The sequence below is a fragment of the Arthrobacter sp. Soil782 genome (genome assembly GCF_001428435.1).
Taxonomy (GTDB): domain Bacteria; phylum Actinomycetota; class Actinomycetes; order Actinomycetales; family Micrococcaceae; genus Arthrobacter_D; species Arthrobacter_D parietis.
Map to the genome: position 1 here is coordinate 228,850 of NZ_LMSO01000009.1, position 57,671 is coordinate 286,520.

Here is a 57,671-nt window from a genome sequence, read left to right on the forward strand (position 1 = left end):
CTCGAGGACGGCGCTGTCCGTCCCTATGACCGCCTGGTCCTCGCAACCGGAGCACGCCCGGTCATTCCGTACCTGGCCGGCTTGAATCCTGACCCGCTGCACCCCACACTGCCGGACGGCGTCACGGCACTGCGGGACCTGGCTGACGCGCGTGTGCTCCGCGCCGTCGTCGAGCGCCGGGGTGACGTAGTAATTCTGGGTGGCGGAATCCTCGGGCTTGAAGCGGCGCTCGCCGCAGCTGAGGAGGGCGCGCGGGTGACCGTGGTGCACCACGGCGACTATCCGCTGGCGCGAAACATTGACGACGGCGGCGGGCTGGTTCTGGCGTCCGCGCTCCGTTCGCTGGGCGTGCGGCTGGTGTCCGGGGCGAAGGCCGTGGGTCTTGAGCAGTCGGGCGGTGGTGCCTTCACTGGCCTGCGGCTCGATGATGGCAGGTTGGTGTCCGGCGACCTGTTGGTGCTGTCCTGCGGAGTGCGGCCCCGGGTTGAGTTGGCCGAGGGCGCGGGGCTTCCGGTCTCGTCGGGCATCCTCGTGGACCACTCGCTGCGGGCGCATCATGACGAGCACATCTATGCCATTGGAGATTGCGCCGAGGTTCGCTGTGCTTCTCCTTCCTGCGGGAACTGCTCGGGTAACACTGCGCCGTCCGGGTTGATTGGTCCGGGGTGGAAGCAGGCCGAGTGGTTGGCGGAGTCGTTCGCGGCAGATCTGGCTGGTGCTTCTTCGGGCGCGCAGCGCTACGTGGAGGCGGCTCTCCCACCGGTTTTGATGCTGAAGGCTCGTGGCCTGGACGCCGTGGTGGCTGGCGAGGTATCCGCCGACCCGTGGGCCGCGCACGAGGACGGCACCGCCGTCGCGCTCTGGGCCGATCCGCAGCAGGGCAGCTACGCGAAAATGGTGACGCGAAACGGAGTGTTGCAGGGCCTGGTGTGTGTCGGGATGCCGCGTGCGGGGGCGGAGCTGGTGCTGCTGTTCGAGAGCGGTGCGGTGCTGCCGCCGGACCGGTCGAGCCTGCTGCGGCTGGATGGAGCGGAAGCGTCAGCGTCGTCGGCATCTTCGGTGACGGATCCCGCAGCAGTTGTCTGCCGGTGCGCGGGGGTGAGCCGGGGCAGCATCGAGCAGGCCGCCGTCGTCGGCTGTTCGAGTGTGGCGGAGGTGTCAGCGTCAACGCGGGCGGGTACGGGCTGCGGCGGCTGTCACGCGGACATCCGCACGATCATCGAGCAGCACTTCCAACAGCCCGCGTCCGTCTAAACGTGCGGGTGTACGCTCCCGTGCGTGCCATTTTCCCCAGGTACTGGAGCCCAAACGGCGTGCCCCGCCCTGACACGCCGCCAAAACAACGACAACGGCGCCAGGACCTGGGGAATCCGGCCCGCCTGTCATCGGATCACCCTGCCTGAAAGCACAGCGCGCACCTGCTCGAGAACGGCCTGCTGATTGAACATGATGTCCTCGTAGCTGTAACGCAGTACGAGGTAACCACCGGCGATCGTAGTGTTGTTGCGCTGCAGGTCGCGGCGCAACGCCCTGCGGTCGGAATGGTAGGCAGCGCCGTCGACTTCCACCACCAGGAATCCCTCAAGGAGGAAGTCGACGCGGCCGACTCCGTTGATGTGCACCTGGGTTTCAACATGGAACCCGGCATTTCGAAACAAGATCCGGGCAACAACCTCAATCGCTGAGTCCGCGCAGCCTGTGACCAAGTCGAGTGCCGAACGAGCCTTCCCATTCCGGTCTCCCTGCAGTCGCTCAAGCAGGAACGACCGCACGGTGTCGCTGCGCCGGAGGGAGCTCTCCACCATGACGGCCGCTTCCATCGGCGGAAGGCAGTGCAGCGCATGAATCAGTACGTCCACTATTCCGACGAGCGGCAGGTACTCATGCGGCGGGACGGTACGTTCACGATGGTTGGCGAACCCCCCTCCATGGCCATGCAGACAGCTGAGGTGGAGGCGACTATGCGGGTTCAGTAGCCACAGACCGTAGTGCCGCGCGGCTGATGCGCAGGTCAGCAGTCCGTTATTGATGAGCGCGGCCTTGAAATCGTCAGGAGCTTCGGGCAAGGCCAACACCCCCGTGCGCAGCCGCATCATCTCCCCGCGCTTTATAGCGTTGGCGATCTGCCTCTTGCTGATACCACGGTCGCGAAGCTTCTGCGTACGAGCGACCAATCCGACACTTCGGAGAACTTCAACGGCATTCACCGCACCAGTGCACCCGCATTGACTGGCGAACTCGACCCGTTAGCAGGCTATGTGCACAACGAGACCGAACTTCGCGAATTGTGTAGGGACGGTCAGGCGGACCACCTTCCCCGGTTTCCAAAACCTTAACCGCGTGTCGAGCGCGGACACGCCGTCAACCAACGACGACGGCGGGAGAACCTGGGGAATACGGCCCGCCTCCCAGCGCGCGGCGGAACGTGGGGGTGGGTCAGTGGACGTGCAGGCGGCGCGCGGCCTCCGAGATGGACCCGGTCAGCGACGGGTACACGGTGAACGTGTTGGCCACATCATCCACGTGCAGCTTCCTGGTGACGGCGAGTGCCAGCGGGAAGATCAGCTCAGACGCACGCGGAGCAACCACAACCCCGCCGATCACCGTCCCCGAGCCCTTCCGCGCGATGATCTTCACGAACCCGTCCTTGACGTTCAGCATCTTGGCACGGGCGTTGGTGCTGAGTGAGAGCTTGAAGATGTCGCCCTGGTACTGGCCGGACTCGACGTCGGCTTCCGAAACACCCACCGAGGCGATCTCCGGAGCAGTGAAGATGTTCGAGGCAACCGTCTTGAGCTTGAGCGGGGTCACGGTGTCCCCGAGCAGGTGCGCCATGGCGATCCGCCCCTGCATCGCTGCCACGGAGGCGAGCGCCAGGACCCCGGTGCAGTCCCCCGACGCGTACACGTTCGGCGCGGTGGTACGCGAGACGCCGTCTACCTTGATGTGCCCGGTCTCGGTCAGGGCAACGCCGGCTTCCTCCAGCCCGATTCCCGCGGTATTCGGAATAGCACCAACGGCAACGAGGCAGTGGCTGCCGTCAACCGTCCGCCCGTCGGACAACGTGACCCGGACACCGTCGCCCATACGTTCGACGCCCTGGGCGCGGGACTTCGAGAGAACAGTCATCCCGCTGGACCGGAAGACGCCCTCCAAGACCTCGGCGGCGTCGGCGTCCTCACCCGGAAGCACGCGGTCGCGGCTGGAGATCAGCGTCACTTCAGCGCCGAGCCCGTGATAGGCGGAAGCGAACTCCGCGCCGGTGACGCCGGAGCCGATCACGATCAGGTGTTCCGGAACCTCGGTGAGGTTGTACACCTGCTTCCAGTTAAAGATCCGCTCCCCGTCCGGGACGGCGGTGGGAAGCTCGCGCGGGTGGGCGCCGACGGCCAGGAGGATCGCATCAGCCTCCACAATGCTGGTGCCGGCGTCCGTTTCAACTTCGAGCCGGTGGTTGTCCAGCAGCTTCCCGGTGCCGATGATGATGGTGACTCCGGCCCGCTCCAGCGCCGCCGAAATGTCCTTGGATTGGTCCACCGCCAGGTCCAACAGCCGCTGGTTCACCTGGGTGAAGTCCGCGTAGGCCGAGGAGGCATCGGCGAATTTCACGCCAAGGCTGTGGGCATTGGCCACGCGCGCCATGGTGTCTGCCGTGGCAATGAGTGTCTTGGAAGGAACGACGTCGGTGAGCACCGCTGAGCCGCCGAGGCCGTTCTGCTCCACAATGGTGACCTTCGCACCCAGCGAGGCAGCGACCATGGCCGCCTCATAGCCGCCCGGACCACCCCCGAGGACTGCGATACGGAGGGCGCTGAAATCCAGTTGACTCGTCACACCTGCCATTCTGTCCTATCGGGAACCAGCCCTCAAACGTCCCGACGGCGCCACGCAGTCCCCGAATCATCGCGCCGAAGCCCCGGGCAGGTGGAACAACACGCGCTCGACCGGTAGGTTGGACCGGTGATTGACCAATCCTCGACGGACCCGTTTGCCCTTGCCCGCGATGCTGCGGACCACATTGCCCAGCAGACGTCAGTAGCGTCCCACGACATTGCCCTGGTGCTGGGCTCGGGCTGGGGTGAGGCCGCCGAGCTCATCGGCGAGACCACGCACACCCTGCAGGCGACGGACATTCCCGGCTTCGCCGCCCCCGCGGTCGAAGGCCACGTCGGTACCGTCCGCTCCATCCTCACGCCTGCCGGCAAGCGGGCCCTCGTGCTCGGCGCGCGCACCCACTACTACGAGGGCCGCGGCGTCCGCGCAGTTGTCCACGGGGTCCGCACCGCCGCCGCCGCGGGGGTGAAGACGCTCGTCCTCACCAACGGCTGCGGCGGACTGCAGGAACAGTGGGCCCCCGGCACGCCGGTGCTCATCAGCGACCACCTCAATCTCACGGCCGCCTCCCCGCTTGAGGGCGCCACGTTCGTGGACCTCACCGACCTTTACTCTCCACGCCTGAGGAACCTCGCCCGTGAGGTCGACCCCACCCTGGACGAGGGCGTCTACGCACAGTTCACCGGCCCGCACTACGAGACACCCGCCGAGGTCCAGTACGCCAAGCGGATCGGCGCCGACCTCGTCGGCATGTCCACGGCACTCGAGGCCATCGCCGCCCGCCACGCAGGCATGGAGGTCTTCGGCATGTCCCTGGTCACCAACCTGGCCGCCGGCATCAGCCCCATCCCACTCAGCCACGCCGAGGTTCTCGAAGCCGGCCAGGCAGCAGGCCCGCGCATCTCCCGGCTCCTCGCCGACATCATCGGCAGGCTCTAAACATGCAGCCATCCTCCACCGACCTCTTCACCGCCGCCCGCAAATGGGCCACCCAGGACCCGGATCCCGAGACCCGCGCCGAGTTGGAAGACCTCCTCGCCCGAGCCCGGAACGACGACGACGCCGGCCAGGCCGCTGCCCTGCAGCAGCTTGAGGACGCCTTCAGCGGACCGCTGCTCTTCGGAACGGCCGGCCTGCGTGCCGCGCTGGGCCCCGGACCCAACCGGATGAACCGGGTCGTCGTGCGCAGTGCCGCGGCGGGAGTGGCCGCCCACGCGCTCAACCTGGCGAAAGGCGCCTACGCGCCGCGCGCCGTCGTCGGCTTTGATGCACGCCGCAACTCGCGCATCTTTGCGGAGGAAACCGCGGCGATCTTCACTGCGGCCGGCCTCGAAACCTTCCTCATGCCCTCTGAACTCCCGACGCCGGTGCTTGCCTACGCGGTCCGCGCACTCGAGTGCGAGGTTGGTGTGATGGTGACGGCGAGCCACAACCCGCCGCAGGACAACGGGTACAAGGTGTACCTCGGCGGCCGTGCAGTGGAGGAGACTGCACGCGGCGTGCAGATTGTCGCCCCGCATGACGCGCAGATCGCCGAGCAGATTGCAGCCGCTGTCGATATCCGACTGGCGCCGGGCTGGAACGTCCTCCCCGAGAGCATTGAGACGGATTACGTTGCTTCCGTTCTTGCCCTCGCGGACCGGGAGGCGTACCCGTCCCGCGACCTGTCGATCGTGCTGACACCTCTACATGGAGTGGGCGGGCGGACCGCGCAGAGCGTCCTCGCCTCCGCGGGGTTCGACACCGTACATGTCGTCGAGGAACAGGCCGAGCCGGACCCCACGTTCCCGACGGTCGACTTCCCCAACCCGGAGGAGCCCGGGGCTCTCGACCTGGCGCTGGCCGCAGCGGCTGATCAGGATGCCGATCTTATTCTCGCCAATGACCCCGACGCCGACCGCGTTGCCGCCGCTGCGAAGGACCCTGCGACGGGTGAATGGCGGATGCTGCGCGGGGATGAGACGGGCGCGCTGCTCGGCCTTCACGTGGCGGCCCGGCTCGCGGACGAGGCGAAGCAGGGAGCCGTCTTCGCCAACTCGATCGTCTCCTCGCGACTGCTCGGCAGGATCGCGGACGCCTCCGGAATCAGCCACGCCGAGACGCTCACGGGCTTCAAGTGGATCTCCCGCGTTCCGGACATCACCTACGGCTACGAAGAAGCACTCGGCTACTGCGTGGCTCCGGAACTGGTGCGGGACAAGGACGGCCTGTCCGCGGCCCTCCTGCTGGCCGAGTTCGCCGCCGCCTGCAAAGCCGAGGGCAAGACCCTCTTCGACATCCTCGACGAACTGGCACTCGTCCACGGCCTTCACGTCAGCGATCAACTGTCGGTGCGGGTAGGCAGCCTGGGGTTGCTGGGAGCCATGATGAACCGCCTTCGTGAGGCGCCGCCGTCGTCGTTTGCGGGTTCAGATGTGGTGGTCGAGGAGGACCTGGCTGAAGGCGTCCATTTGCCGCCCACCGACGGACTGCTCTACGTCACCCGGGACGACACCCGGGTGATCATCCGCCCCAGCGGCACCGAACCCAAGCTCAAGTGCTACCTGGAGGTCATCGAACCGGTGGATTCCGCGGCAGAGGTAGCGGACGCGAAAGCAACAGCGCGGACCCGGCTCGATGCCGTGATCCGCGATGTTGAGGAAGCGCTCGGGCTCTAGACGCGCACTTCCACCATTCCGTTGATCACGCGCGTCGGGAAGCTTCGCAGGGCCGTCCCGGATCCCGCTGCGGGTTCGCCGGAATCCAGGAAGTAGACCTCCTTGTGCAGGGGCGAGGTGATGGTGAACCTCTGCCCGCGTGAGCCGACAATTCCGCGTGCCATGACCTGTGAGCCGCTGACCGGGTCGCGGTGCGATACCGCGAACACCGTCGCCGAATCCACCCGGAACAGCGCCACTTGACGGCCCTGAATCAGCGCAGCTTCTCCCCAGCACAGCTCTAGGTCCTCAAGCCGGCAGATGGGATACCAGGTGCCGTCGTCGAAAGCAGCGAGCGCCGGTGTGTGATCGAGTTGCAGAGTCATGAGTCTCCCCGTTCGGATTGCCTGATCAGTTGCGATTACCTGGTCAACTGAGCCTGCATCCGACGCTACGAACGCCGCGTTACGCGCTCCCGCCCGAAGTGTTGCGGGCGCGTAAAACGCACCTCACCGGGACCCCGACCACCGGTGAGTGTGAAGTTAATCTTCGTTTACATAAGCGAAATCGCGGGGCAACTGGGCGTCCGTACGCTCGGTACCTAAGTGCGGCAGCCGGCTGAGTTCGGAAGCTGCAAAGCGGCGAAAGGTACCTCTCATGAACACGCAACAGATCCTCGTTGTCGGCGGCGGGCCGGCAGCCCACCGCTTTGTCGAGGCCATGGTGTCCCGCGGACTGGACGGCTTCACCGTCACCGTCCTCACCGAGGAGAGCTGGCTGCCGTATGACCGGGTTGCCCTCAGCCAGGCACTGCTCGACGACGTCGACCTCACCCTGGGCGAGGCCGCCATGTGGGAGCACCCCGCCATCACACTCGCCACCGGCTCCCGCGCGACGACGCTGGACCGGGAAGCCCGCACGGTCACCACCGAGGCCGGCGACGTGTACCCCTATGACCAGCTGGTTCTCGCCACCGGCTCCAATGCCGCACGCCTGCCGCTTCCCGGCATGGAATCGGCGCATGTCTACCGAACGGTCGACGACGTCCGCACTCTCCGCGCGGAAGTCGCCCGCCTCACGGAGGAGTATGGGCGGACTATCGACGCCGTCGTCATCGGTGGCGGCCTGCTGGGCCTCGAGGCCGCGGGCGGCATGCAGTCCCTCGGCGCCAACGCCGCCGTCATCAACGGCGCCCCCTGGCTCATGAATACCCAGCTGGACCAGGGTGCCGGGCAGGCCCTCGACCGGCTGATCACCGCCAAAGGGCTGACCGTGCACGGGGGCGTCTTCCCCGCCGGCTTTGTGCTGGAGGACGGTCGGATGACCGGGGTCGACATGGCCGACGGTCGTCGGATCCCGGCTGACCTGGTGGTTGTCGCGGTCGGTGTCCGCGCCCGCGATGAGCTCCCCCGCGACGCCGGACTGACCATGGGTCCGCGCGGCGGCGTGGTGATCGACGACGCCTGCGCCACCGAGGATCCGAGTATCTGGGCCATCGGCGAGGTGGCCTGCTTCGAGGGCATGTGCCTCGGTCTCGTGGCCCCGGCGAACACCATGGCGGAGATCGTCGCTGACCGGCTGCACGGCGGCACCGCCACTTTCCCCGGCTTCGATACCGCCACCAAGCTCAAGCTCTCCGGCGTGGAGGTGGCCAGCTTCGGTGACGCCTTCGCGAAGACCGAGCACAGCCTCGAAATCGTGTACGCGGACCCTGCCCGCGGCCTCTATCAGAAGCTCGTGGTCACCGATGATGCCAAGACCCTCCTCGGCGGCATCTTCGTGGGCGACGCCTCCCCGTACACCGCTCTCCGCCCGCTCCTGGGCCGCGAGTTGAGCGCCGAACCCGGCGCGTACCTGTCCGCGGCCGGCGGCGGCGACGCGCCCGACACGGAGCTGCCCGACGACGCCATCCTCTGCTCCTGCAACAACGTCTCCGCCGGCTCCATCCGCGACGCCGTCAACGGCTGCGGCACCTGCGAGGGCTCCGAACCGGTCCGTGAACTCAGCCCGCTGAAGGGCTGCACCAAGGCCGGCACCGGCTGCGGATCCTGTGTGCCAATGCTCAAGAAGCTCCTCGAGGGCGAGCTGACCAAGAGCGGTATCGAGGTCTCGAAGGCACTCTGCGAGCACTTCACCATGTCCCGCCCGGAGCTCTTCGAAGCCGTCCGGGTGCTGGAGCTCGACAGCTTCGAAGGCATCATCGAACGCTTCGGTGTCCCCGAATCAGGGATCCTCGGCTGCGACATCTGCAAGCCCGTCATCGGCTCGATCCTCGCCTCGCAACGCGCCGAATACGTGCTCGACGGCGGCCGCGGCATCCTGCAGGACACCAACGACCGCGCGCTGGCCAACATGCAGAAGAACGGCACCTATTCGGTGGTGCCGCGCATCCCGGGCGGCGAAATCACGCCGCAGAAGCTCGGCGTCATTGCCAAGGTGGCCCAGGACTTCAACCTGTACACGAAGATCACGGGCGGCCAGCGCATCGACCTGTTCGGCGCCCGGCTCGAGGAGCTCCCCGAGATCTGGAAGATCCTCGTGGAGGCAGGCTTCGAATCCGGGCAGGCGTACGGCAAGAGCCTGAGGACCGTGAAGTCCTGTGTCGGCTCGACGTGGTGCCGCTTCGGGGTGCAGGATTCGGTGGCCATGGCCATCCAGCTGGAGCTGCGCTACCGCGGCCTGCGCAGCCCGCACAAGCTGAAGTTCGGCGTCTCCGGCTGCGCCCGCGAGTGCGCGGAGGCCCGCGGCAAGGACGTCGGCATCATCGCCACCTCGGACGGGTGGAACCTGTACGTAGGCGGCAACGGCGGCGCTACCCCGGCGCACGCGCAGCTGCTCGCCAAGGACCTCGACGACGACACCCTCATCCGCTACATCGACCGCTACCTCATGTACTACATCCGCACCGCCGACCGGCTGCAGCGCACGGCCGCGTGGCAGGCAGAGCTCGACGGCGGCCTGAAGCACGTCGAGGACGTCATCATCCACGACTCCCTCGGCATCGCCGACGACCTCGAATCCGCAATGGCCCGGCACATCGACAACTACGAGGACGAGTGGGCTGCAACCCTCAAGGACCCCGAACGCCTGCGCCGGTTCCGCTCCTTCGTCAATGCCCCGCATGAGAAGGACAACTGGATCGCCAACGTCCCCGAACGCGGCCAGATCCGGCCCGCCACCGACGCCGAACGCGCAACTGCGCAGGGCGGCACCGGGCCGGTGCTGCTCGGCGCCGGCATTCCGGTCCGCAGTGGTCTGCCGGAAGGACTGCCGGAGTCTCGGGAAACAATGGAGACGCTGGAGGCAGCAGAATGAGCACCGCTGCTGGAATCAACGTCAGCGGCATCGAACTGACGCTGGATTGCGCAGGCCTGACGGTCCTCATCGCAGGCACGACGACGGCGGCGCGCCACACGGTGCGCCGCTACACCGCCGGTGGAGCGACAGTCCGCCGCATCGCGACGCCGGCCCAGTTTCATCCGCGGCTGCTGGACGCAGTGAGCCTTGCGGTAGTGGTGGAAGACCCTGTGACGGCGCACGACGACGGCGCTCCCCTCGGTGAGCAGAATTGGGAACCGCTGCGTGCGGCCTGCCGCGAGCGCCGGATCCTCACCGCTTCCGAGGAACCCGCCGCGACGGGCGGGAGGGTCACCCTGATTGGCGGCGGGCCAGGTGTGGAGGATCTCCTGACCGTGCGGGCGAAGCAGGCGCTGCGGGAGGCCGACGTCGTGCTCTATGACCGACTGGGACCGTACCGGACGCTACCGCAGCTGGCCCCGGGTGCAGAGCTGATCGACGTCGGCAAGACCCCCGGCCACCACCCGGTCAGTCAGGCGGAGATCGAGAAGCTCATGGTCGCCAAGGCGCGCGAGGGCAAGCAGGTGGTGCGGCTCAAGGGCGGCGATCCGTTTGTCTTCGGGCGGGGCGGCGAAGAGGTCAACACCTGCCTGGCGGAGGGCATCCCCGTGACCACCGTGCCGGGGATCAGCAGCTCCATTGCCGTTCCGGCGGCCGCAGGCATTCCCGTCACCTATCGAGGGGTGGCTCATGCGTTCACCGTCATCTCAGGTCATCAACCGCTCACCAGTGCCGAGTTTGAGGCACTGGCGAAGCTCGGCGGCACTATCGTGGTGCTGATGGGAATCGGGACGCTTCCGCAGCTGACGTCCGGCCTGCGCAAGGCCGGGCTGGCTTCGAGCGTGCCCGTCGCCATCGTCGAAAAGGGCTACAGCCCCGAGCAGCGGACCACCGTCACCACCCTTGGGGAGGCAGTGACTGCAGCCGGCCTGGCGCGCTGCACGTCACCCGCCGTCGTCGTGATCGGTGAGGTGGTGCGGCAGCACCGGGACTTTTCCGCCACGCTTGAGCGTGTCCTGGCGCAGCCGCTGGGAGCATCGTGACGGTGACAGCGCCCCCATCGACGCCGTCGCCGGAAGCACCGGATTCACCGGTTGAGGGCTCCCTCGCCGGGTTCCGAATCGGCGTGACGTCCGATCGGCGTTCGGGTGACCTCATTGACGCGCTGGAGCGGCGCGGCGCTACGGTGATGCACGCGCCGGCGCTCAAGATCGCTCCCGTGGCGGCTGACCTGCCGCTGGTCGAGGACACGCAGCAGATCATTGCAGCTCGGCCGGACTACGCCGTGATCACCACGGCGTACGGGTTGCGCCGCTGGTCGGAGGCTGCTGATGCCGCGGGAGTCGGTGAAGCGTTGTTGGCCGTGCTCGGCGAGTCAAAGATTTACGTCCGTGGGCCCAAGGCACGCGGTGCCGTGCGGGCGGCCGGGCTGACGGACGTCGGCATCAGCTCTGATGAGACCACTGCGTCGCTGGTGAACATGATGCTCGGACTGGAACTGCGAGGAAAGACCGTCGCCGTCCAACTCCACGGCTACACCGATTATCGGCAGCTCGACCGGCTGCGGCGGGCAGGCGCCGACGTTCTGACCGCAACCCCGTACCGCTGGGTAAAGCCGGCCGGCGCGAACCAGTTGCCCCGGCTCATTGAGGCCGTCTGCAACGGCGGGCTGGATGTTGTGACGTTCACCAGCGCTCCGGCCGTCGACGCCGTGCTCAGCACAGCGTCCGAGATGGGCTGCCGGGACGCGTTCCTGGCGGCGCTTCGTGGGCCGGTGGCGGCCGCCGTCGTCGGGCCGGTGACTGCGCAGCCGCTGGTGGAGGCGGGAGTCTCGCCGCTGATTCCGGAACGGTTCCGCATGGGAGCGCTGATCCGCTTGGTCGGAGAGTACCTGGGCCAGCATCGCGTGCTGCAGTACCCGAGCCGCTACGGGCTGATCGAGCTGCGCGGGAAGAACCTGCGGATTGACGGGAATCCTGTCGAGTTGGCGCCCGCGCCCATGAGCCTCTTCCGGGCGCTGGTCGAGGCCAACGGTGCGGTGCTGTCGCGGGAGCAGCTCGCCGGGGTGCTCGGAGACGGTGCCGGAGAACACGCGCTGGACATGACCATCAGCCGGCTCCGGAAGTCGCTGCCCGAGGCGTCTCTGGTGGCGACGGTCATCAAGCGCGGGTACCGCCTGCAGCTCTGACTACGCCCATGCGGTCGCTGGCCGCCAGGTCGCGAACCGGAACTCTTGCGCAGGTACGGCGGGATCCGGACGGGCAGAATCTATCGTTTGTCTACACTACTTCCGCTGAATAGCGTTGATCCCATGTTGAGCATCTGGGGCACCGGCCTGCTGACGGGCCTTGCCCTGATCATCGCCATCGGCGCGCAGAACGCATTCGTACTGCGGCAGGGCATCCGGCGGGAACACGTGGGAGTGGTGGTGGCGCTGTGCATTGTCAGCGATGCGGCGCTCATCCTCGGAGGCACTGCGGGGATCGGCGCGCTGGTCTCACAATTCCCCGCCATCCTCGACATCCTGAGGTGGGGCGGCGCTGTGTACCTGACCTGGTTTGCCGTCCGCTCCTTCCGCTCGGCGCTGAAGCCGGCGGCCCTGACCGCGGAGGCGCCGCGGAGCCGCGGGTCGGTGGTTGCCACCACTCTCGCGCTGACCTATCTCAATCCGCATGTCTACCTGGACACCGTCGTCCTGCTTGGAAGCCTGGCCAACCAGCAGGGAGAGGGGACCCGGTGGGTGTTCGCAGCCGGCGCCGTCGTCGGGAGCATTATCTGGTTCTGCGCCCTCGGTTTCGGTGCCCGGGCGCTCTCGGGTGTGTTGAAGAGTCCGCGAACCTGGCGGGTCGTGGACGTGGTCATCGGCGTGGTGATGCTGGCGCTTGCGGTCAAGCTGATCGTGGGCTGAGGCCGGCGCTCTGCCACGTCCGCACCGGCCCGCGGAAAACTGCCGCGGGCGCTAGAGTTAAGGCAGACAGGCCACGCATCAGAACGAGGAGACTCATGGCACACCCGGTAGGCACAACCCGTGACAAGAACAACAAGCGCCCCGAGCACTCCGGCGAGGGCCACGGCCTGACCGCCGCTGTTGCTTTTGTTGTGATGTTCGTCCTCTTCGCCGCGTCCATCTATGTACTGTCATTTTTCGAGCGCACCAACGTGTGGCCGTTTGCGGTGTGCCTCACACTTTTCTTCCTTGCGTTCTGGATTCCACAGACCATCCTGGGCCGTTCAGATTCCGGCTACCGGATGGCAAAGGGCGACCGTAAGGCCTGAGGCCGCAGATTTCGTCGAAAGGGGTCTGCCGTGGCGGGCCCCTTTTTGCTTTCCCGGACCGCCCCAGCGTTATGTTACGCACTGTTACGCGGGGGAATAAGGAAGCGCCGTCGACTGCTGGAATGGATAGCTCCCGTACCCGGGCAGTCCAAGCTTTCCGTTCAAGCGTCAAAGGATACCTCCATGATTTCTCGCCGTCTTCCGCTGCTCGGCGCCGCTACCGCCATCCTCTTTGCGGTTGCCGGTTGCGGTTCATCTGCTTCCTCCGACACCGCCACGGGCGCGGCCACCGAGTCCGCCGGCGGCACCACGCTCGCTGAGATCCAGGAGTCCGGCGTGCTGACCGTCGGGACCGAGGGCACCTACAAGCCCTTCACTTACCACGAGGGCGGTGCCGGCGAGCTGACCGGCTACGACGTCGAGGTCATCACCGCCGTCGCTGAGAAACTCGGCGTTGAAGCCGAGTTCGAAGAAACCCAGTGGGACGCCATCTTCGCCGGACTCGAGGCGGGCCGCTTCGACGTCATCGCAAACCAGGTCTCCATCACCCCGGAGCGCGAGGAAGCCTACGCCTTCTCCGAGCCCTACACCTACAGCAACGGCGTCATTGTGACCTCGGCTGACAACAGCGAAATCAGCTCCTTCAAGGACCTCGCAGGCAAGACCACGGCGCAGTCACTCACCAGCAACTGGTACGAGCTGGCTGAGGAGAGCGGCGCCCAGGTTGAGGCCGTTGAGGGTTGGGCGCAGTCAGTGACCCTGCTGGAGCAGGGCCGCGTTGACGCCACCATCAATGACGAGCTCACCTTCCTCGACTACCAGAAGTCCACCCCCAACGAGAACATCAAGGTGGTCGCGGAGACCGACGAGCAGTCCCGCAGCGCGCTGGCTTTCCGCCAGGGCAGCGACGAGCTGGTTGAGGCCGTGAATGAGGCCCTCGCCGAGCTCCGCGAAGAAGGCACGCTGGCCGAGATCTCCGAGAAATACTTCGGTGAGGACGTCAGCGCCGAGTAATCAGCGCAGAGTAACCAGTACGACGACGGCGGGCACCGGTCGCGAGGCACGCAGCCTCCGCGGTGCCCGCCGTCTGTCTGTGCGTTTTTTGCAGAAATCACGATCAGCCACTGGGATAGCGTAGGAGCTTATGGACATCGACTGGGATCTGGCCCTGACCTCGCTCTGGCCACTCATCGAGGGCGGCCTGAAGGGCACCATTCCCCTGTCGCTGGCGTCCATGGCCCTGGGACTCATCCTGGCGTTGCTGGTGGCGCTCATGCGGCTCAGCAACAACCGGATCGCCTCCGGGATCGGCAGAGCTTACGTTTCCGTGATCCGCGGTACTCCCCTGCTGGTGCAGCTGTTCGTGATCTTCTACGGCCTGCCGTCGATCGGCCTCACCATTCCGCCCTGGCCGAGCGCCATCATCGCGTTCTCCCTCAACGTGGGCGGTTACGCTGCCGAGATCATCCGGGCGGCCATCCTCTCCGTCCCGCGCGGCCAGTGGGAAGCCGGGCACACCATCGGCATGTCCCGCACGCTGGCCCTGCGGCGCATCATCCTGCCGCAGGCAGCCCGGGTATCCGTGCCGCCGCTGTCCAATACGTTCATTTCCCTGGTGAAGGACAGCTCGCTGGCGTCGCTCATTCTGGTGACCGAGCTGTTCCGCCAGGCCCAGGAAATCGCCGCGTTCAGCCAGCAGTTCATGCTGCTCTACATTGAGGCCGCCGCCGTGTACTGGGTCTTCTGTCTGGTCCTTTCGGCTGGACAATCGCGAATCGAGAAGAGGCTGGACCGTTATGTCGCCCACTAATCCTGAACCGGTATTGAAAGTCGAAGGACTCCGAAAATCCTTTGGGGACAACGAGGTGCTGCGCTCTATTGACCTGTCCGTTGCCCAGGGCGGCGTGGTGGCGTTGGTCGGGCCCTCCGGATCCGGCAAGACCACGGTTCTGCGTTCCCTTAACGGACTGGAAATTCCCGACGCCGGACGCATCACTTTCGACGGCGGCCCGGTGGTCAACTTCGGGTCAGGTGCATCCAAGCGGGAGCTCGCAGCGCTGCGGGATCGCAGCGCCATGGTGTTCCAGCACTACAACCTCTTCCCGCACAAGACGGTGCTCGAAAACGTCATCGAAGGCCCGGTGCAGGTGCAGCGCCGGCCCAAGGCGGAGGCTATTCAAGAGGCAGAGGAACTGTTGGGACGCGTAGGCCTCGCGGAGAAGAAGGACCAGTACCCGCACGAGCTGTCCGGCGGTCAGCAGCAGCGTGTGGGCATTGTCCGTGCATTGGCGCTGCGTCCCACGCTGCTGCTGTTCGACGAGCCCACCTCGGCCCTGGACCCCGAACTGGTGGGCGAGGTGCTCTCCGTCATCAAGGAGCTGGCCGATGAGGGCTGGACCATGGTGCTTGTCACGCATGAGCTTGCCTTTGCCCGCGAGGTGGCCACCGAAGTGGTGTTCATGGACGGCGGCGTGGTGGTTGAGCACGGCCCGCCTGAGACGGTGTTGCGCGATCCTCGGGAGGAACGGACCCGGCGGTTCGTGCACCGGTTGCTGCACCCGTTCTAGGGGACGTCCTTCGGCGTACTCATACTGTGTTGGTCCTCGTATCTCGAGACCGCTGAGTCATTTCGGAGTCCGTTGCGGGACCGGCTGGGACGGCGGGGATGCGGGTCCAGGTCCAGGCGGAGCGCAGGATGAAGGCCAGGATCAGCACCTCGATTCCGATGGACAGGGCGTAGAAGGAGGCCCATTCCCAGTCCGTCGAGGCCGCGTTGAACACCATCACGGGGATGTAGAGGGCTGCCACGATGAGGTTCGTGGCGCGGTTCATCCGGGCTGACAGGGTCATGGAGAGCAGGATCATCAGGGCCGGGATCCCTATGACCACAACGAAAATGGTCAACAAGAACCCGCTGATGTCGAACTCATAGATTTCACCACCCCGGATCTGGTCGATGGCGCCGGGCTTATAGAGGTGGAAGTAGTCGATGTAGATGACGAAGAACATCAAGCTGGTCCAGGCGGCCGCGAGCTTGGCCTGCACCGGGACCGGCGGGTTGTCGAGCAGTTTCTGAGTGTGCGTTCGGATGGTCATCGGTTTTCTTTCGTGAGGGGTGATCGGTGCGCCAAAGTGGCAGCCGGTCTGGGAGTGATACGTACGGGCTGAGTCGGTCCGGTTCTCAGACCGTTGGATTGCTGTTCGATTCCCACACAAGCCTCCTCATGTCCGAGCTGTGACTCTCACTGCCCGTACACCGTACGACGTACGCTGTACGTACAGACTGATCGTACGATGTACTATTGTCAAGACTTTCGAGAAAACAAGGAGATTGGTGGCTGCGAAAAAGCACAGCGAGGCCTCAGGCACGGGGCTGAGCAAGCAACGGGTGGTAGCCGAGGCGATGCGGCTCGCCGACCGAGAAGGGGTCGACGGGCTGAGCATGCGCCGGCTGGCTGGCGCGCTCGGCGCGGGCGCGATGTCGCTCTATCACTACGTGGCAAGCAAGGAGGAGTTGCTGGATGCCATGATCGACGTCGTATTCGGGGAGATCGAGCTCGCGCCTGTGGATACCGACTGGCAGTCCGCGATGCGACAGCGGGCCGTATCCACCCGACAGGTTCTCGCACGGCACCCGTGGGCTATTGGCCTGCTGGAGTCGCGGACATCGCCGGGGCCCGCGAACCTACGCCACCACGAAGCGGTCACAGCCTGTCTGCGGAGGGCCGGCTTCCCGGTCTTGATGGCGACCCACGCCAACTGGCTGCTCGACAGTTATGTCTACGGTTTCGCTTTGCAGGAAGCCAGCCTGCCGTTTGACACCGCTGAGGAGTTCGCGGACATGGGCGAGGAGGTGTACCTGCCGCAGCTTCCTCCCGACGAGTTCCCCTACCTCAACGAGTCCGCCGCGGCGCTCGTCGCTGCCGGCTACGACCCGGCGGAGGAGTTCACCTTCGGCCTCGACCTCATCCTGGCCGCCCTCGAACCCCTACGAGTATCCGCCTGAAGGAAGCACGAGCTACGCCTGATCGGCGGTGATGCCCCCGCTGTGTACAGGGCGGACTTCGACGCCCCCGGTGGCAGTGCGCACCGCTGGGTTCACGCGGGCAATTGCCATAGCGGCGTCGAGATCCGGAGCTTCGATGACATAGAACCCGGCCACGAACTGGTCGGCTTGGACAAACGGTCCAGGGCTTGTGCCGTCCCGCCGGATGGACACCGCACTAGCTCGAGGGGTCAGGGCATAAGCGAGCGACATGGTGCCGGACGCTGAGAGATCCTCCGCGTGACGGTCGTTCTCTTCGAGCTCGGCCTCTGCTGCGTCAACAGCATGGAGAGACTCGTCTGCGTAGATGAGGATGGCAAACTGCGGCATTGTGGTGGTCCTTTCGTAATGGCGGTTTAATGTACGACGAGATTTTGATGCCCGTCGATCAGCTCACGCACGACGTCGAGGTGACCTGCGTGCGTGGATGTCTCTGACAGCACCCGAAAGGCGACTTCGCGCCCCTCGAGCATGGGTGGGGCGGCGAACTCGCTGGCCGGGGGCCACCAGCGTGGCGGTTCATTCAGGTCGACTCTCGCCAGGATTCTGTTGCTTCGCCGGATCTCGTGCTTGTAGATTCTGACCGCTTCGGCGCCAGTCATGGGCCGGGATGCCCATCCGTTGTGAAGGGCTGAAATCGCCTCGGGGTCCCGGCCAAGAACGGCCGAGATCCAAAACATCTCGTCGTCGAAAGCGAGATGGTTCAGGAGGCGCGTGATGGTCCATCCTGACGGGACGAGCGCCCTACTCATCTCGGCCTCGGTCAACCCGTCCACGGCGTTCAATACATGATCCCGTTCGCTGGCCAGTTGCGTAAGCAGTAGCTCGTCGCTCATGCCTGAGGCTCGCAACCGATGAGAGGTCCAGCCATGATGAGCACTCCTAGTGTTTGAAGAAAAGTAGGCAAATTTGGAAGCACCGGCGGAAAGGCCGCAGAAAGCGATGACGGGAACGAGACGCTCCACAACGAACCACCGGGTTAGGCGTTGATTCGGCGAATCTCGATCGGCCATAGTTTTGCCTCTCCGAGCTTTCCGGCGATTTCGACGGCGCGTTCCATATCCACACAATCGACGATGTAGTACCCGGCCATGAATTCCTTGGTTTCAATGAACGGACCGTCAGTCACGGTGTACTTGCCGTCGTTCGATGTGACGAACTTCGCCTCCTCGCTCAGCTCACTTGCCTCCACGAACTCTCCGGAGGCCAGCAGCTCCTGTTGCAACGAGGTATGGGCCTGCATAATCGCGTCGATCTCGGCCGGGTCAATTGTCTTCCAGGTGTCAGGGTTGTTCGGAATCAGCAGCAGGTGTTTCATTCTTCTCCTTCGCCCGGTTTCGGGCACTTGTTCTGGTTGACTGCGGATGAGGCGCCCGGGGCTGTTTCCGCGAGGCGCTTGCCGAGGTAGCGGCGCTCGACCTCCGATGGCGCTAGTTCCTGGGCCCGCTGATATTCGCTGTGGGCCTCCGTTCTTCTGCCGAGACGCCGCAGAAGGTCAGCTTTCGCTGCGGGCAGGAGGTAGTACCCGTCAAGAGCTCGTGCCCGCTCCAGCGGCTCAATGAGCGCCAGACCGGCCTCCGGCCCTTGGGACATGGCGACGGCGACGGCACGGTTGAGCTCGATGACCGGCGACGGTGCAATCTGCCCCAGGTGGTCATACAGCGCGGCCACCCGTCCGAAGTCCGTGCTGCCGGCGTCGGGGGCGGTCATGTGGCAGGCAGCAATGGCGGCTTGGAGACTGTAGGTCCCGGGCGGAGAACGGCGTGAGATACCCAATTGCTCGGCATCCGCCAGCAGCGCCATAGCCTCCGCAATCGCAGCCCTGTCCCACGAACTGCGATCCTGCTCCTCCAGCGTCACCAAGTCTCCCGCGGCGTCTGTTCGCGTCGCTCTGCGGGCATGGTGGAACAACATGAGAGCCAGGAGACCGATGGCTTCCGGCTCTTGAGGGGAATTGTCGAGAAGGACGATCAGCAGCCGCGTCAGGCGTATCGCTTCGCGGACAAGAGGCTCACGGATCAACGTGCTGTCTCCAGTGGCCGAATAGCCTTCGTTGAACATGAGGTAGAGCACGGCCAGGATGCCGGCAGTGCGTTCGGAGATGAGTTCCGGTGGCGGCACACGATACGGAATTCCCGAGTTCCGGATCTTGGCGCGGGCTCGGACGAGTCGCTTCGACATGGTCGCTTCCGAGACGAGGAAGGCGCGCGCAATCTCACCTGTGGTAAGACCGGCGACCGTGCGCAGGGTCAGCGCGACCCGGGCATCGAGCGGAAGGGCCGGGTGGCAACAGGTATAAATCAGACGCAACCGGTCGTCGTCGGCAGCAGGGTCTGTGCCGGGCTCCTCCGGCAGTTCTTCGAGTTCAGTGAGGATCGCGAGTTCGCGCATCGCCCTTTTTTCACTGGCAGCACTGCGCAAACGATCGATCGCGCGATTCTTGGCGACGGTGGTTAGCCAGGCCCCGCGGTTTGTGGGAATGCCACGCACCGGCCAATCGACAAGCGCTCGCGCGAACGCATCCTGAAGACAATCCTCGGCGAGGCTCCAGTCGCCCGTGATGCGGATGAGGGTTGCGGTGATTCGCGCGGTTTCGGCGGCGGAGGCCATCTCGATAGCGGTCTGCACCTCCACCTGCCCGGTCACCACTTCAGTATTCGAGATGGGCCGTACGCCTACTCCCCGAGCGGCCACACCGGCCTGATTTCGATCTTGCCGAAGCGCGCCATGGGATGTTTCGATGCCACCTCGATGGCCTCGTCGAGATCGGTGCAGGCTATGATGTCGTAGCCCGCAATCCATTCCTTGGTTTCGGCGAACGGTCCATCGGAAACCACTACTTCGCCTCCACGAACCGCAACGGTGGTCGCGTCCTCCACGGGCCGCAACCGGTCACCGTGACGGGTGACACCGCGCGCATCCATTTCGGCCCCCCACTGTTCGATGTTGTCCTCAGCGGCCAGATATTTTGGCGCTGAAGGATCCGCACAAATGAATAGCATGTACTCCACGATGGCTCCTTCTTTCGGTTGATACACCAGCACGACGTACAAGACATCGCTAAAAGGACACTTGGGGAAGAATCTTTTCACGCAGCCGGGACCGGGTCAGCCGCAGCGGCTGGCGAGCACGGCGCAGAGCGCTAGAGCAGACCCTTCGTGTGCCACACGGTCTTGGTCTCCGTGAAGAACGTGATGCGATCCAGCGAGGGGGCACCGGCGTCGGGGCCTTGCTCCGGCGGAAGTACGCGCTTGAGGGTATCCGCGGCAGCAATCTGCAGGTCCACCCACTCCAGCTCGCCGGCACCGAGCAGGTCCAGCGCGTTGACGTCGGCGTGCGCGGCAAGCCACGGAGCAATCTCCGCCGGTGATCCGCTCAGGATATTGACGACGCCGGCCGGAACGTCACTGGTCGCGAAGACCTCGCCGAGGCTGAGCGCTGCAAGCGGTGCCCGCTCGGAAGGAATAACGACGGCGGTGTTCCCGCTCACGAGGACCGGCGCCACCGCGCGGACAAAGCCGAGCAACGAGCCGGGAACCCCGGCGCCCTGCGGCGCAATCACGGCCACGACACCTGTAGGCTCGGGCACCGACAGGTTGAAGAACGGACCCGACACGGCGTTGCCGTTCCCGGCGACCTGCACGTACTTGTCCGCCCAGCCGGCGTACCAGACCCAGAGGTCAATCGCTTCGTCCACCTGTGCAGTGGCAGTCGAAACCGAGACGCCCTCGAACGCGGCGATCTCCTCGGCGAACTGCGCACGACGCCCGTCCAGGATTTCCGCGATCCGGTACAGCACCTGCCCGCGGTTGTAGCCGGTGGTCCCGGACCAGCCGCTGACGGCGGCACGGGCGGCCACGACGGCGTCGCGGGCGTCCTTCCGGGAAGCCTTTGCGGCGTTGACTGAACTCACCGAAAAGCTCCCCTTCGTGGTTGCAACCTCGTACACGCGGCCGGATTCGCTCCGGATGAATTTCCCGCCGACATACAGCTTGTAGGTCTTCGGAACAGCGAGGCGGCTCATCGGTTAACTCCCTTTGAAGCGGTCGGCGCCAGGTACGCGTGCATCCCCTGCTTGCCGCCTTCGCGCCCATAGCCGGACTCCTTGTACCCGCCGAAGGGCGAGGCTGGATCGAACTTGTTGAACGTATTGGCCCAGACGACGCCGGCGCGCAGCTTGTCCGCCACCGCCAGGATGCGGCTGCCCTTGTCGGTCCAGATGCCCGCGGACAGGCCATACGGCGTGTTGTTCGCCTTCGCGATCGCCTCGGCAGGGGTACGGAAGGTCAGCACCGACAGCACGGGGCCGAAGATCTCGTCCCTCGCGATCCGGTGACTGGTGGACACGTTGGTGAAGATGGTCGGCGGGAACCAGAAGCCTTCCGACGGCAGGTTGCAGGCGGGGCTCCAGCGCTCGGAACCCTCCTGCTCGCCGATGTCGGAGAGCTCGCGCATCCGGCCCAGCTGGGACGCGGAGTTGATGGCTCCGACGTCGGTGTTCTTGTCCAGCGGATCGCCCACGCGCAGGGTGGACAGGCGCGCCTTGAGCCGCTCAACGACGTCGTCATGAATGGACTCCTGCACCAGCAGACGGGAGCCCGCGCAGCAGACCTGCCCCTGGTTGAAGAAGATGCCGTTGACGATGCCCTCGACGGCCTGGTCAATAGGAGCGTCGTCGAACACGATGTTGGCGCCCTTGCCGCCGAGTTCGAGCGTGAGCTTCTTGGACGTGCCGGCGGTTGAGCGGGCAATCTGCCGGCCCACCGCCGTCGAGCCCGTGAACGCAACCTTGTTAACGTCTGCGTGGTTGACCAAAGCTGAGCCGGTTGAGCCTGCGCCCGTGACAATGTTGACGACGCCTGCCGGCAGGTCAGCCTGCTGCAGTATCTCGGCGAAGAGCAGTGCGGTCAGGGGTGTCGTTTCGGCAGGCTTGAGCACCACGGTGTTCCCGGCGGCGAGCGCGGGGGCGATCTTCCACGCCAGCATCAGCAGCGGGAAGTTCCAGGGAATCACCTGTGCGGCGACGCCGAGCGAGCGCGGGTTCGGGCCCATGCCGGCGTACTCCAGCTTGTCCGCCCAACCCGCGTAGTAGAAGAACCAGGCGGCAACCAGCGGAATGTCGACGTCGCGGCTTTCCTTGATGGGCTTGCCGTTGTCGAGGCTCTCGGCGACGGCCAGTTCGCGGGCGCGTTCCTGGACCAGCCGCGCGATGCGGAAGAGGTACTTCCCGCGGTCAGCACCGGACATGCGCGACCACGTCTTCTCATACGCACGGCGGGCGGCGACGACGGCGGTGTCCACGTCCTGCTCATTGGCGCAGGACACTGTGGCAATGTGCTTCTCGGTGGCCGGGGAAATGGTGGTGAAGGACTCGCCGTTGCCGGGAACGAACTCGCCGTTGATGAACAGGCCGTATTCATCACGGAGGTTCAGGATCGCTGCCGACTCGGGCGCGGGAGCGTAATCGAGGAAATTCATGGCAGGTCCTTTAGTCGATCGTGACGTAGGCCGGGCCGGAGTAGCGGCCGCTGGTGAGCTTCTGGCGTTGCAGGAGCACGTCGTTGAGGAGGCTGGAGGCACCGAAGCGGAACAGGTCCGGCTGCAGCCACTCCTCCCCCACAGTTTCAGCGACCGTGACCAGGTACTTGATGGCGTCCTTCGAGGCGCGGATTCCGCCTGCGGGCTTTACGCCGATCTTCTCGCCGGTGAGACGGTGCCAGTCGCGGACTACCTCAAGCATGGACAGCGTTACGGGTAGCGTGGCGGCCGGGGTGACCTTGCCGGTGGAGGTCTTGATGAAGTCACCGCCGGCGAGGATGCCCAGCCAGGAGGCTCGGCGCACGTTGTCATAGGTGTTCAGCTCGCCGGTTTCGAGGATGACCTTCAGGTGGGCGTACGTACCGTCGGGGCGCTTGCAGGCTTCCTTGACGGCGACGATTTCGTCGAACACCTGGCCGTAGCGCCCGGAGAGGAACGCGCCGCGGTCAATGACCATGTCGATCTCGTCGGCTCCGGCTGCAACGGCGTCGGACGTGTCGGAGAGCTTGACGGAGCGGGACGCGCGGCCGCTGGGGAAGGCGGTGGCCACGGCGGCGACGTTGATGCGGCCGGGGGCGCCGTCGTCGTGCGCTGAACCCAGCGCTTCCACAGCGTGCGGCACCATGTCGCCGTACACGCACACCGCAGCGACGCGCGGGGTGGACATATCGTCGGGATCCGGCACCATAGCTTTGGCGACGAGCGAGCGGACCTTGCCCGGCGTGTCCGCACCCTCAAGCGTGGTGAGGTCGGTGAGCCGGATGATGGTGTCCAGCGCCCAGGCCTTGGAGGTGGTTTTGATTGAGCGGGTGCCCAGGGCGGCGGCGCGGGCTTCGAGGCCCACCGCGTCGACGCCGGGAATGCCTTCGAGGTAGCGGCGCAGGCTGCGTTCGGTGAGATCGCCACCGATCACGTCCAGAGCCCTCGACGCCGGTGCAACGGTGGTTCCGGCGCGCGTGGTTTCCATGGTCACAGGTTCTCCATACTTCTACTCGCGGCCATGCGCGGAACGGTTCCCGGCGTACCCGTACAGCCGGAAACGGCCGGGGGTATCGATAGCGTCGGGACAGGTGGTCGGACCCGCATGGACGCTATGACTTTACCACCGCCCAAACCCGGAAGATTTGTGCACGTCCAGTGACTTCCGAGGGGTCGGAACCCACCGGAGGTGCGCAAAAGTTCCAGGGGGTTTACGGCGCGAACACCGCATCGATCACGTTCTGCGCCCACTCGAGGATCGCCGCGTCCGCCAGGTCGCGGCCGCCAAAAGCAGCAGTCTTCGGCTTCGGAATCAACGCCGCATTCATCGCAGGCTTTACCGACGCCCCCGGGTACATCCGCTTCAGGCGCATTTCCTTCGATTCGGGCAGATTGGCCGGGGCGAACTTGATGAAGTTGCCCTGCAGCGCCACGTCCGTCAGACCTACCGACCGCGCCCGCACCCGGAACCGCGCCACGGCCACCAGGTTGACCACCGGCGCCGGCAGATCACCGTACCTATCGCGGAGCTCCTCAACCACCTCGTCAATCGCGGCGTCGGTCAGACACGAGGCAAGTTTCCGGTACGCCTCAAGCCGCAGCCGCTCCCCCGGCACGTAGTCATGCGGCAAGTGCGCGTTCACAGGCAGCTCGATCTTCATCTCGGCGGCCTTCTCCTCGGCCTCTCCCCGGAAGTTCGCAACGGCTTCACCGACCAACCGGATATACAGGTCAAAGCCCACCCCGGCGATGTGCCCGGACTGCTCACCGCCCAGCATGTTGCCGGCACCGCGGATCTCGAGGTCCTTCAGCGCCAGCTGCATACCGGCACCGAGCTCGTTGTGCGACGCCACAGCCTTGAGCCGCTCCAGCGCCACCTCACCCAGCGGCTTCTCCGACGGGTACAGGAAGTACGCATACGCCCGCTCCCGCCCGCGCCCAACACGGCCACGCAACTGGTGCAGCTGCGACAACCCGTAGTTATCCGCCCGGTCCACGATCAGCGTGTTCGCGTTCGAAATGTCCAACCCGGTCTCGATGATCGTTGTGCACACCAGCACATCGAACTTCTTCTCCCAGAAGTCCACGATGATCTGCTCCAGCCGCGACTCGCTCATCTGCCCATGCGCGACGGCAACCCTCGCCTCCGGAATCAGCTGCTGAAGATGCGAGGCCGTCCGGTCAATCGAGGACACCCGGTTGTGCACGAAGAACACCTGCCCCTCACGCATCAGCTCACGCCGAATCGCAGCGGAGGTCTGCTTGTCCGTGTAGGGGCCCACGTAGGTCAGCACCGGGTGCCGCTCCTCCGGCGGTGTTGCCAGCGTCGACGTCTCACGGATTCCGGTCAGCGACATCTCCAGCGTCCGCGGAATCGGTGTGGCGCTCATGGCCAGCACGTCCACGTTGGTGCGCATCTTCTTCAGCGCTTCCTTGTGCTCAACGCCGAACCGCTGCTCCTCGTCCACAATCACGAGCCCAAGATCCTTGAAATGCACCTCGGTGGACAGCAACCGGTGCGTGCCAATCACGACGTCGACCGAACCGTTCTTCAGCCCCTCCACCGTTTCCCTGGACTCCTTGGTGGTCTGGAACCGGGACAGCGCCCGGATCCGCACCGGAAACCCGGAGAACCGCTCCGAGAACGTCTCGAAGTGCTGCTGCACCAGGAGGGTGGTGGGCACCAGCACGGCCACCTGCTTCCCGTCCTGCACAGCCTTGAACGCCGCCCGCACCGCGATCTCCGTCTTGCCATAGCCCACATCGCCGGAAACCAGACGGTCCATCGGGACTTCCCGCTCCATGTCCGCCTTGACCTCGTTGATAGTCGTCAGCTGGTCCGGCGTCTCGATGTACGGAAAGGCCTCCTCAAGCTCCCGCTGCCACGGCGTGTCCGGCGCGAAGGCATGCCCGCGCGAGGCCATCCGCGCCGAGTACAGCCGGATCAGCTCACCGGCGATCTCCTTGACGGCCTTGCGCGCCTGGTTCTTGGTCTTCGACCAGTCGGACCCGCCCATCTTCGACAGCGCCGGCGTATCCCCGCCGACGTATCGGGTGACCTGGTCCAGCTGATCCGTCGGCACAAACAGCCGGTCTCCCGGCGCCCCGCGCTTGGACGGCGCGTACTCCAGCACCAGGTATTCGCGGATGGTCTTGGTGGGCCCGGCCCCCGTGGACCGCTGGATCAGCTCGATGAACCGCGCCACACCGTGCTGCTCGTGCACCACGAAGTCACCTTCACGCAACTGCAAAGGGTCGACGGCGTTGCGCCGCTTCGAGGGCATCTTCCGCATGTCGCGGGTCCCCGAAGCACTTGTCCTCCCCAGCAGGTCAGCCTCGGTCAGCAGCCCCAGTTTCAGTCCGTCGAGCACGAACCCGCGCCCCGCGGAGGACGTGGTGATTTCGATGATCCCCGGCTGCGGCGAACGGTCAAGCGATTCAACGCGCGACGCGGGAATGTCCGCATCGTGGAACAGTTCGGCCAGGCGCTGGGCCGGCCCGGGGCCTTCGGTTGCGACCACCACCCGCCACTGGTCCCGCACGCGCCCGCCGAGGAACTCCATCATCTCCGCGACGTCGCCCTGGTATCCGCGAGGCTCACGCGCCGCAACGGTGAAGCTGTCGACCTCGGTCAGCAGCTCGTCGGACCCAAAGGACGTCACTGACCACCACGCAACGTCGTTCGCCAGCGCGGAGGACCGCGTATCCACCAGCGATCGGAAGCTAGCCGCTTCCAGGTCGGCACCCAACTGACCGCTCAGATCGACCGGCGCCGCACCGCCGTCGGACGCTGTTGCCCACGCGGCCTGGAGGAACTCCTCGTTGGTCGCCTCGAGGTCGTGGGCTCGCGCGCGCACCTTCTCCGGCTCGACGACGACGGCAATCGACCCGGCCGGCAACTCACCGACAAACGGGACCATCGCGTCAACCAGCACCGGAGCCAGCGACTCCATGCCCTCAACGGCGATCCCGCCGGCAATCTTCTCCAGCATCCCCGCCGCAGCCGGCAGCTGATCCTTTAGATGCGCGGCACGGGACATGACCGACGGCGTGATGAGCAGCTCGCGGCACGGCGGCGCATACAGCTCCGCGGGTGCCCCGCGATCACCGTCGGTCGGCAGCGAACGCTGATCGGCCACAGCGAACCAGCGCATCTGGTCCACCTCGTCGCCGAAGAACTCCACACGGATGGGGTGGTCCTCGGTGGGCGGAAAGACGTCGATGATCCCGCCGCGCACCGCGAATTCGCCGCGGTGGGTGACCATATCCACGCGGGCGTACGCGGCGTCGGCGAGCGCCCGGACCACCTCGTCGAACCCGCGCTCCTGCCCCACCTTCAGCGTGACCGGCTCCAGTTCGCCCAGCCCGGCAACCAGCGGCTGCACGACGGCGCGGATCGGCGCCGTGATCACGCGGACTGGGTCAGCGCCCGGGTGGGCAAGCCGCCGCAGGACCGACAGCCGCCGGCCCACTGTGTCAGAGCGCGGCGAGAGCCGCTCGTGCGGCAGCGTCTCCCAGCTCGGAAATTCTTCAATGCCCGACGCCGGCAGGTAGCTTCGCAGCGCAGCTGCCAGATCTTCTGCCTCCCGCCCCGTGGCGGTGACGGCCACTACAACGGGCGCGCCGCCGTCGTCGTTTGCTGCTTCAGCGAGCCCATCCACCATCTCCGCCAGCAGCGCGGCGCGCAATCCGGTGGGTGCGCCAATCTCGAGATCGGTGCTGCGGTCGGCAACCCGGCGGGATGCGTTGGTGCGCACCCGCGCGAAGGAGGCGTCCTCCTGCAGGGCAGCGCGGAGACCGTTGAGGGTGGGTCCGGAGGGGGCCATGGCGTTCCTTCAGGTTTCTGGGCAGCACAAAGACAACACGAAAGCCCGAAATTCACGAAGAATCCCGGGGAGTAGTTCAAGCCTACTCGTATTCGACGTCTGGGCAGGGCGTCTGTGGACGAAGCTCACATAGGATGTACGGGAAACCCAACAGACCTACCCCGGAGGATTAGTGGCACTCAGCGCCTCAACCACCCTGCCCTACAGCGTCCAGACGGTCACGGACGTGTTCACCGATGAAGCATTCCTCAAGCACACCAGTGAGCACGTCGGAGGAGACCTGAAGTCACTGACGGTCGACGGCGACACCTCCGCCGCTTTCACCCTCACCGCTGTGCGCACGCTGCCCACCACGCGCCTGCCGGACTTCGCCCGTAAGTTCGTCGGCGAGACCATCACTGTGACGCAGACCGAGGACTGGGCCGCACCGCTGGCGGATGGCTCCCGCGAAGCGAAGGTCACCATGAAGGTCTCCGGCGCCCCCGTAACGGTCGACGCCGTCCAGCGCCTGGTCACAGAGGGCACCTCCACCCGCGTGGACCTCGACGGCAACGTGACCTCGTCCATTCCGTTCATGGGCGCCAAGATTGCCGACGCCGCTGAACCGTTCATCGGCAAGGCCCTGAACGTTCAGGCTGCCCAGGCGAAGAGCTGGCTGGAGAACCGCTGATGCAACTGCCCCTCGCACTGTCGATTGTCCTGGTAATCGCCGGGCTCTGGACGCTTATTGTCTGGCCCCCGTTCCTTCGCCGGGTGTTCAAGGATCCCCGCTCGAAGGATGAGAACGGCGCTCCCACCCGCTTCCTCAAGGTTCACTTCATGCTGGTGACCACCTCGATGATCCTGGGCGCAGCAACCCTGGTGATCGGAATCCGCACGCTGGCAGCCTGAGTAACCCGCATGGCACGATTAGCGGCACCAGAACTTGGTCCTACGCGCACCTTCATGGGGTTCGTTCTGGCGCTCGTACTTCCCCCGCTCCTAGAGTGGGGAATGTTCGCGGCAGGGACCGATTTTCTTGCCGTCGACGTCCTTCTCCAGCTCGCCGGCGTGGTGGCAGTCGCCTTGGTGGGCGGGTTGTGGCCTGCGTTGCTCGGTGCGCTGTGGAGCAGCCTCATCCTCAATTACTACTCCACAGAACCGTTTGGCTCCTTGGAGATCGCCGATGCCGAGAACCTGCTCACCCTTCTCATTTTTGTGGCGGTGGCTGTGGCAGTGTCTCTGGTCGTCGGACTCGCTGCCCGGCGGTCCCTGGAAGCCGCGAATGCATCCGCTGATGCCGCAACCCTCGGTGAACTTGCGCGTGGCGTGCTGGCAGCAGAGGACACCATGCAGGGTTTTCTTCACCATGTGCGCACCCACTTCGGGATGGCCGGTGTGGCACTGTATGCCTGCGGTACTGCAGACGACCCGCACCGCTCCGCCGGGCCACTGAAGCGGGACTTGCTTGCTTCGGATGGCAAGCTTGCCGCCACGGCAGCTCCCGACGGCGCTCCACCGGGGGCCACGACACCGAGGGACGGTGACGCCAGTACTGAGGTGCCGGGCGGTCTGTTGCTGGTGCTGCACGGGCGCCCGTTGAGCTCACGGGAACAAAGGCTGCTTGATGCCTTCGGGTCCCAGCTGGCGGCGCTCCGGCAACGGCAGGAGTTGGTTGCCAGCACCGAAGAGAACCACCGGTTGGCCGAAGGAAATGTCATGCGGACCGCCATCCTCCGGGCAGTTTCCCACGACCTGCGCACGCCCCTGGCCGGCATCAAACTGGCAGTAACCAGTCTCCGCCAGCAGGGCATCGCGTTCACACCGGCAGACGAAGCCGAGCTACTCGGCACCATCGAAACCTCATCCGACCGGTTGGCGTCGCTCATCGGTAACCTGCTCGATATGTCCCGGCTGACCGGTGACGCTGTCACCGCACATCTGGGCCCCGTGCACTGGTCCGATGTGATTGCCGCCGCGCTGCAGAGCGTACCCTCCGACAACGTGCGGATCCTGCTGTCTCCGAACACTCCCGCCGTACAGGCAGACTTCGGAATGCTCGAACGCGTCATCGCCAATATCGCTGAGAACGCGCACAAATATGCAGGAGATTCGGACATCCTGCTCACCGCAACTGTCTCCGGCACAATCAAAGACTTCCCCGCCAGCGAACTCCGCATCCGTGACCACGGAAGCGGCGTCGACCAGGACGGGACCGAGCGCATGTTCCAGCCGTTCCAACGCCTCAATGATGCCGGGCGGGGCACCGGAGTGGGACTGGGTCTGGCCGTAGCGCGCGGGTTCATGGAGGTGATGGGTGGAGAACTTCTTGCCGAGCCCGCACCCGGCGGCGGGCTCACCATGGTGATACGGCTCCCACTGTCAACAGGAGTACGACCATGATTACGGTGCTGATCGTTGATGATGAACCACAACTGCTGCGGGCTCTTCAAATCAACCTGCGTACCCATGGTTACCGCCCGGTGACAGCCACCAACGGCGCAGCGGCGCTTGCGGCAGCGTCCGAGCACCGCCCGGACCTGGTCGTTCTCGATCTCGGGCTTCCCGATATGGACGGTGTGCAGGTCATCACGGGTCTGCGCAGCTGGACCCAGGTTCCAATCATCGTTCTCTCCGCACGTCATGGAGCGGAAGACAAAGTCGAGGCCCTGGATGCCGGCGCCGACGACTATGTGACGAAACCCTTCGGCCTCGAGGAACTGCTCGCACGCCTGCGGGCCGCTGAACGAAGATTCGTCGCAGCGCCGGAGACACCCGTGGTCACCACAGAGGATTTCCGATTGGACATCGCGCTCAGAAAGGCTGAGCGCCACGGCGAACCGGTCCGCCTGACCCCCACAGAATGGAAGATCCTGGAGTTGCTGGTCCGCAATCCGGGCCAGCTGGTCGGTCAGCAGAAGCTACTGCTGGACGTGTGGGGACCCGCGTACGCCCGCGAAGCACAGTACCTGCGGGTGTACTTGAACCAGCTCAGGCGCAAGCTTGAACCGGATCCAACCCAGCCCCGCTACTTCATCACCGAAAGCGGAATGGGATATCGGTTCGAACCCTGAACAGGCGTAAAGGAAGCATAAAGAACCGGGACCACTCACGGGGCCCAGGCGTACGTTGAGCTCGTGAGCGCAACCGTAGATCATCTTGTCCATTCCCGCCGTGCCCGCCGGCTCGGGCATTGGTTGCTGGATGACGAGAACCAGCGCAAGCGCAAGCGCCCCATCAAGCCCGGCAGGAGTTCCACCGTCCGGCCGTGGTGGAAGGTGATGTGCCTGACCGGCGTCGACTACTTCTCGACCCTCGGATACCAACCGGCCATCGCTGCTGCCGCGGCGGGTGCACTCGCTCCGATCGCCACCCTGATCCTCGTCGCTGTCACCCTCTTCGGTGCGCTCCCGATTTACAAGCGGGTCGCGCGGGAAAGCCCCCACGGTGAAGGGTCCATCGCGATGCTCGAGAAGCTCCTGCCGAAATGGAAGGGCAAAATCTTCGTGCTCGTCCTACTGGGCTTCGCCGCGACCAGTTTCACCATCACCATCACGCTCTCCGCCGCTGACGCCACCGCCCACCTCATCGAGAACCCCTTCGCTCCGTCCTGGCTACACGGCCAGGAAGTAGCCATCACCCTGGTATTCCTGCTGCTTCTCGCCGTCGTCTTCTTTCGGGGTTTTCGGGAGGCAATCGGCATCGCTGTCGCCCTCGTGGCGGTTTTCCTCGCCCTGAACCTTGTCGCGGTGCTGGTAGCCGCTGCGGAAATCTTCGCCGACCCGCAACCGATCACCGACTGGTGGACCGTGCTGACAGCCCAGCACAGCAACCCGCTGGCGATGATCGGCGTCGCGCTGCTCGTTTTCCCTCGACTCGCGCTCGGGCTCTCAGGGTTTGAAACCGGCGTCGTCGTCATGCCACAGATCAAGGGAGCACCCGGAGACACACCAGAACGCCCGGAGGGGCGGATCATCGGTGCGCAGAAGCTGCTGACCGCAGCGGCAGTGATCATGAGCGGTTTTCTGATCGCGTCGAGTTTCGTGACGACCCTACTGATCCCCGCAGCCGAGTTCCAGGAAGGCGGCGAAGCCAGCGGCCGCGCATTGGCGTATTTGGCCCACAAGTATCTTGGTGAGGGTTTTGGGACGCTCTACGATGTCAGCACCATCGCCATCCTCTGGTTCGCGGGCGCCTCCGCCATGACCGGACTGCTCAACCTTGTACCCCGGTACCTGCCCCGCTACGGCATGGCACCCACCTGGGCTCGCGCCGTTCGGCCCATGGTGATGGTATTCACCGCCGTTGCCGCAGTCGTAACCATTGCCTTCAAGGCCGACGTCAGCGCCCAGGGCGGCGCCTACGCGACCGGTGTACTGGTCCTCATCACATCGGCAGCGGTGGCCGTCACGCTCTCGGCCCGCCGGCGCGGTCAGAATACCGCCGCGCTGGGATTCAGCGTCATCTCATTGATTCTGATCTGGACCACGCTCGCCAACATCTGGGACCGGCCAGATGGCGCAGGCATCGCAGCCCTGTTCATCCTCGGCATTATTTTGGTGTCCTTCATATCGAGGGCGCGGCGCGCATTCGAACTGCGTGCGACGTCCATCACGCTCGACGACGAAGCACTGGGCTTCGTTGCGGCGCAGGACGCCGGGGAGATTGTGTTGATTGCACATGACCCCGAGCGGCTGAGTGCTGCGGCATACCGTCGAAAGCTCGAGCATGCCTGCAGCGTCAGTCACCTTGCCCCTGCGGACAAGCCGGTGTTCATCGAGGTGATCGTGGATGACTCATCGGATTTCGAAACACATCTGCTCGTACGTGGTGTTACCCGCCACGGCTTCCGGATCCTTGAGGTCCACAGCTCGAACGTGCCGAACACCATCGCCGCTGTGATGCTCCACATCCGTGACATCACAGGGCTCATGCCGCACGTGTACTTCCGCTGGACCGAGGGGGACCCGCTGGTCAACCTCTTCAAGTTCCTCATCACCGGCGAAGGCGAAATAGCACCGGTGACCCGGGAAGTCCTTCGCGAAGCCGAACCGGACATCACCCAACGGCCCTGGGTGCATGTGGGCTGACCTGGGAATCCAACCCTCGTGGCCGTCAACATATCCGGCCGTAAAGAATCCGTTAAGACCGGCCAGTTACCGGTGATGTGCCACATAGCGTGAACTTTTGGGAAGCCTGTCGAATCGTGGCAGGGAGTCGAGCGACGGGGTCTTCAGCTGTTGGCTGTCATTAAGGTGAAGAACGGGATCAAGCTCGAAGCGATCAGCCCTGTCCGGTTGGTACCGCTGGCTTTCCTGACCGCGATTCTGGTCGGCGCCGGCTTGCTGATGCTTCCGCTCTCACGCACCCCGGGCAGCGATGAAGTGGTCATGCCGGCCCTCTTCACAGCCGTCTCCGCTGTGTGCGTCACCGGATTGATCACCGTGGACACTGCCACCTTCTGGACCCCGTTCGGCCAGACCGTGATCCTGGCCCTGATCCAGGTCGGCGGGTTAGGCATCATGACCCTCGCCACCCTCCTGGCACTACTCGTTCGCAAAAGTCTCGGTCTGCGCTCCCAACTCATCGCGCAATCCGAAAGCCACACCCTCAACCTCGGCGACGTCAGAGGAGTCCTGCTCCGGGTAGCGAAGATCATGCTGGTATTCGAAGCCGCGACCGCGATACTCCTTACCGCTCGCTTCTGGTTCGAGTACGACGACGACCTGCCCACCGCTGCCTGGCACGGCGTCTTCCACTCAATCTCGGCGTTCAACAACGCCGGGTTCTCACTCTTCAGCGACAACCTGATCCCTTTCGTCACCGACCCGTGGATCATCGTTCCCATCTGCATCGCCGTCATTACCGGCGGCATCGGTTTCCCCGTCATCATCGAACTGCTCCGCGGCCGCACTTTCCACAAGGGCTGGACTATGCACGTCCGCCTCACCGTCTACGGCACCCTCGTTCTGCTCACCCTCGGGATCGGGCTCTTCGCCTTTTTCGAATGGGACCGCGCCGAAACCCTAGGGCCCCTCTCCACCGGCGGCCGGATGGTCGCCTCGCTAGCCGGCGGCGTGTTTCCCCGCACGGCTGGTTTCAACAGCATCAACTACGGCGACGCAGCGCCGGAAACACTGCTCATCACCAACATCCTGATGTTCATCGGGGGCGGCAGCGCAGGGACCGCGGGAGGCATCAAGATCACCACTTTCCTCGTCCTGGCCTTCGCGATCTGGAACGAAGTACGCGGCCGCGAACAGGTCACCATCGGCCACCGCTCCATCAGCTCCTCCGTGCAACGCCAGGCCCTATCCGTAGCCCTCCTGGGCATCGCCGCCGTGATGCTCGGAACCGTCCTCCTGCTCGTCTTCACCGACTACGGTTTGGAACAAGTGCTCTTCGAGGCGATCTCCGCTTTCGCCACCGTCGGACTCAGCACCGGCATCACCTACGAACTACCCGCCAGCGCCGAACTCATCCTCATGGCACTGATGTTCATCGGCCGCATCGGCACCATCACCGTCGCAGCCGCCCTCGCCCTTATCTCCCGGCCCATCCTCTACAAACTACCGCAGGAACGCCCCATCATCGGGTAACTACGCCCCTCACGTGACCGGCCGAGTAACGTGCGTCACCCCGAGCGGCCTCCCCTGCTAGGGTTTTAGAAGGTGCGCCGGGAAGTCTGGTCGGCAATAATTTCTTCCTGCCCTGAAGGAGCCGCTCGTGTCGAGTTCTCATCCCCGGAACGTCCTCGGACGGTCCAGTTATCCAGAACACCTCCGGATCGGCGAGATCCTCCGGAAGGAAACGGTCGGCGGCATTCTGCTGATCATCTCCGCGGCACTCGCACTCGTCTGGGCCAACTCGCCCTTCGCGGACAGCTACTTTGCGCTCCGGGACTTCGAGTTCGGCTACGAGCCGTGGCACCTGAAGCTTTCGGTGGGAGATTGGGCCGCTGACGGACTGCTGGCCATCTTCTTCTTCCTGGTGGGGCTCGAGCTCAAACGCGAGTTCGTGGCCGGCGACCTGCGGAACCCCGCACGCGCCATTGTTCCGGTTGCAGCCGCTGCCGGCGGCGTGATTGTTCCGGCGCTGATCTACGTTCTTGTGAACCTCGGCTCGCCTGAGACTGTGCGGGGCTGGGCTATCCCCACCGCGACGGACATCGCGTTTGCGGTGGCCGTTCTCGCCGTCATCAGTTCCCACCTGCCGAGCGCCCTGCGCATCTTCCTGCTGACCTTGGCGGTGGTGGATGACCTGATTGCCATCGCCATCATCGCCTTCTTCTACACGGAAGAGGTGGATTTCACGTTCCTGCTGCTGACGCTGATCCCGCTGGCGCTGTTCGCGTTCCTCGCGCAGAAGAACCCCAAGTTTTTCGGGAAGAACACGTCGGCGGCCTGGTTCATCCTCCTGCCGATCGGTTTTGTCACCTGGGCGCTGATGCACGCATCGGGTGTCCATGCCACAGTGGCCGGCGTGCTGCTCGGATTCATGGTTCCGGTACTGCGCATCGGAAAGGGCGGCAAGTCCGTGTTGCCCCGGCCAAACAAGCCTGGTCTCGCGGAGACCTTTGAGCACCGCTTCCGCCCGCTCTCCGCAGGCATTGCCGTGCCGATTTTTGCGTTCTTCTCCGCCGGTGTGGCAATTGGCGGCGTCGACGGGTTCGTCAACGCGCTCGGAGATCCGGTCACCCTGGGAATCATCCTGGGCCTGGTCCTGGGCAAGCCCATCGGCATCCTGCTGACCACGTGGACAATCACCAAGACCACCAAGGCGACCCTTGACCCCGATTTGAGGTGGGTGGATCTCCTCGGCGTCGGCATCCTCGCGGGAGTCGGATTCACCGTCTCGCTCCTGGTCAATGACCTCAGCTTCGCTCAGGGGTCGGAGCCGAACGACAACGCCAAGGTCGCCATCCTGACCGCGTCGCTCACTGCCGCGCTGCTCGCTACCGCTCTCCTGCGCTCCCGTAACAAGCGCTACCGCAGGATCGAAGAGGCGGAGAAGGTAGACGCGGACGACGACGGCATCCCCGATCTCTTCGAAGACAACCCTCCGCGCCGCTAACGCTGATTCTGCCGCTCACGGCGCTGCGCCGCTCACCCGCATGCGGGCCGGGTCAGCAGTTGGCGGCGAGGACCGCTTCCTCCAGTGCCACCCACGCGAGCATCGCGCACTTCACTCGCGCCGGGAAGCGGGAGACGCCGGCAAACGCAGCCGCATCCCCCAGCACCTCTTCGTCCGGCACGATGGTCCCGCGTGAGCGCATGAGCTCGCGGAAACGGTCGAGCTGCTCCATCATGTCGTCACGGGTTTCTCCGCTGACCAGTTCGGTGAGGACCGAGGCAGACGCCATGGAAATCGCGCAACCCGCTCCCTCCCACACCACCCGCTTGATGCGGGAATCAGCAATCCACACCCGAAGCGTCAGTTCGTCGCCGCAGATGGGGTTGAGCTGGTGCGATGCGCCGGTTGCCAGCGCGCCGGTCGCCAGCGCGCCGGCAACCGGCGAGCCCGCAGCCGGCTCTTCCTCAGGCACAGAACCAGCACCCGACGCCGGATCAGTGCTTCCCTGCCCCACCCGCCGTTTCGCGTGGTCAAGGATGATCTGCTGGTAGAGGTTCTCGAGTTCGCTGCTCATGCCGATACTCCGGACGCCGCTGCTCCGAAGAAGGAACGGACTTCGGCAACGGCGGTGAGGAACGCATCAACCTCGTCGGTGGTGTTGTACAGGTAGGTGCTGGCCCGGGTGGACGCCGTCAGCCCCAGCCTCCGGTGCAGCGGTTGCGCGCAGTGATGGCCCACCCGCACGGCGATGCCGCGGGAATCCAGGTACTGCCCCACATCATGGGCGTGGACGCCGTCAACATCGAAGGCCGCCAGCCCAATTCGGGGCTGACCCGAACGCGGACCCAGCACCCGGATTCCGTCGATCGCCTCGAGGCCAACCACCAGCCGCTCCCCCAACAGGCGTTCCCATTCCTCGATCCGGTCCATGCCCGTCTCAGCCAGGTAGTTCACGGCCGAGCCCAGCGCAACCGCCTGCGAGATCCGCTGGGTGCCGGCCTCGAACCTGGCAGGCGGCGGAAGGTACTCGGCACGCTCCATGGTGACGGTGGTGATCATTGAGCCGCCAGTGAGGAACGGCGGCATCGCGTGCAGGTGCTTCGCCCTGCCGTACAACGCGCCGATTCCCGTGGGCCCGAGCATCTTGTGCCCGGAGAAGGCAACAAAGTCCACGTCCACCGCGGCAACATCGAGCGGCAGGTGCGGCACCGACTGGCACGCATCCAGAACGGTCAGGGCTCCCACGCCGCGGGCGAGGGACACCAGCTCGGCCACCGGGTTGATGATGCCCAGCACGTTGGAGACATGCGTGAACGCGAGCAGTTTGGTACTGCCGTCGATCACGGAGGCCGCTTCCTCAAGGCGGAGGGCGCCGTCGTCGTCGACTGGAATGTAGCGCAGGGAAGCGCCGGTACGCGCGGCGAGTTCCTGCCACGGAATCAAATTGGCGTGGTGTTCCATCTCGGTGACCACGATGGAATCCCCCGGGCCGAGCGCGTACGGGCGCGCAGCGTCGCCGCCGAGGCCCAGCGACGCGTTCGACAGGCTGTACGCAACGAGGTTCAGGGCCTCCGTGGCGTTGGACGTGAAAACGATCTCATCGGGTGAAGCGCCAATGAAGGATGCAACGGTGGTGCGGGCGAACTCGTACGCATCGGTCGCTTCCACCGCGAGGGAATGGGCGCCGCGGTGCACGGCGGCGTTGCGCTGTTCGTAGTACTCCTGCTCGGCCTCCATCACGCTGATGGGGTTCTGGGAGGTGGCTCCGGAATCGAGGTAGATCAGCGGCCGGCCGTTGAGCTCATTGGCCAGTAACGGGAAGTCATTGCGGATGCGGCCCACTTCCTCATCCGAGAGCGGATGGGATGGAGCTGACAGGATGGGCATGGAACTCCCTCGACGGCGAATGTGCGCTATTCAGTCTACTGCCGGCGGGTTGGTGCGGGCCCGTTCACTGCCGGCTGGACCTGAGGTCGGTGAAGGTCTGTCCGTTGTCGTTGGATACCTGCACGCTGTCGCTGGTTGCAACCCAGATGCGCTGGGTCGAGCCGTCGATGACCTGCGTGGCAATGGCTGACGCCTCGCCCTCAACGCTCCCCTGCGCCACCCAGCTCACGCCGCCGTCACTGCTCGTGTAGACGCGGCCGTCGGGTCCGATTCCGGCCGCCTTCTCCTCAGACAGTGCCGTGAACACCAGCAGAGGGGCATGACCCACAGCGGCCCAGGAAGCGCCGCCGTCTGCGGAACGTTGGAGGCCCTTCTCCGTGGTGGCGAGGACAATGCTGCCCCGCGGCGATCCGGCGAGATGATGGGTGGGGAACTGCTCCGCCGCAGCTTCCCACTCTGTGCCGTCATCGGTGATCTTGAGTTGGCCATCGAACCCGACGATGCCGCCGTGGGTCGCGGCGAGCGCATGGAAATCGGATTCCCCCTGCAGGGACAGCGGTTCCCAGGTACGGCCACCATCGGTGGATCGGATCAATCCCACAGGGTCCGGCAGGCCAGAGCCTGGGCCGGGATGGCCGGACGCATAGAACTCGTCGGTGGCCGCAGCAGTGAAACCCATCAGGTCAATAGTGGGCCCGATCTTCACCGCCGGCGAAGCGGAGACATCAAACAATCCGTCGTGGGTAGCCAGGAGCACCCGGTTGGTGGCCGGGTCCACGCTCATCCCGTGGATGTGAGCGGCGGGATAGTCAGACGCACCGGCAGTCGCATTCTCTGAGGGGCCGGCCCCGGCACAGCCAGTGAGCACAAGCAGTACGACGGCGATAGCAGCCGAGCCCGATGCCCACCGCGAGCGCGGTGCATGTGAGTGGGAGCTGACGACGGCGTGTGGGAACCCAAGACGCATTCTGACTCTGATGTTGCCGCCCACCCTTTTTGGTCTTCGTTTCCGGTTCCAATCGTACGAACGTCCGCCGCCCTCCTCCAATTCAGCGCCGGCAGCACTTGCGATGCCTATCGATACCGCCGGCTCCCCTTGGCAGAACTTGTGATTTTCCTGCGGGATAGCTGGCTTTTATCGGCATCCTTCCCTGCGATTGACCTTCCATAATCGAAGAGCCGCTGATTCCAGCGGTAGAGCGCATGGGTCAACAGCTCATCGATAACGGCACACCCGGTGCAAGCCGGGGTCGCAAAGCCACGGGGCCCCAGGGGTCAGCCGGGCTACCGAACAGCGTGGAGCCTCAGCTATGTTTGACGTTTACCGTACGTCCGGAAGCAACCGGTCCCTCCAGTCCGTGCCGCTGCATCGGAAGCTCACCGCACTCGCTGTGCTGCTGGTTTCGAGCGTTCTCATGGCGTCTGCCATTCACCCGGCGCAGGCAACCGAAAGCACCTCCATGGCTACTGATCCAGGTCCCGCCGGTGATTTCTCCTGGAAAGGGTACAACTGGGAAAAGCGGTTCTGGGATGGAGCACCGCACTACACCAAGGATTATGACGCGGCGAACGTGAGTGACCCGGACGCCAACGGGCATGTCACGCTCACGCTCTCCAACCCGACAGGGAAAGCACCGGTCGCTGCTGAGTTCCAGTCCACCCGCCAGGGATTTGGCTACGGCACTTACAGCACAACCGTTGAGAAGAACATCGGACTGCTGCAGAAGGAAGTCGTGTGGGGGTGCCTGTTCACCTATGATCCGGCTGCAGCGCCGGGCTACAACGAAATTGATCTGTGCGAGGCATCGGCCTGGGGCGGCGGCGCTGCGTATGGCGAATCCTGGCCGGTCACGCAGGGGCACGGCTACTGGTTTGACGCGACAAAACCACCGGGCCAGGGAAACAACACGATTACCTTCGGCGCAACCAGCGACGCGGTACTCACGCATCGGATGGTCTGGGAGCCCCGGAAGATCACGTTCGAGACCTTCGCAGGAGAAGGCTATTCCGGGAAGCTGCTCAAACGCACCGTGCTCGAAGGATCAACGGTTCCGGTTCCCGCCAAGGAGGCAATCCACTTCAATCTGTGGGTGACCGGCGGCGGAGGAGGTAAACCGTCCGTCGTGAAACCCGAGAAGGTTGTGATCCGCGACTTCTCCTTCACACCGGCACCTCCGGTAGCACCTCCTGTTGCAGCGCCAGTAGAGCCAGTAGCACCAGCCCCAGTGGAGCCGACGCCAGTGGCACCGCCGGTAGCACCAGCGAACAGCACTACCGGCTTCAACGGTGACGGCACGGCGGACGTCGTAGCCCGGGACAGCTCGGGGGCACTGTGGCTGTATGCCGGTGATGGTACAGGCGGTTGGCTCGGGCGCACCCAGCTTGGCCACGGCTGGCAGGGTTTCAACAGCATTCTCACTCCGGGTGATTTCGACGGCGACGAAAATCCCGACGTGCTTGCCCGTGACGGGGCTGGAGCGTTGTGGCTCTATGCGGGGGACGATTCGGGTGGCGTGCGCTCCGGAGTCAAAATCGGCTGGGGCTGGAGTGAATTTACGAGCCTCCTCGCGCCGGGAGACTTCAACGGTGATGGAAACGTCGATGTCATGGCACGCGACAAGTACGGCGCCCTGTTCCTCTACCCGGGCAACGGAACCGGTGGATGGAAGTCGCCGGTGAAGATCGGATCAGGCTGGCAGGGCTTCAGTACCATCCTCGGCCCCGGTGACTTCAACGGTGACGGAAACGTCGATGTCATGGCACGCGACAAATACGGCGCCCTGTACCTGTACCCGGGCAACGGAACCGGTGGATGGCAGCCCCGTGCGAAAGTCGGCTCTGGATGGCAGGGCTTCACCGCCATCCTCGGCCCCGGTGACTTCAACGGTGACGGAAACGTCGATGTCATGGCACGGGACAAATACGGCGCGCTGCATCTGTACCCGGGCAACGGAACCGGTGGATGGCAGCCCCGTGCGAAAGTCGGCTCCGGATGGAACGTTATGACCAGCATCTCCTGAGGCCAAGTAAGTAAGCCCACGTAGGCTCCACGTAATAACCCGGGCGTGCGGGGAAAAGTAACGTAATTCTCGCGTGCCTTTTGCGTAGCAATTACTTGTGCCCTCCTCTCAAGAAACAAATAACCTTCTGAGCAATTACTAATTGCTCAGGGGGAATGAATGCCTACTGCTCTGGCTCGGGAGCATGCCGTCACTGTGCCACGCGCGAAGAAAACTCGGGTGATTGCGCTTATCCCGGCGCATAATGAGGAAGAACTCATTATCCAGGCGGTACAAGGTCTTCTGCAGCAGACCTACCGCCCAAACGAAATCATCGTCGTTGCAGATAATTGCACGGACCGCACCGTTGAACTTCTGCGGGACGCACAGCTACCCTCTGTCTCTGTCTTCGAGACCACCGGGAACTCAGCGAAGAAGGCCGGCGCCCTCAACCAGGCCCTGGCAGAACTGCTGCCGGAACTTTCCGATGATGACACGGTGCTGGTGCAGGACGCCGATTCCATCCTTGACGCCGGTTTCATCTCCAGTGCCCAGCGGCACATCAAAGCCGACCCCACTTTGGGCGCAGTCGGCGGCACGTTCCGCGCCGTCCGGGCCGAACCTGGGGCTCCACGCTCAGAACGCTTTCTCATCCACCTACAGGACAACGAATACGCACGGTACGCCCGGGACGTCCGCCGCCTGAAAGGCAAATGCCTGGTGGTGACTGGAACTGCAGCGATGTTCCGAACGAGCACTCTCCGGCGGATTTCCCAGGCACGCCTGAGGGGCGAGCTGCCCGCAGGAGACGGATCGGGTGGAATCTACGACACCACAGTCCTCACCGAGGACAACGAGCTGAGTTTTGCTGTCATGACGGTCGGCATGAAACTCCTGGCACCCCGCGATTGCCTGCTCGTCACCGACGCCATGAAAACGTGTCGCGAGCTCTGGCTGCAGCGGCTGCGGTGGAAGCGCGGAGCTGTTGAAAACTGTTTCCAGTACGGCTTTACCCGTGTCACCGCCGGCTATTGGGGGCGCCAGCTCTTGAGCCTGGCAGGCATTTTGGTGACGCTTGCCTACCTCGGGTCCCTGATCTGGAGTCTCATCGCCATTGGCAGCATCAGTATTCATCCGTTCTGGCTCGCCATTACCGGAATATTCGTTCTTGAGCGGTTTGTCACGCTCAAGGACAAGGGCTGGAGCCACCGCATTCTTGCGACCACGCTGTACGAACTGCCCTATGACTTTTTCCTCCAAATAGTTCATGCCCGCGCATATTTCGATGTGATGCGGCGATCCGAAAGAAAGTGGTAATTATGTACAACAATCCAAGCTCACCCATGGCAGCCGGACTGGGATCCGGGGCCTTGGCCTACACAGGCGCCGGAGACATCTTCTGGGTCGGCCTGGCCGGGTTTGCACTTCTGGCTACCGGCATGGCCATCGCCCGGATGGTACCCCGCTCCGAGGCGGTCGCCGAGGTTCCGGACAGCAGCGGCAACTAGCGACGACGGCAGGGCGGGCGTTGAAACGCCCGTCCTGCCGTCGCCGGCCTGCGCAACAAGACGCTCGTCGAACACTCAACTGAGCAGCCAAGATGACCTGAGGAGGTGCTGGGTGGCCGCACACGATCTTCCACCGCTTCTGGACCTGACTCAGTTGTGGGCTATGGAGTCAGATTTCCCCAGTCCTGAACCTGTCCATCGGTTCGTCGAGGACTTCATCCTCATCTGGAACGACCGCCTCATGCGGCTGCGGAGCGCCCTGGCAGACGGAGATCACCCTACCGCCGTCAACGTGCTGTTGGGGATCAAGGTTTCATCCGTAATGATCGGCGCCAAACAACTCAGATACGTCGCTGGAAACATTGAGGCAGAACTGCGCGGGGGTACCGCTGAGGTAACGGAAAGCTTGCTGGACGCCCTGGCTGAATGCGGCACCCAGACAATCCACCAGCTCAGCCGAGAATATCTCCACCGGACATCCCTGTACGGTTAGGACGCTTCCCCCTCAAGAGCCGCAATCAAGTCGGCCCTGTTGCTCACTCCGAGCTTGACGTAGATCTGGTACAGGTAGCCCTCCACGGTCCGGACAGAAACGTGCATCTGCTGGGCAATCTGCCGATTGATCAAACCTGACTTCACCAGCTGTGCCGCTTCCCGTTCGCGCGGAGTTAGCAAGTTCAACTGCTCGTCGGCGTCTGCATCATTCAACTGCAACCCGCTATTGACGATGACGCGCTGCACCTGTCGGGTGACGTTCCGGTCGCCCGATGCTACGGCCATGGACCGGGCGGACTCCCTGACCTTTGCCGCAAACAGATGATTACCCAGGTCCTCTGCCATGTGGACGGCCTCGAGCAACAGTTCCGGTTTCTTCATGGTGAGTCCTTCACCAAAGAAGGAACAAAAATCGGAGAACGGTCCCTGGGTGCGGCTGGCTGTTTCAAGGAGCGCACGGGCGGTCGATTTGGTTCCCAGCCGCAGCGCCGCGGCACGGGCAATCAACTCCAGCCCGAAGTTCCCTGCCGAGAACTCCTCGCCGGCCTGTTCCTCCAACATCGAAACCGCTTGATCGGATGATCCCAGTAAGGCCAGCGTCATCGCCCGGAAGTAGCGGAGCGTAAAGAGCGGCAGCCCTGCCGGTGTCACTCGCTCGCTGTCTTCCAGCGGCAACATCAGCGGCCGCACCTTGCCGAAATCACCCTGTAGCGCGTGACAGAAAGCCGTTGCCGCCGAGCATACGCACCGCAGCCCACCGGGATCCCAGACCTGCAACTGGGCGAGCGCGGGCACCAGCGCTGCGAGCGCTTCCCCGGGGCGTCCAAGCCGAGCGAGCGAAATCCCATCCATGAATTCACCCGCTGTGCCGTCTCCGGACGTCAGGTGAAGCTCGGGCGTGATGCCGGTCCAGCCGGCGTCGGCCTTCTGACCGGTGATGAGGCAGATCAGCTGGACACGAAACATCAATCGTGCACGGATCCGGTGGGCTAACCGGAGGTGCTGCAATCCGGCTGTGACTTCAGCGGCAAGGGCCAGGGCCTCCTGCTGCCTGTCTCTGATTGCATCGGCCAGGGCGAGCAGGCAGGTGAGCTGGATCCCGATTTCAGAAACGGGAGCGCCGGGCTCCCCTTGCTTTCCGTCGAGCATTGGCCTGATCAGTTCGTAGCGACCCTCTGATGCGGCCCGTTCGGCTTGCGCCAGGAGAATTTCATCGTTCCCGGAGACATCGACGAAAGCGGGGGACGGTGCCCTTCCCGGAGCACAGCCGTGCCCGGCCAGGATGGAGCGCGCCACCTCGATTTGGACTCGCACTGAGCGATGCTCGGGTTTCCGGAGGCGCCTCTCATCCTCTGCTGAGAGGCAGTCGCGCGCCGCGACCACGAACATTTCCATTGCTTCGACAGCTGATCCCTCATCATCAGCAGCCAGATGAGCCCGCGCCGTTTCCAGGCGCAGCGCCGGGTGGGTACTTCCATGCTCGCCCAGGCCCGCGGCAACCATAAGGGCTGACGTCGGATCATCATGGTCATTGGCATACGCCAGAGCACGCAGTCCAGACTCCTCGTCCAGCGACAAACCGCACTCCATCATCCACTCTGCGTAGCGCACCGGATGAATCGCCGGCACTGTGCTCTTGGCCTGAAGTTGCCTGACCCGCGTCAGTAGCTGAAGGCGCCTGAAGGAGCCCACACGTTCCCGGATGACAACAGCCACGAGATGATCGGTGACCACAAGCTGGGAAGTGTCGCGGGCAAGATGGATGGCTCCAATATCCTGCAGATGGTCCAGATCCTGTACGGACCCCAAAGCTGAGACCATCCCCATCGAAAGGTGCCCGGCCAGGGCGAGCGTTTCGAGTAGCTCGGCCTGCTGGGCGGTCAGCGGACCCAGGTGTGCCATCACCGCGTCGGCGGTGGGGTGCGAAACTTGCATGTGGGCTCGGCCAAGGACCCAGACATCCCCCTGGCGCAGGATCTTTCCGCAGCTGACAAAGTCATGGACCAGCAGCTTCATCAGCCGGGCGTTCCCGGCTGCGTATCCCCATAAGGCATGAACAGCACTTCTCGACAGGGGTCCTTTGAGCGTCTGGGCCAGCAACTCATGGGCCTCTGACTGCGACAATTCGTTGAGATCAATGCGGAGCAGTGCGCCCTCCAACCACAAGGTCATGAGGCTTGACGGGCAGTCCGTGAGATCCCTGCAGGCAATGAGCAGCTTCACTGAGAGATTCAACGCGAGTTGGGCAATAACGTCGGCAGACACCGCATCCAAGCTGTCCGCATTGTCCACGGCGATGACTACCGTGCCCTGATTCGGCACGTTCCCGAGATGGTGCGCCAACGCCTCGACGAGCATCTGCGGCTCTTGCTCGGCGCTCAGGCCGAACTCCTTGAGCAGGAAGGCTAGTGCGTTCAGCGGCTTGCCGGAAGACAGCGCGGTCCCGCGCAGGTAGATGACCCGGCCAATCGATTCCGTCCCGTCAAGCACCTCGTGCAGGAGATTCGACTTCCCGACGCCCGGCTTTCCGACAATCACCGAGCCGAAGAGGTATGCAGAGGTCAGTGACCGCGATACCTCGGAGACGGCCTGCTGCCGGTCCGCTACAGGAGGCGCAGCGCTGGCCACCCATGGTGAAATCATGCCTACGCACCCCCATTCCAGACGGTTCACTGCACCGCCTTGTGGGCGGATTCGCGGACGAGCGAGCGATCAAGGATCTGCTGGCCTCATAGCAGCCTCAACCGAATAATAAGACATGTGAAGCGACGATGGGTTAATCTCCAGCTCTGACTAACAGATTCGGAACGGAGGATCAAACGTATCGGTTGACTGGAGCGCAATCCCGCACGCGCTGACCCGCGTAAAAGGAGCCGACGACGGCTGGGGACGAGCCTTAGTCTGGGGAAGGCTTCGACGTCGCCGGCTCCACTCATCACTGTAGGAAAACTACCCACTTCAAACACGAGTAGTAGGTACCCGATTTTCCCTCCCGCGTAGCGCGTAGGGTACTCAGCCGATACTCGCTGGATCAGCTCCCGGCAGCTCATCACGGCTGGTGATCCCGAGCTTGGCGAAGATGCGGTAGAGATGGCCTTCAACGGTGCGCACGGATACGCCCTGGGCTTCGGCGATATCCCTGTTGGAATAGCTCTGGCCGGCCAGCCGTGCGATGTCCAGCTCGCGCTGGGTGAGCTTCGATGTGGAACGCACCGCCTCGAACTGCGGGCTCTGCAGCCCTTCGAGCTGCCCGATGATTGTATTGAGCTTCTGCTGGACCGTCCGCGACTTATGCTCTTCTCCGCGCAGTGAGAGGTACCGAACGGCCTTGCCCAGGCACTCGGCGGCCACCAGCAGATAGCCGGAGGTCTGGGCCAGCTCGGCTGCGTCGATCAGCGCGTTCGGGTCCTTCCGCATCGCCGCCTTCGCCATCGCCGTCATCACAGCGCCTTCGGGCCCCTCGAAGGACTCGGTGAGCTGGGCCAGCGGTTCAAAGCACCGCTCATCCCCCAGCCGTCCTGCCAGTTCATAGGCGACGGCGGCCAGCACGGTCATGCCGTCAGTCACCGCCTGCTTCGCCAGCACATGCAGTTCCTCGATGCTCCGGGCAGCGCCCTGGAACAGCGCGTTCGCCGCGACCACGTGCACCTTGCCAAGGAGCTGCGCCTGCCGGGTGCCGATACTTGCGCCGGCCTCGAACTCAGTGGCGTACACCTTGGCGCGGGTGGTGTCCCCCACCATGGTGCACGCGAACGCCGCCAGTCCCAGCGCCATCGGCATGAGCTGGTTGGAGTCGGACTCGCGGAGGCCCTCCACGCCGAGGATCAGCGCGGTCCGGGCACTTCCCATGAGGCCCTTGCGCAGCGCGATGAGCCCCTCGGAGAGCTCCGTGATGCCGGTGAAGGAGGAGGGACCGCTGGCCTTGCTCCGCACCAGTGTGTCCAGGAGCTCCTCGATCTCATCCCAAAGCCCGGCGTGGGCCATCGAGACAAAGTGGCGTGTGATCACAAATTCCGAGTGCCCCACGAACTTGTTCCCGTGCGCCGCGATGATCTGGAGGGCTTCACCGGTGGCCCGGGTGCCTTCGATCGCCTTGCCGATGGACCCGAGAGCCTCCCCAAGCAGGCTGAGGGCGGCCAGCCGAACCTCGTCGCTGCAGTACTGGTCAGCCAGAACCTCCCGGAGAACCCTCTCGGACTCCTGGAACCTGCCCTCGTAGTTCAGCGCGAAGCTCTCCAGGATCCGGTGGCCGTTGTGCGAAACGCCCAGGCCGGCCAACACCTGCGGATCGTTCGGAGCCCCTATCGCGGCCGCAATCCGGTCAGTGATGCTTTTCCAGCGCGCAACGTCCTCCCGGATCCGCTCAGCCGCATTGGGTCCGCGTACCCGAAGCGCCACGGACAGCAGCGAGGCCTCCTTAGCGAGGGTGAAGCTCTGGCACTGATCGAGCACCTCGTCGACAATCTCCCGGGCGTACGGCAGGTTTCCACGGGTCATCTGTGCACGTGCAATCTCAACCAGGGCGTTGCCGCGGAGCTTGGGCTCGTGCACGGCCCGGGCGGCGCGCAACGCAAACTCGGCGTTGTGCAGCCGGTTAGCCACCACCGCCGCCCTCAGCAGCGTCTTGTCATCAGGAGGCAGCCCACAGTCCAGCCCCCACGCCACGAAGCGCAGGAAGCCGTCAGCCGTAGTGGAATCGTGATCCAGGACCTCGAGCACTTTCCGCCGGATGGTCAGGCTGCGGCCGGCGGGCACGTCCTGACGGATCACTTCACCGTAGAGCGGGTGGCTGAGCGTGACCAGCCGGTCTCTACCCCCTTCGACGGCAATGAGACCGTCCTCCTGAAGCGCGGTAACGGCCGGCCGGTCCGTGCAGTGGACCAGCGCGTCCAGCGGCATGGGTTCGGCGAGCGCCAGCGTCTCCAGCACGGACAGCTCTTCCGGCGTCCGGCGCCGGAAGCGGACCTTGATCAGGTCCACGAGGCTCACGTCCAGCGGTGGCGCCGGACCAACCAGTCGCCACACCTTGTTGCGCACGCCCAGGTAGCCTGAGCGTTTTCCCTGGCGCAGCAGGGCCAGCAGGAACATGGGATTTCCGCCGGAGGTCTGGGCGAGAGTGGCGCTGACGCTGGACAGCACGTCGCCGCCCAGTTCACGCCGGCAGAGCTCATGTACCTCCGGGGCACCGAGCGGCCTGACCTCGTACCGGCGCAGCAGCCCGTCCTGGTGCAGGGAACCAAATTCCGACGACGGATTGGGCGCCGTGCGTGCCAGCGCCAGCACACGTGCCCGCCGGCCTGCGATGAGTTGGGAGAGCAGCACGCTGGTGTTGTCATCGAGTTCGTGGGAATCGTCCACGAGGAACAGCGGCATCTTCTTCTTCTGGCCGTTGCTGCTTGATTCCAGGTGCGCCATGATGCTGCGGTACACGGCTACGGAGGAGCCGACGTCGCCGATGGACAGTGAGTGGAGGTACGGTGAGAGCGCTCCGAAGGGCACCTTGCGCAGTGAGGGACTGGCAGAGATGGGAAGCACGGCTACGCTGCCGTCCAGTGCCTTCGCTACGGTCCGCGCCAGCGCTGTCTTCCCCACGCCGGCCTCGCCAACGAGAATGGCTCCCAGGTACTGGGATCCGGACAGCACAGAGGCGATTTCCTCGACAAGGTCTTCGCGGCCAATGAGATCCTGGCTGCCGTCAGTGGATTCCCCCATTAGCCGCCTATTCCAGGAGCAGAGCCAGCTGGCTACGCGATGACACTCCGAGTTTCGAGTAGAGCCGATAGACGTGGCCTTCAATGGTCCGTACGGAAACGCACATAACTTGAGCTATATCACGGTTGGTCCGGCCCTGCGCTACCAGTACTGCAATGCTACGTTCGCGGTCCGTGAGGGATTCGAGTGCACCCCGCCTGCCGGCGACCCCGGGGGCGCCGACGTCGCGAAGCACCTTTCCGGCGGCGGCCACAGTGACCTGGTCGCCGCTTTCCTGGGCGAGCTCGGCGGCCAGCCTCGCTGCATCGGCGGCCAGCCGGCAGTTCCCGAGCTCAGCAGCTTTCTGAGCGGCGAGCAGCAACTGGTGGGTGTCCTTCGAGGCGATCCCCTTCCCATACAAGGCGCACACTTCAGCGAACGGTCCCTGCGAGGCCAGTGCGGAAGACACTAGCCTGTCCGCTACTGAATCGAGCCCGAGCTGGACACTTTGGCACAGGAACAGGAGCTCGTGGCCGTGATTGCCCAGTGCGCGGTCTTCATCGGCGAGCTGCAGCATCCGTTCGGCTACCTCTGCCGGAGCCTGCGTGGCGGTGGTGGCCAGCGCTGCGAAGTACTCAGCAGCGCGTGACGTGTGCCAGGACAGCCGTTCCGGCCGGTGTTCCGCCCGCTCCAGATGTTCGAGGGAGGCGCGGGCCTCACCCACCAGTGCGTACGCGTAGGCGGCGGTTGCCTCGGCCACCGGAAGTGTGTGCTGCCGGTCGTGGACCCGCATCTGGCTGAGCGCGGGAAGCAGCTTGTCGAGTGCTTCAGAGCCGCGGCCCGCATACGCGAGCAGGCAGCCTTCGGCGAACTCGGAGGCGGAACCGTCATAGGCGCTTTCCTTGCCGTGGTTCGACGGGGAGGCGGCCATGTCAATGCATTCGTTCCAGCGTCCGGATAGCACGAGGAGCTTGAAAACCCGCGCCATGGCGGCTTCCTGCAGCAGTGAGTCGGGGCTGGTGTCCATCAGCCGCGCCATGACCGTGGAGGCGAGGCGAATGGCGTCGTCCTGGCGTCCGGTCATGGCCAGCGCCTCGGCCAGCCAGCCCAGCAAGGTCGGGTTCTGCTGTTCAGCGGTGTGGTCGGTGAGCAGGTATCCGAAGCTTTCCAGCAACTCCGCGTATCTGCCGCTGTAGCCGGCGAGTTCGGCTTCGAGTTCGTCCACATCCCGAATGAGGCCGGTCAGGTCCGCGGAGACCGCCTCCGCTGCAAGCCGTTGCCGGACCTCCCCGAGGAGGGGTTCGGCTTCGGCATACCGGCTGGGATTTTTCATGAGCAGGCGGCACTGCAGCAGCCTGATGTCCAGCCAATCTTCAAAGTGGGGTTCGGCGTGGGTCTCGAGGAACTGGTCAAGGACGGTCAGGCCGCCGGCGAAGTCGGCCTCGACGCCCATCGCCCTGGCTTCCTCGATCACCGCCTGGGATAGCGCGGAGTAATTGGGGATGGCGTGGATGAAGCGGAGCGCCAGTACTCCCTGGCGGTGCCGGTTGGCGAGGCGGGCGGCGTTGATCAGGTTTTCTGCCGGGATGTCAGCCCCGGATTCGATGCACCAGGAGGCGAAGGTCATGCGGGCTAGCGCGGGGATGTCCCACTCCTGCGCTTCAACTGCGAGCGCGCGCATCAATTCACGGCCGCGGCCCAGCGGAACCTGGGTGCGGACCACCTCGCTGACAAGGCCATTTGCAATCCTCACCAGCGGCACATCCGTCCGCTCAACGCGGATGGCCCGTGTGATCTGCAAGGCGTCAACGGCTGAGGAGGGGACAAAGCGGAGCAGGAGGTCCAGTGGAATCGCTCCCACTACGGAGATCAGCTCGATCGCCTCGCGCTGCTCCGGGGGCAACCGGCGCAGGCGGACCATGATCCAGTCCGTCATTGACCGCCGCGTCTTCGGTGCGGACAGTGGCTTGGCCACCCACACGCCGTCGCGCTCCAGCATTTCGCCGGAATCTACCTGCTCGCGGGTGAGCGCCTGGAGGAAGAGCGGGTTTCCGCCGGTGATGTGCCACATGCTGGCGGCAGCCGCTCTGGATACCGGCGCGTCAAGGGCTGCCGAGAGCAGACGGGTGGTGGACGCCAGGTCCAGCGGCTCGAGGTCGATCCGCCGGAGCGCCCCGTCCTTCCAGAGGTCGCAGAATTCCTCGGGTGAGGCGTCGATCGACTGGCAGATGGCAATCAGCTTGACCGCGTCTACGCGCACCAGGTGGGCCAGTGCCATGGCGGAGGAGGAGTCGAGTTCCTCGAGATTGTCAGCGAGGATGAGGGTCTGCCGGCCGTCGTCTCGCCGTGCGTAGAGTTCCTGCAGTCCGCGCAGCAGCATCAGGGGGTTGTCCACAATCGCGTCGTCGAGATCGCTTAGGACAAAGCTGAGGGCTCCGTAGGGCATTTTTGATGCGAGTGCCGAGCCGCGGACGTACACGAGTTCGAACGAGTCATCGAGCTGGCGTGCCATGCGCTGCGCCAGCGCGGTCTTTCCCACCCCGGAGGGGCCGGTGATGATCACTCCGCGGCAACTGCTGTCCAGCAGGGCGTCCCGGACGTCCTCCAGTTCCGCGTCACGGCCTATAAGCGGCCACTCGCCGTGGACGTTCAACATCGCGGGCCCCCGGTGCTCCGGAACCTTTCGCCTGGTGGCCATACGGTATCGATCAACGGTGCCGACAGTTCATTGTCTGCACCGGACATTGCGAGATCATTCATTAGTCCGCCCCAACACGTCATGCGCTAGGCCAATAGACTACGCCGGATCAGGACAGAAGGCACCCATTATTTCCTTGATTTATCAACCATGTGTAGCAACCCGGTGGCGCGCACAAAAAAGGGGCCGACGTTGGGATGGGGGTGGCCCAGTCTCAGAGGCCGCCCAACGTCGGCCCCCGCTTTTGGGGCCATCAGGCCATGCAGTCCTGTTCGGAACTGCAGATCCAGTTTACCGCTATTTTCCCGCAGAATGAAACTTCTGCTGAGTGGTCAGCAAACCCTCCAGTACAACGCTTTCGACGGCGTCAGCCGCCTCTTCCAAAAGGATTGGAAGGTCCTTCTTTTCCGTGGAGCTGAAGTCGCGGAGCACGTAGTCCGCGGCTTCCTGCCGGCCCGGTGGACGGCCTACGCCCACGCGGATCCGCAGGTAGTCCTTGGTGCCGAGGGCCTTGCTCATATCCCGCAGTCCGTTGTGGCCGCCTTCTCCCCCGCCGATCTTGAGCTTGATCGTGTTGAAGGGGATGTCGATCTCATCATGCACCGCCACCACGTGGTCCGGCTCGATCCCGTAGAACTTCGCGAGCTGCGACACAGGCCCGCCGGTGAGGTTCATGTAGGTGAGCGGCTTGGCAAGGACCAGCTTCGGCCCGCCTATCCCCAGCCGTCCCTCGAGTACGACGGCGCGTGCCTTGGAGGTGCCGAACTTGCCACCCAGCCGCGCACCCAGCACGTCGAGGACCATCTGGCCCACATTGTGCCGGTTGCCGGAATAGCCGGGCCCGGGATTCCCGAGCCCGGCTATCAGCCAGGTGTTGTCAGACACTGGTGGGTGCTTAGGACTCTTCGGTGGCCGGAACCACATCGCCGGTGGCTTCCTCAGCGGAGGCGTCGCCGCCGTCGGAGTCAACGCCGGTCTCCGTGGCGGTCTCGCCCAGGTCTTCAACAACCGGCGAGGAAACGTTGATGATCAGCGTCTCTGCTTCGGTCAGGAGAGTAACGCCCTTGGGGAGGCGGATATCCGAGGCGTAAACGTGGTCGCCCACGCCGTGGCCGTCGAGGTTGACGGTCAGGGACTCGGGCAGGTGCGTTGCCTCGGCCTCGACGGTGACGGTGGTCTGCTCGAGGTTGGTGACAACTCCCGGCTTGGGCTCGCCCTCAACGTGGATGCTGACCTCAACCTGGACCTTCTCGCCGCGGCGGACGGTCAGCAGGTCAAGGTGCTCGACGATGCGCTTGAGGGTGTTGCGCTGCACGTCCTTGGCGAGGGCCAGGTGCGCTTCGCCGTCTACGTCGATGCTGAGCAGGGCGTTGGCGTGGCGGACGGCCAGGGTGGTTGCCTTGGCGGGAAGCAGCACGTGGATGGGGTCTGCGCCGTGGCCGTAGATGACGGCGGGGATCTTGTTGGCGCGGCGTGCCTGGCGGGCAGCGCCCTTACCGAAATCGGTGCGCAGTTCTGCGACGAGCTTCTGCTCGGACATGGTGTCTCCTGAGGTTAGGTTCTTGAGGGTTGTACCGAGCGATCCAACGAAGCCCGGCCACCCTCCCCTTACGCGAACATGCGCGTTGTCAGGAAAGCCGCCAGCCACCGTCGATAACGGAACATGCTCTGAGATCAGAGCAGGCGTTCCCTCGCCTAGGCATCGCAGACCAGCTTACCGCATGCAGACACATACGCAGTTCCGGGACCGTAGGCAGGTAGGCTCAGTACGCAGTCTCGTACGCTGCTGCCGGCGACTCCCCGCGCCCGGTAAGGACCTGTCAGGAATTGGGGCCATGACAACGGATACTCCGTTTCGCATTCTTGCCGTGTGCACCGGCAACATCTGCCGCTCCCCCATGGTGGAGCGTCTGCTGCAGAGCGCGTTCGCCCGGATTGCGCCCGGCGAGTTTGAAATCTCCAGTGCCGGTACGGGCGCGATGGTGGACTACCCCATTGACGCGCAGGTAGCCGGCTTTGTCCGCGTGTTCGACGGCGACTCCGAGAACTTCCGCGCCCGCCAGCTTGAGGAACGCATCCTGGAGGGCAAGGACCTGGTGCTGACCCTGACCCGCGAGCACCGCGGCCGCGTGATCGAGATGGCCCCTTCATTGCTGCGCAAGACCTTCACGCTGCGCGAGTTCGCTCGTCTCATCACCACCTTGGACGGCGACCCGTCCTTGGACGGCCCGCACCGCTGGCGCGCAATCATGCCGAAGGTGGTGCGAGCCCGCACTGTGCACCCTTCGGATCCAGCCGATGACGACGTGGTGGACCCCTACCGCCGCGCTGACGAGGTGTACCAGCAGATGGTGCGAGAACTGGTGCCGGCCGTGAAGACGCTGGTGGACTGGGAGTTCAACCACCGGTGATAGCGGAATCTCCAATGGTAGTACGACGACGGCGCTTCCTTGCCGTGCTGCTGGCCGGCTATCTGGTGGTGCTGTCGCTGATTGCGTATTGGCCGTCTCCGGTTGATGAAGGTGCGTCAGGCTTCATCAACCGCGCACTGCGCGTTCTTCATCGACTCGGGGTGCCGGGCTGGTTCGACTACAGCGTGATCGAGTCCGGAGCCAACGTGCTGCTGTTTATCCCGTTCGGCATACTGGTGGCTGCATTCCTGCCGTTGCGGCGTGCGTGGGTGGCTTTGCCGGCCGGAATCGTGTCGTCCATTTGCATTAAGGTAGGCCAGGAGCTGTTCCGTCCCGAGCGAGTCGCAACACCGCGGGATGTCCTGGCTAACGCACTCGGCGCCGCGATCGGCACGTTGTTGTGCACGGGTGGGCGCACACGAGAGACGAGGTTCGGGCCGAAGGGTGAAGGGCAGCGCCGCCATTGAGAGTGAACCAGTCAATCGCCAGGTGCCGGGCCACGCCCTGTCGTGAGAGACTCTCGCCTCCAGTAAAGTCGAGGACTAGCGAGAACATTCAATCGTGCGAAAGCCTAACGGCGCTCGCTACAAGCTCCGGCATGGGGGAGGCAACGAGATTATGCATAAGACGCAAAATGTCATTACATATGGGACCTTCGATTTATTTCATGAAGGGCACGTACGTCTGCTTGAGCGAGCTCGCTCTCTCGGAGACCGCCTGATCGTCGGCGTCACTACCGACAACTATGACGCTGCGCGCGGAAAGCTCAACGTGGAGCAAACGTTGATGGAACGAATTGAGAATGTCCGACGGAGCGGTCTCGCGGACGAAGTCCTCATTGAAGAATATGAAGGGCAAAAGATAAACGATATCCAGCAATACGAGGTCGACATCTTCGCGATCGGGTCGGATTGGGAGGGGAAGTTTGACTATCTTTCAGAGTACTGTGATGTTGTCTATCTGGAGCGCACAAAAGGTGTGTCCAGCACTCTTCTGCGGTCACAGGGAACGGACCTCATCGAAATCGGCATTGTTGGAGCCGGGCGAATTGCGGAACGCTTTGTATCTGAATCTTTATTTGTGAGCGGTGTGCATGTCGAGGGCGTGTTCAGCAGAACGAGAGAACGCACTATTGATTTCGCTGAACGGCATAGCTTAGAAATTGCAGCGAAATCCTACGAAGAGCTTCTTGAATCTTGTAATGCGATATATGTGGCGACTCCGCACACATCGCACTATAAATACGCGAAGGCTGCTCTTTCTGCAGGTAAGCACGTACTTTGTGAGAAACCCATCACGCTAGCATCGAGCGAAACCGATGAGCTATACCAACTAGCCTCAGATCGCAGTCTTGTATTGATTGAGGCAGTAAAAACAGCATACGCACCGGGATTTCAAAGAATGGTCGCACTCGCGAAGAGTGGATCGATAGGGCAAGTACGTTCAGTTGAAGCGACCTTCACCAAGCTCGTTTCTGGCGGACGAGAAATGGAGCGAGATGGTGGAAGTATTCTCGAGTTGAGCTCATATCCGCTCCTGGCGATTTTGAAAGTACTTGGACTGAATTATGATGAGATATCTGCGATGTCCTACAAAGGACAAACCGGCGTGGATCTTTTTTCAAAAATCGACCTGATCTACCCTCACGCGATCGCGAGCGCGCGAGTAGGAATAGGGGTTAAATCGGAGGGAGATTTGGTGATCTCGGGAACTAAAGGCTACCTCTATGCTCCTGCACCTTGGTGGAAGACCGAGCACTGCGAACTTCGATTCGAGGACTCGAGAGAGAACCGCAACTTCTATTTCAAGTTCGATGGTGATGGTCTCCGCTATGAAATAGCCGAGTTCGCGACAATGATCAAGAACAGCACATTCCAAACCTACAAGCTGTCCCCCGCCGAGTCGAAAGCTATAACGGAGATACAGCAAGTGGCGCTCTCTAACGCACGGCGTTTCGGAGCTTCGATCGAAAGTGTGAAGGTCTAACCCGTGTATCTCTCAAGAAGCCAGCAAGAGAAGCTCAAGCAAATTCAGTTGAGAATAGCGCGGGAATTTGACCGTGTGTGCAGCGAAAACGACATCGAATATTTTATTATAGCGGGCACGCTTCTGGGCGCTGTCCGCCACAAAGGATTTATACCTTGGGACGACGATCTCGATGTAGGAATGACCAGAGAGAATTTTGACAGATTCGCAGAAATTGCGGCTAGTAGGTTGGACTCAAATTTTGTATTCCAGACCTGGGGCGCGTCGGGAGGTTTGGGGCTACCCTACGCTAAGCTTCGCATGAAGAATACTAAATTCGTTGAAAGGGCATCAAAGAAATCATCCGGACCTCAAGGTGTGTATATAGATATTTTTCCTTTCGATAACGTCCCTCATTCACAGATTCTGCAGCGTGTTCAAAGCGGCGCAGCTTACGTTCTCAAGCGTCTGATCGTGACTAAGTATGGATACGATATGACCACAATGAGTGGAGCGCCAAAAAAGCTGATATACGGGCTTATCACTGCGTTGGCCTCTGTGATCCCACTCAAGCACATCAACCATTGGCTGGATCGCGAAATTAGGCGATACAACGCTACACCAACGTCGAGAATGACGGCATTCGGAGGATCGTACGGTTACTATAAGGAGGCGATACAATCTTCGTGGTCGCGAGAATTGGAAAGAATTACTTTTGGAGATCTAAAACTCCCCGCCTTCAAACGGTATGACGACTACCTTACGTCCTTGTACGGGAACTACATGGTTCCACCCCCGGTTGAATCGCGAGTATCCCGGCACGATCTCATTGAATTGATTCTCTAGAGTTCCAACAAATGAAGCTCAAGAGTTAGATGCAAGCATGGTGGACGAGCGAAGGTTTGGGATCCTTCCCGGCTTGCTGTCGTTGACAGCAAGGAACGCGTGGTCCTGCTAAGGTAAGTACGCTCAAATTCTACCTGAGCGGAATCCACTTGCCCTGATCTATGATCTATTGTGGTTATCCTGGACAGCGGATTTGATGGTTCCTCTATGCTGAAACGGCTGGCAGTTGGTAACTTCAACCTGACTCGAGCCACTTGGCTTAGTGACCGTTTTCGAGGCGGTTGAGGATCTCTTGGGCTGAGGTGGAGAGGTCTGCGGCGAGGGTGATCCGGTTCTGGTCCGGGGTATGATGTGACGCCAACAAAGCACCGGGACGACTGGACGCCGAAGAATCACCTAGCTATTGCACAGCTGCTGACTACTAATAGGGACCCGATCAGCTACACCACGAGACGCGCTAGTGAACCCCTTGGAGCAGCGATCCGCACCATCGTTGTGTACGACACGACGCTGTTCAACAGCAGACCAAATCCGCGCTAATTTCCCAGCGGACGACTGTGTCGTTTGCGCGCATAGCGATAGCTATCCGCTCTGTTGACGCCCACCGAATATATGGCCCGTAACGCCAGCTGTGAGGCCACTGACCATTATGGATGGTAATCACGTTGGATGTTGGGCGCAGTTACGCCCCCGATACCCGACGGAGAGAATCTCCAAGAGGAAGATGGCTAAACAGCTCGGTGTGTCCCGGGAACGGTTGACCGGGCGTTGGAGGCGGTGCGGCCGCCGCAGTATGAGCGGCCGCCTGCAGGTTTCGAGCTTAGATGCTTGAGCGGCGCAGGTGCGTGCCTTGTTGGTTCAAACGCCGACGATGCCGGCCTCGGTATTGGCTGAACGCGTCGGCTGGACGGGCTCTGCATCCTTGTTCCGGGACAAGGTTCGTGGCCTTCGTCCCGATATATGCCGGATCCGGTGGACCGGTTGGTCCATGAACCGGGTCAGGCGATGCAGTGCGATTTATGATTTCCCTGTGAGCCGCTGCGGCCCGGGCAGGAGGGCAAACCTCCGGTGTTGGTGATGACGAGCGCGTTCTCCGGATACAACCAGGCCAGAATGCTGCCGACCCGCACGACCTCTGATCTGTTGGGCGGGATGCGGTCATTGGTGCAGGAGGCCGGCAGTGCCTAAGCAGCTGTTCTGGGACAACGAGTCGTGGATCGGCCAAGGCAGGCTGACGGACCCGGCGGCGGCGTTCGCCGGCGTGCTGGGCTGCGAGATCCGGTAGTTGCCGCCACGGGATCCGAAATCCAAGGGCATCGTGGAGCGGATGAACCGTTACTTCCGGCAGGGCTTCATGCCCGGGCGGACATTCGCGTCCCCACTTATTTTCAATGACCAGCTCGCTGACTGGCTGCCGCGCGCGAACGCCTGGTACTCCCAGACCGGCACGGACGCCCGGCCGAGCTCTTCGTCCGAGACCGACACGGGCAAGGGTTTGGGGAGATTTTGGCCGCGGCGCTGTGGCCCGCGGGGTTCTACGGCGGAACCGGACCCTAACCGGGCAGAATGTGCTCGTCCGCACCGGCAGTGCCGGTGCCTCACGGAAACCTCTGGCTTTCGGTTGGAGT

The 57,671-nt window shown here is 63.9% G+C and carries 48 protein-coding genes and 1 riboswitch (1 of these 49 running past the window's edge); of the genes, 27 read left to right on the top strand and 21 right to left on the bottom strand.

What is annotated here, in order from left to right; genetic code table 11:
- On the top strand, positions 1-1,254 hold the 3' portion of the coding sequence (locus ASH00_RS11755) for an FAD-dependent oxidoreductase (RefSeq protein ID WP_056548690.1). 285 nt of this gene lie to the left of the window's left edge; 1,254 of the gene's 1,539 nt are visible here — the last part of the coding sequence; its start codon lies off the left edge, out of view; its stop codon occupies positions 1,252-1,254.
- A gap of 128 nt (positions 1,255-1,382) precedes the next feature.
- Here ASH00_RS11755 and ASH00_RS11760 read toward each other — a convergent pair whose 3' ends face one another.
- Complete coding sequence (locus tag ASH00_RS11760) at positions 1,383-2,096, bottom strand: endonuclease domain-containing protein (protein WP_157359101.1); 714 nt, start codon at positions 2,094-2,096, stop codon at positions 1,383-1,385.
- A gap of 340 nt (positions 2,097-2,436) precedes the next feature.
- The gene (locus tag ASH00_RS11765; protein ID WP_056549238.1) at positions 2,437-3,834 is read right to left on the bottom strand and encodes an NAD(P)H-quinone dehydrogenase; all 1,398 of its coding nucleotides are present in this window, start codon (positions 3,832-3,834) and stop codon (positions 2,437-2,439) included.
- 126 nt (positions 3,835-3,960) lie between these two features.
- Here ASH00_RS11765 and ASH00_RS11770 point away from each other — a divergent pair, with 126 nt between their 5' ends.
- Both ASH00_RS11770 and ASH00_RS11775 read left to right on the top strand, forming a co-directional pair.
- Complete coding sequence (locus ASH00_RS11770; protein ID WP_056548694.1) at positions 3,961-4,773, top strand: purine-nucleoside phosphorylase; 813 nt, start codon at positions 3,961-3,963, stop codon at positions 4,771-4,773.
- Between the two features lie 2 nt (positions 4,774-4,775).
- Positions 4,776-6,491, top strand: coding sequence for a phospho-sugar mutase (locus ASH00_RS11775; RefSeq protein WP_056548696.1), 1,716 nt, complete (start codon positions 4,776-4,778; stop codon positions 6,489-6,491).
- On the opposite strand, the gene nirD is transcribed toward ASH00_RS11775, so the two are convergent.
- The gene (nirD, locus tag ASH00_RS11780) at positions 6,488-6,856 is read right to left on the bottom strand and encodes a nitrite reductase small subunit NirD (RefSeq protein ID WP_056548698.1); all 369 of its coding nucleotides are present in this window, start codon (positions 6,854-6,856) and stop codon (positions 6,488-6,490) included. The genes ASH00_RS11775 and nirD overlap by 4 nt on opposite strands.
- Before the next feature lie 271 nt (positions 6,857-7,127).
- On the opposite strand from nirD, the gene nirB reads away from it, so the two are divergent.
- The 8 genes from nirB to ASH00_RS11820 all read left to right on the top strand — a co-directional run bounded on the left by nirB (position 7,128) and on the right by ASH00_RS11820 (position 15,670).
- Positions 7,128-9,785: a nitrite reductase large subunit NirB gene (gene nirB, locus ASH00_RS11785; RefSeq protein ID WP_056548700.1), complete on the top strand. Its 2,658-nt coding sequence runs from the start codon at positions 7,128-7,130 to the stop codon at positions 9,783-9,785.
- Between the two features lie 29 nt (positions 9,786-9,814).
- A complete protein-coding gene (gene cobA, locus ASH00_RS11790; protein WP_056549240.1) occupies positions 9,815-10,870 on the top strand; it encodes a uroporphyrinogen-III C-methyltransferase in 1,056 nt (351 codons plus the stop codon).
- Positions 10,867-12,015, top strand: a complete 1,149-nt coding sequence (locus ASH00_RS11795) for a uroporphyrinogen-III synthase (protein ID WP_442854353.1) — start codon at positions 10,867-10,869, stop codon at positions 12,013-12,015. The genes cobA and ASH00_RS11795 overlap by 4 nt, the downstream gene beginning before the upstream one ends.
- 123 nt (positions 12,016-12,138) lie before the next feature.
- On the top strand, positions 12,139-12,735 hold the full coding sequence (locus ASH00_RS11800; RefSeq protein ID WP_056548702.1) for a LysE/ArgO family amino acid transporter: 597 nt from the start codon (positions 12,139-12,141) through the stop codon (positions 12,733-12,735).
- Between the two features lie 95 nt (positions 12,736-12,830).
- Positions 12,831-13,103, top strand: a complete 273-nt coding sequence (locus ASH00_RS11805; protein ID WP_056548704.1) for a hypothetical protein — start codon at positions 12,831-12,833, stop codon at positions 13,101-13,103.
- 183 nt (positions 13,104-13,286) lie between these two features.
- Positions 13,287-14,117, top strand: a complete 831-nt coding sequence (locus ASH00_RS11810; RefSeq protein ID WP_056548705.1) for an amino acid ABC transporter substrate-binding protein — start codon at positions 13,287-13,289, stop codon at positions 14,115-14,117.
- Between the two features lie 130 nt (positions 14,118-14,247).
- A complete protein-coding gene (locus ASH00_RS11815) occupies positions 14,248-14,913 on the top strand; it encodes an amino acid ABC transporter permease (protein ID WP_200954802.1) in 666 nt (221 codons plus the stop codon).
- On the top strand, positions 14,900-15,670 hold the full coding sequence (locus ASH00_RS11820) for an amino acid ABC transporter ATP-binding protein (RefSeq protein WP_056548707.1): 771 nt from the start codon (positions 14,900-14,902) through the stop codon (positions 15,668-15,670). Before ASH00_RS11815 ends, ASH00_RS11820 begins: the two co-directional genes overlap by 14 nt.
- A 19-nt stretch (positions 15,671-15,689) precedes the next feature.
- Here the strand turns inward: ASH00_RS11820 and ASH00_RS11825 are convergent, their stop codons facing one another.
- Positions 15,690-16,199, bottom strand: coding sequence for a DUF6326 family protein (locus tag ASH00_RS11825; RefSeq protein WP_056548709.1), 510 nt, complete (start codon positions 16,197-16,199; stop codon positions 15,690-15,692).
- A gap of 238 nt (positions 16,200-16,437) precedes the next feature.
- On the opposite strand from ASH00_RS11825, the gene ASH00_RS11830 reads away from it, so the two are divergent.
- Positions 16,438-17,109, top strand: coding sequence for a TetR/AcrR family transcriptional regulator (locus ASH00_RS11830; RefSeq protein WP_442854354.1), 672 nt, complete (start codon positions 16,438-16,440; stop codon positions 17,107-17,109).
- Between the two features lie 12 nt (positions 17,110-17,121).
- Here the strand turns inward: ASH00_RS11830 and ASH00_RS11835 are convergent, their stop codons facing one another.
- The 9 genes from ASH00_RS11835 to mfd form a co-directional block, all read right to left on the bottom strand.
- The gene (locus ASH00_RS11835) at positions 17,122-17,478 is read right to left on the bottom strand and encodes a YciI family protein (RefSeq protein WP_056548713.1); all 357 of its coding nucleotides are present in this window, start codon (positions 17,476-17,478) and stop codon (positions 17,122-17,124) included.
- A gap of 26 nt (positions 17,479-17,504) precedes the next feature.
- The gene (locus ASH00_RS11840; protein ID WP_056548715.1) at positions 17,505-17,984 is read right to left on the bottom strand and encodes a mycothiol transferase; all 480 of its coding nucleotides are present in this window, start codon (positions 17,982-17,984) and stop codon (positions 17,505-17,507) included.
- A gap of 143 nt (positions 17,985-18,127) precedes the next feature.
- Positions 18,128-18,466 carry a YciI family protein gene (locus tag ASH00_RS11845; RefSeq protein WP_056548717.1) on the bottom strand — a complete coding sequence of 113 codons (339 nt, stop codon included), beginning with the start codon at positions 18,464-18,466 and terminating at the stop codon, positions 18,128-18,130.
- On the bottom strand, positions 18,463-19,794 hold the full coding sequence (locus ASH00_RS11850) for an RNA polymerase sigma factor (RefSeq protein ID WP_235563277.1): 1,332 nt from the start codon (positions 19,792-19,794) through the stop codon (positions 18,463-18,465). The genes ASH00_RS11845 and ASH00_RS11850 overlap by 4 nt, the downstream gene beginning before the upstream one ends.
- A 29-nt stretch (positions 19,795-19,823) precedes the next feature.
- The gene (locus ASH00_RS11855; protein ID WP_327019698.1) at positions 19,824-20,150 is read right to left on the bottom strand and encodes a YciI family protein; all 327 of its coding nucleotides are present in this window, start codon (positions 20,148-20,150) and stop codon (positions 19,824-19,826) included.
- Positions 20,151-20,290: 140 nt separating this feature from the next.
- A complete protein-coding gene (locus ASH00_RS11860; RefSeq protein ID WP_056548720.1) occupies positions 20,291-21,172 on the bottom strand; it encodes an aldehyde dehydrogenase family protein in 882 nt (293 codons plus the stop codon).
- Positions 21,169-22,626, bottom strand: a complete 1,458-nt coding sequence (locus tag ASH00_RS11865) for an aldehyde dehydrogenase family protein (RefSeq protein WP_056548722.1) — start codon at positions 22,624-22,626, stop codon at positions 21,169-21,171. Before ASH00_RS11865 ends, ASH00_RS11860 begins: the two co-directional genes overlap by 4 nt.
- A gap of 10 nt (positions 22,627-22,636) precedes the next feature.
- The gene (deoC, locus tag ASH00_RS11870) at positions 22,637-23,653 is read right to left on the bottom strand and encodes a deoxyribose-phosphate aldolase (protein WP_056549246.1); all 1,017 of its coding nucleotides are present in this window, start codon (positions 23,651-23,653) and stop codon (positions 22,637-22,639) included.
- Between the two features lie 223 nt (positions 23,654-23,876).
- Positions 23,877-27,491 carry a transcription-repair coupling factor gene (gene mfd / locus ASH00_RS11875; RefSeq protein WP_056548724.1) on the bottom strand — a complete coding sequence of 1,205 codons (3,615 nt, stop codon included), beginning with the start codon at positions 27,489-27,491 and terminating at the stop codon, positions 23,877-23,879.
- Between the two features lie 172 nt (positions 27,492-27,663).
- On the opposite strand from mfd, the gene ASH00_RS11880 reads away from it, so the two are divergent.
- From ASH00_RS11880 to nhaA, 7 genes are all read left to right on the top strand, one after another.
- A complete protein-coding gene (locus ASH00_RS11880) occupies positions 27,664-28,161 on the top strand; it encodes a DUF2505 domain-containing protein (protein ID WP_056548726.1) in 498 nt (165 codons plus the stop codon).
- Entirely contained in the window at positions 28,161-28,382 is a 222-nt protein-coding gene (locus ASH00_RS11885; protein ID WP_056548728.1) for an SCO4848 family membrane protein, read from the top strand. The genes ASH00_RS11880 and ASH00_RS11885 overlap by 1 nt, the downstream gene beginning before the upstream one ends.
- A gap of 9 nt (positions 28,383-28,391) precedes the next feature.
- A complete protein-coding gene (locus tag ASH00_RS11890; protein ID WP_082566081.1) occupies positions 28,392-29,873 on the top strand; it encodes a sensor histidine kinase in 1,482 nt (493 codons plus the stop codon).
- The gene (locus ASH00_RS11895; protein WP_056548733.1) at positions 29,870-30,544 is read left to right on the top strand and encodes a response regulator; all 675 of its coding nucleotides are present in this window, start codon (positions 29,870-29,872) and stop codon (positions 30,542-30,544) included. Before ASH00_RS11890 ends, ASH00_RS11895 begins: the two co-directional genes overlap by 4 nt.
- 207 nt (positions 30,545-30,751) lie before the next feature.
- Positions 30,752-32,560, top strand: coding sequence for an amino acid transporter (locus ASH00_RS11900; RefSeq protein WP_082566134.1), 1,809 nt, complete (start codon positions 30,752-30,754; stop codon positions 32,558-32,560).
- Positions 32,561-32,710: 150 nt separating this feature from the next.
- The gene (locus ASH00_RS11905) at positions 32,711-34,069 is read left to right on the top strand and encodes a TrkH family potassium uptake protein (protein ID WP_235563278.1); all 1,359 of its coding nucleotides are present in this window, start codon (positions 32,711-32,713) and stop codon (positions 34,067-34,069) included.
- Positions 34,070-34,196: 127 nt separating this feature from the next.
- Positions 34,197-35,543, top strand: coding sequence for a Na+/H+ antiporter NhaA (nhaA, locus tag ASH00_RS11910; RefSeq protein WP_056548739.1), 1,347 nt, complete (start codon positions 34,197-34,199; stop codon positions 35,541-35,543).
- Between the two features lie 52 nt (positions 35,544-35,595).
- On the opposite strand, the gene sufU is transcribed toward nhaA, so the two are convergent.
- The 3 genes from sufU to ASH00_RS11925 all read right to left on the bottom strand — a co-directional run bounded on the left by sufU (position 35,596) and on the right by ASH00_RS11925 (position 38,397).
- Positions 35,596-36,117: a Fe-S cluster assembly sulfur transfer protein SufU gene (sufU, locus tag ASH00_RS11915; protein WP_056548741.1), complete on the bottom strand. Its 522-nt coding sequence runs from the start codon at positions 36,115-36,117 to the stop codon at positions 35,596-35,598.
- Complete coding sequence (locus ASH00_RS11920; RefSeq protein ID WP_056548743.1) at positions 36,114-37,430, bottom strand: cysteine desulfurase; 1,317 nt, start codon at positions 37,428-37,430, stop codon at positions 36,114-36,116. The genes sufU and ASH00_RS11920 overlap by 4 nt, the downstream gene beginning before the upstream one ends.
- 64 nt (positions 37,431-37,494) lie before the next feature.
- Complete coding sequence (locus ASH00_RS11925; protein WP_235563279.1) at positions 37,495-38,397, bottom strand: F510_1955 family glycosylhydrolase; 903 nt, start codon at positions 38,395-38,397, stop codon at positions 37,495-37,497.
- Positions 38,398-38,647: 250 nt separating this feature from the next.
- Positions 38,648-38,722: riboswitch (cyclic di-GMP riboswitch) on the top strand.
- 18 nt (positions 38,723-38,740) lie between these two features.
- On the opposite strand from ASH00_RS11925, the gene ASH00_RS16450 reads away from it, so the two are divergent.
- The 4 genes from ASH00_RS16450 to ASH00_RS11945 all read left to right on the top strand — a co-directional run bounded on the left by ASH00_RS16450 (position 38,741) and on the right by ASH00_RS11945 (position 42,430).
- A complete protein-coding gene (locus ASH00_RS16450) occupies positions 38,741-40,450 on the top strand; it encodes an FG-GAP-like repeat-containing protein (protein ID WP_082566082.1) in 1,710 nt (569 codons plus the stop codon).
- Positions 40,451-40,609: 159 nt separating this feature from the next.
- A complete protein-coding gene (locus ASH00_RS11935) occupies positions 40,610-41,746 on the top strand; it encodes a glycosyltransferase family 2 protein (RefSeq protein WP_082566083.1) in 1,137 nt (378 codons plus the stop codon).
- A gap of 2 nt (positions 41,747-41,748) precedes the next feature.
- Positions 41,749-41,937 (top strand): hypothetical protein, encoded by a 189-nt coding sequence (locus ASH00_RS11940; RefSeq protein WP_056548746.1) that lies wholly within the window; start codon positions 41,749-41,751, stop codon positions 41,935-41,937.
- 112 nt (positions 41,938-42,049) lie between these two features.
- Positions 42,050-42,430: an Hpt domain-containing protein gene (locus ASH00_RS11945; protein WP_056548748.1), complete on the top strand. Its 381-nt coding sequence runs from the start codon at positions 42,050-42,052 to the stop codon at positions 42,428-42,430.
- Here ASH00_RS11945 and ASH00_RS11950 read toward each other — a convergent pair.
- From ASH00_RS11950 to ASH00_RS11970, 5 genes are all read right to left on the bottom strand, one after another.
- Positions 42,427-45,105, bottom strand: a complete 2,679-nt coding sequence (locus ASH00_RS11950; protein ID WP_157359103.1) for a LuxR C-terminal-related transcriptional regulator — start codon at positions 45,103-45,105, stop codon at positions 42,427-42,429. The genes ASH00_RS11945 and ASH00_RS11950 overlap by 4 nt on opposite strands.
- Positions 45,106-45,444: 339 nt before the next feature.
- A complete protein-coding gene (locus ASH00_RS11955) occupies positions 45,445-48,144 on the bottom strand; it encodes a LuxR C-terminal-related transcriptional regulator (RefSeq protein ID WP_056548752.1) in 2,700 nt (899 codons plus the stop codon).
- Between the two features lie 7 nt (positions 48,145-48,151).
- Entirely contained in the window at positions 48,152-50,821 is a 2,670-nt protein-coding gene (locus ASH00_RS11960; protein WP_056548754.1) for a helix-turn-helix transcriptional regulator, read from the bottom strand.
- Between the two features lie 297 nt (positions 50,822-51,118).
- Positions 51,119-51,706 (bottom strand): aminoacyl-tRNA hydrolase, encoded by a 588-nt coding sequence (pth, locus tag ASH00_RS11965; protein ID WP_235563280.1) that lies wholly within the window; start codon positions 51,704-51,706, stop codon positions 51,119-51,121.
- Positions 51,707-51,716: 10 nt separating this feature from the next.
- Positions 51,717-52,361, bottom strand: coding sequence for a 50S ribosomal protein L25/general stress protein Ctc (locus ASH00_RS11970; RefSeq protein ID WP_056548757.1), 645 nt, complete (start codon positions 52,359-52,361; stop codon positions 51,717-51,719).
- 295 nt (positions 52,362-52,656) lie between these two features.
- Here ASH00_RS11970 and ASH00_RS11975 point away from each other — a divergent pair, with 295 nt between their 5' ends.
- The 4 genes from ASH00_RS11975 to ASH00_RS11990 all read left to right on the top strand — a co-directional run bounded on the left by ASH00_RS11975 (position 52,657) and on the right by ASH00_RS11990 (position 56,043).
- Positions 52,657-53,232 (top strand): arsenate reductase/protein-tyrosine-phosphatase family protein, encoded by a 576-nt coding sequence (locus tag ASH00_RS11975; protein WP_056548759.1) that lies wholly within the window; start codon positions 52,657-52,659, stop codon positions 53,230-53,232.
- 14 nt (positions 53,233-53,246) lie between these two features.
- Positions 53,247-53,699, top strand: coding sequence for a VanZ family protein (locus tag ASH00_RS11980; protein WP_056548761.1), 453 nt, complete (start codon positions 53,247-53,249; stop codon positions 53,697-53,699).
- Positions 53,700-53,793: 94 nt separating this feature from the next.
- Positions 53,794-55,218, top strand: coding sequence for a Gfo/Idh/MocA family oxidoreductase (locus ASH00_RS11985; protein ID WP_235563281.1), 1,425 nt, complete (start codon positions 53,794-53,796; stop codon positions 55,216-55,218).
- Between the two features lie 3 nt (positions 55,219-55,221).
- Positions 55,222-56,043: a LicD family protein gene (locus ASH00_RS11990; protein WP_056548765.1), complete on the top strand. Its 822-nt coding sequence runs from the start codon at positions 55,222-55,224 to the stop codon at positions 56,041-56,043.
- The last annotated feature ends 1,628 nt before the right edge of the window (positions 56,044-57,671 follow it).

Coding starts and splice junctions, on each gene's coding strand:
- ASH00_RS11760 (WP_157359101.1), bottom strand. CDS start 2,096: ATGATGCGGCTGCGCACGGGGGTGTTGGCCTTGCCCGAAGCTCCTGAC.
- ASH00_RS11775 (WP_056548696.1), top strand. CDS start 4,776: ATGCAGCCATCCTCCACCGACCTCTTCACCGCCGCCCGCAAATGGGCC.
- nirD (WP_056548698.1), bottom strand. CDS start 6,856: ATGACTCTGCAACTCGATCACACACCGGCGCTCGCTGCTTTCGACGAC.
- nirB (WP_056548700.1), top strand. CDS start 7,128: ATGAACACGCAACAGATCCTCGTTGTCGGCGGCGGGCCGGCAGCCCAC.
- ASH00_RS11800 (WP_056548702.1), top strand. CDS start 12,139: ATGTTGAGCATCTGGGGCACCGGCCTGCTGACGGGCCTTGCCCTGATC.
- ASH00_RS11805 (WP_056548704.1), top strand. CDS start 12,831: ATGGCACACCCGGTAGGCACAACCCGTGACAAGAACAACAAGCGCCCC.
- ASH00_RS11810 (WP_056548705.1), top strand. CDS start 13,287: ATGATTTCTCGCCGTCTTCCGCTGCTCGGCGCCGCTACCGCCATCCTC.
- ASH00_RS11815 (WP_200954802.1), top strand. CDS start 14,248: ATGGACATCGACTGGGATCTGGCCCTGACCTCGCTCTGGCCACTCATC.
- ASH00_RS11820 (WP_056548707.1), top strand. CDS start 14,900: ATGTCGCCCACTAATCCTGAACCGGTATTGAAAGTCGAAGGACTCCGA.
- ASH00_RS11825 (WP_056548709.1), bottom strand. CDS start 16,199: ATGACCATCCGAACGCACACTCAGAAACTGCTCGACAACCCGCCGGTC.
- ASH00_RS11835 (WP_056548713.1), bottom strand. CDS start 17,478: ATGCCGCAGTTTGCCATCCTCATCTACGCAGACGAGTCTCTCCATGCT.
- ASH00_RS11840 (WP_056548715.1), bottom strand. CDS start 17,984: ATGAGCGACGAGCTACTGCTTACGCAACTGGCCAGCGAACGGGATCAT.
- ASH00_RS11845 (WP_056548717.1), bottom strand. CDS start 18,466: ATGAAACACCTGCTGCTGATTCCGAACAACCCTGACACCTGGAAGACA.
- ASH00_RS11855 (WP_327019698.1), bottom strand. CDS start 20,150: ATGCTATTCATTTGTGCGGATCCTTCAGCGCCAAAATATCTGGCCGCT.
- ASH00_RS11860 (WP_056548720.1), bottom strand. CDS start 21,172: ATGAGCCGCCTCGCTGTTCCGAAGACCTACAAGCTGTATGTCGGCGGG.
- ASH00_RS11865 (WP_056548722.1), bottom strand. CDS start 22,626: ATGAATTTCCTCGATTACGCTCCCGCGCCCGAGTCGGCAGCGATCCTG.
- deoC (WP_056549246.1), bottom strand. CDS start 23,653: ATGGAAACCACGCGCGCCGGAACCACCGTTGCACCGGCGTCGAGGGCT.
- mfd (WP_056548724.1), bottom strand. CDS start 27,491: ATGGCCCCCTCCGGACCCACCCTCAACGGTCTCCGCGCTGCCCTGCAG.
- ASH00_RS11885 (WP_056548728.1), top strand. CDS start 28,161: ATGCAACTGCCCCTCGCACTGTCGATTGTCCTGGTAATCGCCGGGCTC.
- ASH00_RS11890 (WP_082566081.1), top strand. CDS start 28,392: ATGGCACGATTAGCGGCACCAGAACTTGGTCCTACGCGCACCTTCATG.
- ASH00_RS11895 (WP_056548733.1), top strand. CDS start 29,870: ATGATTACGGTGCTGATCGTTGATGATGAACCACAACTGCTGCGGGCT.
- ASH00_RS11900 (WP_082566134.1), top strand. CDS start 30,752: ATGTGCCTGACCGGCGTCGACTACTTCTCGACCCTCGGATACCAACCG.
- sufU (WP_056548741.1), bottom strand. CDS start 36,117: ATGAGCAGCGAACTCGAGAACCTCTACCAGCAGATCATCCTTGACCAC.
- ASH00_RS11920 (WP_056548743.1), bottom strand. CDS start 37,430: ATGCCCATCCTGTCAGCTCCATCCCATCCGCTCTCGGATGAGGAAGTG.
- ASH00_RS11925 (WP_235563279.1), bottom strand. CDS start 38,397: ATGCGTCTTGGGTTCCCACACGCCGTCGTCAGCTCCCACTCACATGCA.
- ASH00_RS16450 (WP_082566082.1), top strand. CDS start 38,741: ATGTTTGACGTTTACCGTACGTCCGGAAGCAACCGGTCCCTCCAGTCC.
- ASH00_RS11935 (WP_082566083.1), top strand. CDS start 40,610: ATGCCTACTGCTCTGGCTCGGGAGCATGCCGTCACTGTGCCACGCGCG.
- ASH00_RS11940 (WP_056548746.1), top strand. CDS start 41,749: ATGTACAACAATCCAAGCTCACCCATGGCAGCCGGACTGGGATCCGGG.
- ASH00_RS11955 (WP_056548752.1), bottom strand. CDS start 48,144: ATGGGGGAATCCACTGACGGCAGCCAGGATCTCATTGGCCGCGAAGAC.
- ASH00_RS11960 (WP_056548754.1), bottom strand. CDS start 50,821: ATGGCCACCAGGCGAAAGGTTCCGGAGCACCGGGGGCCCGCGATGTTG.
- ASH00_RS11970 (WP_056548757.1), bottom strand. CDS start 52,361: ATGTCCGAGCAGAAGCTCGTCGCAGAACTGCGCACCGATTTCGGTAAG.
- ASH00_RS11975 (WP_056548759.1), top strand. CDS start 52,657: ATGACAACGGATACTCCGTTTCGCATTCTTGCCGTGTGCACCGGCAAC.
- ASH00_RS11980 (WP_056548761.1), top strand. CDS start 53,247: ATGGTAGTACGACGACGGCGCTTCCTTGCCGTGCTGCTGGCCGGCTAT.